The sequence below is a fragment of the Brucella oryzae genome, assembly GCF_041929965.1.
Taxonomy (GTDB): Bacteria; Pseudomonadota; Alphaproteobacteria; order Rhizobiales; family Rhizobiaceae; genus Brucella; species Brucella oryzae.
In genome coordinates this window covers 57,672-105,593 of the sequence record NZ_JBHEEO010000014.1, presented here as the reverse complement: position 1 = coordinate 105,593, position 47,922 = coordinate 57,672, and the positions used below count along the sequence as shown (strand labels likewise).

Genomic DNA, 47,922 nt, shown 5'->3' with positions numbered 1-47,922 from the left:
GCTGTCGCAAAACGCGGCCCCTCCTAAAAAACAAAACCCGCCGAAAAATATCAACGGGTTTGTCAGCAGCCTGAGGCGCTGTAAAACAGCGCCTTATCGTATTTTTCTTATAGATTGGATTACACCGGTTCTCAGAATGGAATTTCGTCATCCAGATCGCGAGAGAATCCGCCGCCGCCGCTGCCACCGCCCTGATTGGATGGACCCGACGAGCCGAAGTCACCGCCGCCGGAATAATCGGACATCTGGTTGCGATTGCCACCACCGCCGAACGAACGGCCTTCGCCGCCGCCTTCACCACGGCTGTCGAGCATCTGCAGTTCACCGCGGAACTTCTGCAGCACAACTTCCGTCGAGTAACGGTCATTGCCGTTCTGATCCTGCCACTTGCGGGTCTGGAGTGCGCCCTCGATATAAACCTTGGCACCCTTCTTCAGATATTGTTCCGCGACCTTGGCAAGGTTCTCATTGAAAATGACGACGCTGTGCCATTCGGTGCGGTCCTTGCGTTCGCCGGTCTGGCGGTCGCGCCAGCTTTCCGACGTTGCAATGCGCAGATTGGCAACCATGTCGCCGGAATTCAGGCGACGAATTTCCGGATCGGCACCAAGATTGCCGACCAGAATGACTTTGTTGACGCTACCAGCCATCGAAAAATTACTCCGGGTCTTGCATGCACACTCTTTCCGTACGACTTCGCACAGACAAGAGGCACTTTCCAAATGAAAGATCAGGCGCAACGATGCGCCATCACCAGAAACTCTATCTTCACCTTACAGGACTGGCTCAACGCATGTTCAATCCGGGCCGGTGAATTCGTCAATGTCCACAGAGTTTATGTTCTTGTTTTGTTCAAAATGCAACCTTCCGACACTAAAAAGCCATGCGTTCGCCACAAATTTCAGAGGTTTTTTGACCGTTTCCTGTGCTGAAAATGCAGTTTGCGTCATTTCGGGGCCTAAAACTGCATCTGCCTTAATTTCAAAACGGCTCCACCCACCACCTCGTGGAAGATATTCACCCGCACTTCGGACGCTGGATCCGCTTCCAAGGAAAAGCCCTGCCGCTCACTGTATCTTTGGCGCGCAGGGCTTGGGGTTCGAGCAATGCTCATGTGTCGACATTAATTCGTCGGCAGGTCTTTTCGGATCACAAAGGCGCACAGCCATTTGCAGTCCGCGCAAATTCAAATTGTCGGCAATCGCACTTTCGATCAACGAGGCATCATTCCTTGCGAAAAGATGCTGCCGCAACCGAAACGGATTGTGCTTTCATCCTTGTGAAAGCTAGGCAACGTAGTCAGGTGGACTCATGCTCCTTTACCTCCCTACTGGGTCTTCCCGCCTCCTGCGGACCTCTTGCCGATGCCGTGTCATCCCACCGCGGCACCTCTCCGCTATCAGCGAGTAAAGGTAGTCTGCTCCTGTCAGGAGTGACAGTCAACGCTCTTGCGTTCACATTTCGTATCGCCTATCAGAAGGCTGGTTGTTCGATATTTGTTCTAATGATAAGAGTGCACCGATGAATGACCGGAGCCCCCTTCTTATTGGAGGGTTTCACCCCATATTAGGTACCGGCGCGACGTGTTTCACCATTCGGCGCCCGTTTATCCATGGCAATATGAGCAGGCAGGACGCGGAATGAGCGATCAGAAATTCATTTCCATACGTGGCGCGCGCGAACACAATCTGAAAAATGTCGATCTCGATCTGCCTCGCGACAAGCTGATCGTGATGACGGGGCTTTCCGGCTCGGGAAAATCCTCGCTTGCCTTCGATACGATCTATGCGGAAGGCCAGCGCCGCTACGTCGAAAGCCTTTCAGCCTATGCGCGCCAGTTCCTCGAAATGATGCAGAAGCCGGATGTCGACCAGATCGACGGCCTGTCCCCCGCCATTTCCATCGAACAGAAGACGACAAGCCGCAATCCGCGTTCGACGGTCGGCACCGTCACCGAAATCTACGACTATATGCGCCTGCTCTTTGCGCGCGTGGGTGTGCCCTATTCGCCGGCGACCGGTCTTCCCATCGAAAGCCAGACAGTCAGCCAGATGGTTGATCGCGTCATGGCGCTGGAAGAAGGCACGCGCCTTTATATCCTCGCGCCCATCGTTCGTGGCCGCAAGGGCGAGTACAAGAAGGAGCTGGCGGAACTTCAGAAGAAGGGCTTTCAGCGCGTCAAGGTGGACGGCACCTTCTATGAAATTGCTGATGTTCCAGCGCTCGACAAGAAATACAAGCACGATATCGATGTGGTGGTGGACCGCGTCGTGGTCCGTGCTGACCTTTCGACCCGCCTTGCCGACAGCCTTGAAACCTGCCTCAAGCTTGCCGAAGGTCTGGCCGTTGCCGAATTTGCCGACAAGCCGCTGCCGCCAGAAGAAACGGCGGAAGGTGGTGCGGCCAACAAGTCGGCCAACGAGACGCATGAGCGGATTCTTTTCTCAGAAAAATTTGCCTGCCCGGTTTCCGGCTTCACCATTCCTGAAATCGAACCGCGCCTGTTCTCGTTCAACAATCCGTTCGGCGCCTGCCCGACCTGTGACGGCCTCGGCACGCAGCAGGCCATCGATCCCAACCTCATCGTTCCCGACGAAACGGCGGCGCTGAAGGACGGCGCGATTGCCCCTTGGGCGCGGTCTTCGTCGCCCTATTACAATCAGACGCTGGAAGCGCTTGGTAAAGCCTATGGCTTCAAGATTGGCGCAAAATGGGCCGATCTTTCGGAGGAAGCCCGACAAGCCATTCTTTATGGCACCAAGGGCAAGGAAATCACCTTCCAGTATGATGACGGCCTGCGCTCCTACCAGACGACGAAGCCTTTTGAAGGCGTGATCCCCAATCTGGAGCGCCGCTGGAAGGAAACCGATTCGGCATGGTCGCGTGAAGATATCGAACGCTTCATGGCCTCAACGCCCTGCCCCGCCTGTAACGGCTATCGTTTGAAGCCGGAAGCGCTGGCGGTCAAGGTCGGCATGAAGCACATCGGCGAGATCACGGAAATGTCGATCCGCAAGGCCGACGCCTGGTTCCGCGACATCGATGGCAGCTTCAACGAAAAGCAGCGCGAGATTGCCGCCCGCATCCTCAAGGAAATCAGGGAGCGCCTGCAGTTCCTCAACGATGTTGGCCTCGACTATCTGACGCTGGCGCGCAATTCCGGCACCCTGTCGGGCGGCGAAAGCCAGCGCATTCGTTTGGCTTCGCAGATCGGCTCCGGCCTGACCGGGGTGCTTTACGTGCTGGATGAGCCGTCCATCGGCCTGCATCAGCGTGATAATGCGCGTCTCCTCGACACGCTGCGCCATCTGCGCGATCTCGGCAATACGGTCATCGTGGTCGAGCACGATGAAGATGCGATCCTGACCGCCGACTATGTGGTCGATATCGGTCCGGCGGCTGGCGTCCATGGCGGCAAGATCATCGCTCAAGGGTCGCCGCAGGACGTAATGTCCAATGCGAACTCGCTGACCGGCAAATATCTGTCGGGTGCGATGGAAGTTGCCGTCCCGGCGGAACGCCGCAAGATTTCCAAGTCCAAGCGCATTCGCGTGGTGGGCGCGCGCGGCAATAACCTGAAAAATGTCTCGGCGGATATTCCGCTTGGAACCTTCACCGCCGTCACTGGCGTTTCAGGCGGCGGCAAATCCACCTTCCTGATCGAAACCCTGTTCAAGGCCGCCTCGCGCCGCATCATGGGTTCGCGTGAGCATCCGGCAGAGCATGACCGCATCGAGGGGCTGGAATTCCTCGACAAGGTGATCGACATCGACCAGTCGCCGATCGGCCGCACCCCGCGCTCCAACCCGGCAACCTATACAGGCGCCTTCACGCCAATCCGCGACTGGTTCGCGGGCCTGCCGGAAGCCAAGGCACGCGGCTATCAGCCGGGCCGCTTCTCGTTCAACGTGAAGGGCGGGCGCTGCGAGGCCTGCCAGGGCGATGGCGTCATCAAGATCGAGATGCACTTCCTGCCGGATGTCTATGTCACTTGCGACGTTTGCCACGGCAAACGCTACAACCGCGAAACGCTGGAAGTCCTGTTCAAGGGCAAGTCCATCGCCGATGTGCTGGATATGACTGTCGAGGAAGGTGCGGAGTTCTTCTCTGCCGTGCCAGCGGTGCGCGACAAGATGGAAACGCTCGTCAAGGTGGGCCTCGGCTATATCAAGGTCGGCCAGCAGGCGACGACGCTTTCCGGCGGTGAAGCGCAGCGCGTGAAACTTGCCAAGGAACTGTCGCGCCGCGCCACGGGCCGCACGCTCTATATTCTGGACGAACCCACTACTGGCCTGCACTTCCATGACGTAGCAAAACTTTTGGAAGTGCTGCACGAACTGGTTGAACAGGGTAACACCGTCGTGGTGATCGAGCATAATCTGGAAGTCATCAAGACTGCCGACTGGGTGATCGATCTTGGACCGGAAGGCGGTGATGGTGGCGGCGAAATTGTCGCCGTGGGCCGTCCGGAAGACATTGTGAAGGAGAAGCGCTCCTACACCGGCCACTTCCTCAAGGAACTGCTCGAACGTCGCCCCAAGCGCAGTTCAGAGGCTGCTGAATAAAGCACCAGCAACGAGAATTATTGGAAGCCGGGCATGCTGCCCGGCTTTCTGTTATCGACAGGTTTTTTTGATGCGCCCATCGCATCTATTTAAAGTATTATATTCTATTGCGTTAAACGAATAAGTAGCATCATGATACACCTTAAACTTGCATTACCAAGGTGATTCAGCATGCCACTAGAGCGCATTCACTTGCATAAAATATTGAAATTATTGTTTTCATCGGCCCCTCAGAGGCGCTCCTTACTCTTGAGGGACCTGCGGCTCGAAAGGGCTAAAGAGGAGGGTCGAGAGGCCAACGGTCCAGACTTCTATACTCCGTTCTGGTCCGATGTGCGGGCACACATATTTGGCGGAAACGATCTCCACGAGAGTACCGAAGGACGTATTATTGCCAATCCAAGAAGCAGAAAAGATTTATATCCCAAATTGAGAGATGGTTTTTTGCGGTGGTGGATAGAAAGGAGACGTTGGACGAATGAGCCATTTCGTCCCGGAAGGCACCTCAAATCCAGCTACACTTTTGCCGAACTGGGAGCGACAGTTAAGGTAGAAGGCGTTCTTTCAGTTCGCGATGCGCGAAGCGCTGAACATTTCATATATCCATATTTTGGTTCAGATCCGGCTCTATCGGACGAGGCTGCGAAACTTGGATTATGGCTCTTAATACAAGCTCTGCCAGAAGTTTTGCCAACAGAAATTCGTATCCTAGACATAATACGCGGACAAACCTTTTCCGTTGATCGACTTCCATTGAGCGGAAACGAAGAGGCTAAATTTCAAGAACAATACAGGAAACTTATCGACGAGAGAAATGCGCTCCTCGCCGGCTAGGCCAAACTTGTCTCCGCGGATCGCACCTCAACATCTCGCGTCCGATATACTAATGTCTCATAAACGAAAAAAGCCCGGACAAGCCGGGCCTTCTCGACAGCCATTCGCGATCATGCCGCGATGGCTGGGAATTTATCGTCACGATCCGTTCGAAGAGCTTTCGCCCTCCAGATCATGATTAGCCGTTTACGGCGTCCTTCAGGCCCTTGCCAGCCGAGAACTTCGGCACGTTGCGAGCCGGAATAGCAACTTCCTTGCCGGTCGAAGGATTACGGCCGGTCGAGGCAGCGCGATGCGAAACGGAGAAAACGCCGAAGCCAGGCAGACGGACTTCTTCACCAGCCTTCAGGGCACCGGTGACAGCAGCGAGTACGGCGTCAACAGCAGTACCGGCATCAGCCTTCGTCAAACCGCCCTTTTCCGCAACTGCGGCAACCAATTCGTTCTTGTTCATTGGCATTTCCTTTCTTTATCTACCGGAACGGATAACGTGACCGGATTGGTCGGAGTTTATTCAAATCGGTTCACAAACCAAGCCTGTCAACGTGAAAAAACCCCGGAAAACCGGGGTTAAACACAGAAATGCCGGGCAATTTGCCCGGCATTTGGATTGTTGGCCCTGATAAACAGCTCTTAATGGGCCATCGAGGCGCCTGTTTCCTCCTCGACCGAAGGTACAGGCGCCGGTGTTTCCGGCTCGGTCCATTCGATCGGTTCGGGTTCGCGAACCAGAGCGTGCTTGAGCACCTCGCCCACGCGGGACACCGGAACGATCTCAAGACTATTCTTCACATTGTCCGGAATATCCGCCAGATCCTTGGCGTTTTCTTCCGGGATCAGAACCTTCTTGATGCCGCCGCGCAGTGCCGCGAGGAGCTTTTCCTTGAGGCCGCCAATGGGCAGGACACGACCGCGCAGGGTGACCTCACCGGTCATTGCGATGTCCTTGCGAACCGGAATGCCGGTCAGCACGGAGACAATCGCCGTGACCATGGCGATGCCTGCGGACGGACCGTCCTTCGGCGTCGCACCTTCCGGCACGTGCACGTGGATGTCGCGCTTGTCGAACAGCGGAGGCTCAATGCCGAAATCGATAGCACGCGAGCGTACATAGGAAGCCGCTGCAGAGATCGATTCCTTCATCACGTCGCGGAGGTTACCCGTGACGGTCATGCGGCCCTTGCCGGGCATCATGACACCTTCGATGGTCAGCAATTCGCCGCCAACCTCCGTCCAGGCAAGGCCTGTCACGACGCCAACCTGATCTTCGCCGTCAATCTGACCGAAGCGGAACCGCTCGACACCCAGATAGTCGGAGAGGTTCTTTTCGGTGACTTTCACCGACTTCTTCTTCGACTTCAGGATTTCAGTCACGGCCTTACGGGCCAGAGTCATCAATTCGCGTTCGAGGCTACGCACACCTGCTTCCCGCGTATAAAGGCGGATAACATTGCGCAGCGCATCGTCCGTGACCGAAAACTCTTTCGGCTGCAGAGCGTGATCCTTGATTGCCTTCGGCAGCAGGTGCCGCTTGGCGATCTCGAGCTTTTCATCCTCGGTGTAGCCGGCAATACGGATGACTTCCATACGATCCAGCAATGGGCCGGGAATGTTCAGCGTATTGGCCGTCGTCACGAACATGACGTTCGACAGATCATATTCGACCTCAAGGTAGTGATCCATGAAGGTCGAGTTCTGTTCGGGGTCCAGCACCTCGAGCATGGCCGATGACGGATCGCCGCGGAAATCCTGGCCCATCTTGTCGATTTCATCGAGCAGGAAGAGCGGGTTGGACTTCTTCGCCTTCTTCATCGACTGGATAACCTTGCCGGGCATCGAACCGATATAAGTGCGGCGGTGACCGCGGATTTCAGCCTCGTCACGCACGCCGCCAAGCGACATACGGACATATTCACGGCCTGTCGCCTTGGCAATCGAACGGGCGAGCGAGGTCTTGCCGACGCCGGGAGGGCCGACGAGGCAGAGGATCGGGCCCTTGATCTTGGTCGAGCGAGCCTGCACCGCGAGATATTCGACAATGCGCTCCTTGACCTTGTCGAGGCCGAAATGCTCGTCATCGAGCACTTCCTCGGCAAAGTTCAGGTCCTGCTTGATCTTCGACTTCCTGCCCCATGGAATGGACAGGAGCCAGTCGAGATAGTTGCGGACGACCGTTGCTTCGGCAGACATCGGGCTCATGCTGCGCAGCTTCTTCAGCTCGCCTTGCGCCTTTTCACGGGCTTCCTTGGAAAGCTTGGTCTTGTTGATGCGTTCTTCCAGTTCAGCCGCTTCGTCGCGACCGTCCTCGCCATCGCCAAGCTCCTTCTGGATCGCCTTCATCTGCTCGTTGAGATAATATTCGCGCTGCGTCTTCTCCATCTGGCGCTTGACGCGACTGCGGATACGCTTCTCAACCTGGAGAACCGAAATTTCGGCTTCCATGAAGGAAAGTGCCTTCTCAAGGCGCTCGCGCACCGAGAGGATCGACAGCATTTCCTGCTTCTCGGGAATCTTGATCGCGAGATGCGAGGCAACCGTGTCGGCAAGCTTGGAATAATCGTCGATCTGGCTGGCGGCGCCAACCACTTCCGGCGAAATCTTCTTGTTCAGCTTGACGTAGTTTTCGAAGTCGGAAACCACCGAGCGGGCAAGCGCCTCGATCTCGACGGCATCTTCTTCAGGCTCCGGCAAAGCCGCAGCATAGGCCTCGTGATAATCTTCGCGGTCGGTAAACTTGGAAACCTTGGCGCGCGCCGTGCCTTCGACCAGCACCTTGACGGTGCCGTCCGGCAGCTTCAAAAGCTGCAATACATTGGCGATCGTGCCGATTTCAAAAATCGCATCCGGTGCCGGATCGTCATCGGCGGCGTTCTTCTGGGTGGCAAGCAGAATCTGCTTGTCCACGCCCATCACTTCCTCCAGCGCGCGAATGGACTTTTCGCGGCCGACAAAAAGCGGAACGATCATATGCGGGAAAACGACGATGTCACGCAACGGCAAAACGGCATAGAGCCCGTCTGCACCGCCCGCTTCAGAACCACCCAATGGGGTCTTCTGTTCAGTACCCGTCATAACTCAAGTCCTTTCTCAGGTCTTTCAACCTGACTGCCACATCCGCGCCCCCTTTCATCACGAGGCAGGTCACGAATGTGCTTCGGTCCATACTTGGAGAGCCGAACCCGGCAATTCAATAGCCTGTAGCGGGATGGCTTTCATAGAATCGTCATCTATCCTGCGCTGTACCGTGATTTAGTACAACATCTAGTTAGGCTGTACCCTGGTTGCTGCGCCTGCAATACTGACAGGAACAGCCCTGCGCAAGTCTGCACATGAAAAAGGCCGCTTGCGCGGCCCTTTTATGGATTGGCTGTTGCCGCTCAAGCAGAAACATTACCCTTTTCGTCCTGCCGCTCGGCATAGATATAGAGCGGACGGGCACTGCCATCCACCACATCGCCGGAGATGACCACTTCCTGCACGCCTTCCAGCGTCGGAAGCTCGAACATCGTGTCGAGCAGGATCTTTTCCATGATCGAACGCAGGCCACGTGCGCCCGTCTTGCGCTCGACCGCCTTGTTGGCAATCGCCCGCAGGGCATCCTCGTGGAAGCTCAGCTCGACGCTTTCCATGTCGAACAGGCGCTGATACTGCTTCACGAGCGCGTTCTTCGGCTCGGTCAGGATCTGCACCAGAGCATCGACATCGAGGTCTTCGAGCGTCGCGATCACCGGCAGACGGCCGACGAATTCCGGAATGAGGCCGAATTTCAGAAGATCTTCCGGCTCCAGTTCCTTGAAGACATCACCGATACGGCGTTCATCGACCGAACGGACTGTAGCGCCGAAGCCGATGGACGTCTTCTCGCCACGTGCGGAGATGATCTTGTCGAGACCGGCAAAAGCGCCGCCGCAGATGAAGAGGATGTTCGTCGTGTCCACCTGCAGGAATTCCTGCTGCGGATGCTTGCGGCCGCCCTGCGGCGGCACGGAAGCGACGGTGCCTTCCATGATCTTCAAAAGCGCCTGCTGGACACCCTCGCCCGACACGTCGCGCGTGATGGACGGGTTATCCGACTTGCGGCTGATCTTGTCGACTTCGTCGATATAGACGATGCCGCGCTGTGCGCGTTCCACGTTGTAATCGGCGGCCTGAAGCAGCTTCAGGATAATGTTCTCGACATCTTCACCGACATAGCCTGCTTCGGTCAGCGTCGTTGCATCGGCCATTGTGAACGGCACATCGATGATGCGTGCGAGCGTCTGGGCAAGATAGGTCTTGCCGCAACCCGTCGGGCCGACGAGAAGAATGTTCGACTTCGCAAGCTCGATATCGCTGCTCTTGGACTGATGGGCGAGACGCTTGTAGTGATTGTGTACCGCAACCGACAGAACGCGCTTGGCATCCTTCTGGCCGATGACGTAATCGTCAAGAACGGCCATGATTTCCTGCGGCGTAGGCACGCCCTCGCGCGACTTCACCATCGAGGATTTGTTTTCCTCGCGGATGATGTCCATGCAGAGTTCGACGCACTCGTCGCAGATGAAAACGGTCGGGCCTGCAATCAGCTTGCGCACTTCATGCTGGCTTTTGCCGCAGAACGAGCAATAAAGCGTATTCTTGGAATCGCCGCCGCTGTTGCTGACTTTGCTCATCGCAGTTTCCTTTCAATTGACCGAAATGAACCTTGGGCGTTCATATCGATCGTTTCTTCCGGTTCGGACCCAGTGCTGGAGGAGAAACGCGCCTCCCGCCGGTCACGACAGCAGCAAATACGCGCTACCTGTCGTCTAGGGCCTGTAGTCTCAGGATTCCTGTCACCGCATGGCTCCCCGACCGAAGGAGCCATTTGGGGACTTTTGCAGAAGCTGCACCGCCGAACAAATGAAAAATAAGTTCCCGGCAAAGATTCGGCATAATCTGACCAAGTTTAGCGCCCCGAACCCAAACAGATGCTTAACGCGGCGCGTTAACCATCACGTAGGAGCAAGAATTAGGCCCCTTTTGTGGCAAAGGGCGCTAAAAACAGGTACGAGCCGGAGATTCCGGGCTCTTACTTCGATTCGTCCGCGCCCACGTCGCGCGATTCAACCACCTTGTCGATAAGGCCGAATTCGAGCGCTTCCTGCGCGGTCATGAAATGGTCGCGGTCAAGCGTGCGTTCGATCGTCTCGTAATCGCGACCCGTGTGCTTGACATATACCTCATTGAGGCGGCGCTTCATCTTGATGATGTCCTGCGCATGACGTTCGATATCCGACGCCTGCCCCTGGAAACCGCCCGATGGCTGGTGAACCATGATACGTGCATTCGGCAGCGCATAACGCTGGCCGGTCGCACCGGCAGTCAGAAGCAGCGAGCCCATCGAAGCAGCCTGCCCCATGCAAAGCGTGGAAACCGGCGGACGGATGAACTGCATCGTGTCGTAGATCGCCATGCCGGAGGTTACGACGCCGCCGGGCGAATTGATGTACATGTTGATCTCTTTCTTCGGGTTTTCTGCCTCGAGAAAGAGAAGCTGCGCGCAAACCAGCATCGACATTCCGTCTTCAACCGGTCCGTTTACGAAGATGATGCGCTCCTTGAGAAGGCGCGAGAAAATATCATAGGCCCGTTCGCCACGGTTGGTCTGCTCAACCACCATCGGGACGAGGTTCATGACGGTTTCGATCGGATCTCTCATTATGGGCCTCTGGATATATTTATGGCGAAGTGAATAGTTCTGAATCGTGAGTGTTCCATACATAGGGCGTTGCGCCCCTGTTCCGCAAGTGGCGCAGCACTCCGCGCTTTACTCCCAGTCCAACTCCGGTTTTTCGGGACGAATGCCGCGCTTCTCGTCCAACGTTTTGCGCGCCACTTCGGTCAGCTGCGCCTTGATGCGGACGGAGCCGTCTTCCAGGTTCTCGCGTTCAACATTGCTGCCGTGCTGATAAATCCAATCGAGAAGATGAAGCTCGAAAGGAGACAGCACGACATCCACCGAACCGAGTGCACCCGCTATCCGCGTTTCGATAAGCGAAAGCAACCTGTCAACGCCCTCACCGGTGATAGCAGAGAGGGGGATCGGACGCCCCTCTTCGCTGCCTGCGGCGGCAAGGCGCATAGCGGCTTCACGCCCGCTTTCGTCGAGATTGTCGATCTTGTTCCAGATTTCGACGACACGCTTGCGGTCCTGCGGCTCGATGCCCAGCCCTGCAAGAATGCTTTCAACGTCTTCCGCCTGCGCGGCATTGTCCGGATCGGAAATGTCGCGGACATGCAGGATCAGGTCAGCCTCGACCACTTCTTCAAGCGTGGCGCGGAAAGCGGCAACGAGATGGTGCGGCAGGTTGGAGATGAAACCAACCGTATCCGACAGGATAACCGTTTCGCCATGCGGAAGGCGAATGCGCCGCAATGTTGGATCGAGCGTGGCGAAGAGCATGTCTTCGGCCAGCACTTCCGCGCCGGTCATACGGTTGAAAAGTGTGGACTTTCCCGCATTGGTATAGCCGACAAGCGCCACAATCGGATGTGGCACCTTGCGCCGCTTCTGGCGATGCAGTGTGCGGGTCCGCACCACCGTTTCAAGCTCGCGCTTAATCTTCAGAATCTTTTCCTGCAACATGCGGCGGTCGGCTTCGATCTGGGTTTCACCCGGACCACCGAGGAAGCCGCCACCGCCGCGCTGACGCTCCAAGTGGGTCCAGCTTCTGACCAGACGGCCCTTCTGATAATTCAGATGCGCCAGCTCGACCTGCAAGGCGCCTTCCTTGGTGCGCGCGCGCTCGCCGAAAATTTCGAGAATGAGACCCGTGCGGTCGATGACCTTGACGTTCCATTCCTTTTCCAGATTGCGCTGCTGCACCGGTGTCAGCGCGTGATCGACGATGACCAGCCCGATGGCCTTTTCTTCGACGGTTTCGGCAATGGACTCCACCTTTCCCGCACCCAGCAAGGTCGCAGGCCGCGGATTGGCGATAATCGCAATTTCGGCATGTTCGATGTCGAGATTGATTGCCCGGGCAAGCCCGACGGCTTCCTCTAGGCGCGCCTCATTCGAGCGCTGAAATTCGGGGCGAGCCCCATCTTCCGTCGACGTACCCGTATTATACCGCTCCGGCAGAACGGGAACGATAACGGCTGCCCTTGTGGGCTCAGGTTCTGAAATCTCGAAATCCTTGTCTGCATCGGCAGACATAGGCTTTTTATCCTTGAATTTGGACAAATATTTTCACTCCGGGACGCGGAAACTCTCGTGGATGCATCTTGGCTGAAAAGATCAGGTCAATGCACTATCTGACATTGCAGATAAGTCGCCGCTACAGCTGTTTCAAATGAAAGACGCCCCGGATTGTTTAAACATGAGGAACCGGACAGGCAGAGCGTGTCCGGTTATCATCAGCAGAAACAAAACTGGAGCGAAACAACCCAATGATCACGCTCCAGTGGAATTCGGAAAGCGTCAGGCTTCTTCGCCTTCGAACATCTGCACAGGCTGGCTTGGCATGATCGTCGAAATCGCATGCTTGTAGACAAGCTGCGAATGACCGTCACGACGCAGAAGCACGCAGAAATTATCAAACGACGTTACAATGCCGGTCAGTTTCACGCCATTGATAAGAAAAATCGTCAGGGAAATTTTCTGCTTACGTACAGAATTCAGAAAAAGGTCTTGTAGATTTTGCGATCGTTCAGCCATTGTTTTTATTCCTTTAATCGATCAGCAGCCAGCTCGCGATGCGTTAAACGAACACGCGCATGCACATAAATCAAGCACCGGAGCGTGCAAAACCGGTACTCGACTGCAATTGCTGTGGAAAGACAACTGCTTCGCTATTTAGCTTCGGTTAACAGGATGGGAATCTTTGCGCAACCGTCAATTTCATTTGCCGCGCGGCAAATTGCGGAAAGCGAGACAGCTTCATCATCTTACTCTGCCACGACAAGCTCTTCTATTTGTTGGGATTCCTCCGATGCCTGCTCCCGATCCATTGCCCGCATGTAAAAACTTACGGGCTGAAGCGAAACGAATGTTCCAGCTTGGGCAACGACATGAGGCCCCGTTGGTTCAGAAAAACTCCAGACTGACGCGGAACATCTGTTCCACATGCTTTACGGCATCAGATGTTGCGAAAATGACAACGCGATCCTTGGGCTTGATCCGCACGTCGCCATTTGGACGGATCACCTGCCCGTCACGATAGATCGCACCGATTCGCAAACCTTCCGGCAGATCGAGATCACGCAGCGGCGCGCCAACCAGAGAGGATGTCTCCAGAGCCTCGGCCTCGATCAGTTCAGCCATATCGCGATAAACGCTATAGACTGCGCGGATGCGGCCGCGCCGCACATGCTGCAGGATTTTGGAGATCGTGACAGCCTTCGGATTGATATAGGCATCGATCCCCACCATGTGGGTGAAATCCTGATAGGCGACCGTGTTAAGCAGCGCCATGTTGGATTTGCACCCCAGACGCTTGGCCATGATGCTCGAAAGAATATTGACCTGATCCTGATTGGTCAGCGCGACCATCAGGTCGGCATCCTGAATATCGGCTTCCTGCAGCAGGTTCTGATCGAGCGCGCTGCCGTGCAGAACCATGGTGCGCTTCAGCTGGTCGGCAATCGCGAATGCACGGTCATGCTCGCTTTCGATCATCTTGACGCGCGTATTCCACTTGCGGTCCTCGATAGCCTTGGCCACATAGAGACCGATATTGCCGCCGCCTGCGATAACGATGCGGCTGGCTTCCGGCTTCTCATGCCCGAACAAAGAGAGCGTGCGGCGGACCTGCTCGCGCGTCGTCACGACATAGGCCAGATCCCCTGCATTCAGCTCGTCGGAGGAGCGCGGAATGAACAGGCTGTCATTGCGCACCACGCCAACGACGGTTGCCGCAAGGTCGGGAAAAAGATCGGTCAGCTGCTTCAGCGGCGTATTGATGACCGGACATTCCTCCAGGCATTCGATGGCAAGGCCGATGATCTTGTCATCGGCAAAGCGCAGCACGTCCGTCGCGCCCTGCAACGCGATGCGCCGCAGAACCACCTCACCCACTTCCAGCTCCGGCGAGATGATCACGTCAATCGGCAGGTTTTCGCGCAGAAACAGGTCCTGATACTCAGCCTTGAGATAGGATTGGGCACGGATGCGGGCGATCTTGGTCGGTACGTTGAAGACCGAATGCGCCACCTGACAGGCCACCATATTGACCTCGTCGGACAAGGTGACGGCGATGATCATATCCGCTTCATCGGCGCCAGCAGCCGCAAGCACGTCGGGCTGCGAACCGTGTCCGACAAACCCACGCACGTCGAGCGTGTCGCGCACGATCTCGACATGGCGTGCAGATGTGTCGATGACAGAGACGTCGTTTTCTTCCGCCGCAAGCCGCTCGGCGATGCCGTATCCGACCTGCCCTGCTCCGCAAACGATTACCCGCATGACTGCTCCGTCCGAGACACTTGACTGTTTATACGCCGAGAGATTTCAGTTTGCGATGCAGCGCCGAACGCTCCATGCCAACGAACTCCGCCGTGCGTGAAATATTGCCGCCGAACCGGTTGATCTGGGCGATCAGATATTCCTTCTCGAAACGCTCGCGCGCCTCGCGCAACGGGAGCGCCATGATGTGCTGGTCGGATTCTGTCGGCGCGCGCGGCAGCGTATCGCCAATTTCAGCCGGCAAAAGATCGGCCGTCACCGGCGCTTCGGGATCATCGCCGCGCGCCAGAATCATCAGGCGTTCGACATTGTTGCGAAGCTGGCGAAGGTTGCCCGGCCAGCTATGCGCCTGCAAAACCGCCATGGCATCGGGGCCGATCTTGCGCGGCTTGATGCCTGCCTGTTCGGCAATCTGCTTCATGAAATAATCGACCAGAGACGGAATATCCTCGCGCCGGGCGGCAAGCGGCGGCACCTGCACCGGCACCACCGACAGACGGTGAAACAAATCCTCGCGGAACGTGCCTTCCGCAATCATGCCTTCAAGGTTCTGTGCGGTCGAGGAAATGATGCGCACATCCACCTTCACGCGCTTGGTGCCGCCGACGCGCTCGAACTGCTGGTCGACGAGCACACGCAGAATCTTGTTCTGCGTCTCGCGCGGCATATCTGCGACTTCATCGAGGTAGAGAATACCGCCATGGGCTTCTTCCAGAGCGCCCACCTTGCGCTCGCCGCCGTCCATTTCTGTGCCGAAGAGTTCGATTTCCATGCGCTCCGGCGTGATGGTCGCTGCATTGACCGTCACAAAGGGTCCGCTGGCACGGCCCGACTGCGCATGTATGGCACGGGCGGCCAACTCCTTGCCCGCGCCCGACGGACCTGTAATCATGATGCGGCTGTTGGTCGGCGCCACACGTTCGATGGTCTGGCGCAACTGGTTCATCGCCAGAGACGCACCGATCAACTCCAGATGATCGCCGCTGCGCTTGCGAAGATTGGAAACTTCGCGCTTCAGCTTCGAGGTTTCGAGCGCCCGTTCCGCGACGAGGATCAGGCGGTCAGCCTTGAAAGGCTTTTCGATGAAATCATAGGCGCCGCGCCGGATCGCCGACACCGCCGTTTCAATATTGCCGTGACCGGAAATCATCACGACCGGCAGTTCAGGGTGCTGCTTCTTGATTTCATCAAGCAGTGCCAGACCGTCCAGACGACTGCCCTGCAGCCAGATGTCCAGAAAAACCAGTCGGGGAACGCGATCATTGATCGCCGCGAGCGCGCTGTCTGCGTCGAAAGCCGTGCGGGTTTCATGGCCTTCATCGCTCAGAATGCCTGCAACAAGTTCCCGGATATCCGCTTCGTCATCAACCACAAGAATATCGGCAGCCATATCAAATCACCTGTCCAGCTATGTTTTTGTCGTCATTTCCCGCGCTTGCGCCAGCCTCGCTGGCAGGTGCCTGCGGAAAGACCATACGTATCATCGCGCCCCGCCCTCCGTGGAAATCCGGTGGCGCGTCATGCAATTCCAGATGCCCGCCATGATCCTCGACGATCTTGCGGACAATCGCGAGACCAAGGCCGGTGCCCTTCTCACGCGTCGTCATATAGGGTTCGAGCAGCTTCTGGCGGTCGTCGCCCGGCAGGCCCTTGCCATTGTCGATGACATCGACAACCAGTTGCCCATCCGCCTGATAGGAACGGATAAGGATATGCCCTCCCTCGCCTTCCCTGGCGCGATCTTCCTTTGGAAGTCCGTCGATGGCTTCGCTGGCATTCTTGATGACATTGCCGAATGCCTGCCCGATCAGGCGGCTATCGAAGGAGCCGACCAGCTTTTCCGGGCCGAAATCGTTCTGGAAGCGAATATCGCTGCGGCTGACTTCCACCAGGAAGGAGGCTTCACGCAATGCTTCGCGCATGTCCATAAGCCGCATTTCGGGTTTCGGCATGCGGGCAAAGGCGGAGAATTCATCGACCATGCGCCCGATATCGCCCACCTGACGAATGATCGTATCCGTGCACTGGTCGAAAACCTCGCGATCCTCGGTAATCACCTTGCCGTAACGGCGGCGAATGCGTTCGGCGGAAAGCTGGATCGGCGTGAGCGGGTTCTTGATCTCATGCGCAATGCGGCGGGCGACATCCGCCCAGGCCGACGAGCGCTGCGCCTGCACCAGATCTGTGATGTCATCCACGGTCACCACATAGGAGTGGTCTTCGGATTCCGTATCTTCAACCGTCACCTGCACGTTGAAGGTGCGTGCCACGCCGCCTCGGGTCATGCTGACCTGCTCGCGGTGCACCGCGCGCCCCGTTGAACGGGTGACCTCGAAAGCCTGCCCGATCTCCGGCGCAATGCTGCTAAGGTTCTTGCCGACGGCATCTTCCGACGTGACGCCAAACATATGCTCTGCGGAACGGTTCAGAATGGAAATACAGCCATCCGTCTCGATGCCGATGACGCCCGCCGTCACACCGGAAAGCACAGCCTCGGAGAAGCGGCGGCGTTCGTCGATCTGGTCCTTGGCAGAAATCAGCTCATTACGCTGGCTCTTAAGTTCGGCGACCATGTTGTTGAAAGTGCCGGACAATGCGCCAACATCGCCATCTGAAGTCCGCACCGGCACCGAGACGTCGAGATTGCCCGCCGCCACGTCATCCGACGCCCCGATCAATAGCCGGATCGGGCGCACCAGCCGGTCTGCAACAGCAATGCCGGTCCAGATAGCCGAAAGCAGCACGATCAGCGTCAGGCCGAAATAGAGCAAGGCGAACGCGATCTGCGTCGGAATCCGGTTTGCATCCATCTCCTGATAGCGCTGGGTATTGGCTTCCATCAGACGCATGGCGTCGAGAATCTGCGAATCCACTGCGCGTACCGTATAAAGATAGACGTCCGGTATCTCGCGCATCTTGATGATGGCACCGACGAAATTACTGTTCCCCGGAGGGATGATAACCGGCTTTCCGTCGGGAGCCGTCTTCAAAGCATCTTCGGTCGGCGGCGGCAGACGATCCTCGACACCGGTATCGCTTTTGACGACAATATCTCCGTTTTCACGCACCAGAAACGCACCGAGCAAACCACGACCGCGCGTTTGCAGCGTCATCAGCTGGATGAACCCACCACGGTCGAGACTGTAAATGGTGCGCTGCGCATCCAGATCCTGCAGCATCGAATAGGACGTGCTTTGCAGGTTGAGCGCCGTTTCACGGATATAGGCGGTGGTCAGGCTCTGCGATGAACTGACAATGTCGCGCGTATTGGTATCGAACCAGCGGTCCAGACCGAGATTAAGCGTTACAGATGCTACGATGGCAACCACAATCGCCGGCACGGCTGCAATCAGCGAAAACAGCGCGACAATACGAACATGCAGGCGCGAAGCGGCCTTTCCAAGTCGCCGGGCCATGACGATACGGTAAACTTCGCGGCAGATCAGCAGAATGAGGAACAGAATCAGCGCGACATTGATGATGACCAATGCCAGCGTGACAGTCCGGTCAGGCGTGATCGGGGTAATGCCAATCAGAATCGCAAAGGATATCGACGCAGTAATCAGCGCTGAAACAACGGTGATAATGCCCGGCATGGCCAGAAGCCTACGCCCCTCGCCGCCTTGCGATGATTGTTTCTCGCCGTTCATGTCCGCCGTCAGATTCGCCGTGTTCATGTTAACCATGTTACCCAATAGCGTTGCATCTATGCAACGCATTGTGGCGAAAATGCAACGTTAATCTGCACGCCATTGTTGATGAGACACCCAGAAGAGCTGAGAGAACCGGGAATGCCGGTTCATAAAGCCTTTAGGGCTTTCAATACAAAGCAAATTCACCGCATAAGAGTCCGCTGAGTTCGGGAGTTTTTGAATCTCTCATATATTGGTACGGAGGGCCCTCGGGCATATGCGGGACAATACGCTGGGATTCTACAATTCAAATGCCATCGACTATGCAGCCGACGGCGACACGCCCAATCCGAAGCTGTTCGATTTCCTGAAGCGCTGCAAGCCAGGCGGCCGCATTCTCGAATTGGGGAGTGGCTCGGGGACCGATGCACACGCTATTTTAAACGCGGGGTTTCAGCTCGATGCAACAGATGGTTCCGCCGAACTGGCGGCAATCACTTCGAGGCGGCTGGGCCAGCCTGTCAGGACGATGATGTTCGACGAACTTTCCGCGGTCGAGGAATATGACGGTATTTATGCTTGCGCATCCCTGACCCATGTGCCCCGAGGCGAGCTCGCCCCCATCATTGGGAAAACCCACACCGCTTTGGTGAAAGGCGGCGTTGTTTGGGCAAGCTTCAAGACCGGTACGGCTGAAGGCCATGACGCACTTGGCCGCTATTACAACTATCTATCACCTGGAGAGCTTCGGACATGGTGGTGCGAGAATGCCCACTGGTCTGATATCGAGATAGAATGCTGGACCGGTGGTGCTTACGATAAACGTCCCACCGACTGGGCAGCTGTCGTGGCGGTACGATAATTCCAAGCGAAGCATGTCAGAAATTGAGTCTGGCCATTGCGAGTGAGTCGACGAATTCTCCGGCTCTGAAGGCATCTTTCTTGCGAACACCTTCCGAAACGAAACCGAACTTCTCGTAGAGGCGGATTGCGGCGGCATTATCGACATAAACGGTCAGTTCAAGCCGCTTTAGATCGAGCCAGTTGTCGGCGATATCGATCAGCTCGCTCATAAGTGCGGTGCCGATCCCTTTGCCGATATGTTCGTCATCTATACCCATCATGATATCTGCGGCATGGTTCCGTCGTCCTCTGTATCGCAGTAAACCAGCGTTTCCAACGATCTTATCATTGATTATCGCAACGATTACCGTCGATTCCGGGCCAAGCGACTCCAGCCATTTCCTTGTCGTATCGAGGCGCTGGAACGGAGTGCGCAATGTACCGAGCCGAAATCCCGGCATATTCTGCAGACGAGTGAGGCCTTCGGCATCTGTGGTTTCCACTGCGCGAATGACGAGATTTTCGGGTCGCATTTGAACTCCACTTTTAGTGTTCAAGCAATATTCAGTTTGCAGGCTCACAAACATCCAGACAAGCCGATACCGGCTGGCGATTTTTATCGCAGATACAACCGTTTGACGCAGAGGATAGTGCGGGCATTTCCCGGCTGAAAAATGAATAAACTGCAGCAAGCACGAAGAGCGGAACCGCCAGACACAGTATTCGATGCATTTTGAACTCCCTTGAACCGGAAGATCAAACATTGTCCTTGCTGGCAGAGAAATTCTCAATGCCAACAATTGCCTCCTAATTATATGATTGCGCCTTCCGTGAAGATCTTACGTTTTCTGTCCTACCATTCGTTCTTTTGCCCCTGTATGAGCGGTTTCCTCTGACAACAACGCCGCCCCGGAGGGCGGCGATGCAAACTTCATTATACCAACCGGTCTTTCTTTTTTTGTCCGGTTAGTTTTCGGCGCCGTAAGCGTCGAAATCGAAGTACTTGTCGTTGACTTCCTTGTACTTGCCGTTCGCGCGGATCGCCTTGATGGCATTGTTGAACTTTTCAACCAGTTCAGGACGGCCTTTCTTCAGGGCGACACCGATGCCGACGCCGTGGATATTATCGTCCGACGGGTAGGTGCCGACCATCTTGCAGCAAGCGCCATCCGGCGTCTTCAGCCACTCGCTCAGCGTGACGCTGTCGTCGTTGACGGCATCAAGGCGGCCATTGGCCATATCGAGCCGATATTCCTCTGCCGTCGGATAGGCTTTGATTGTGCTATCGGTGAAAGCATGTTCGGCATAGTTGGCGTGTGTGGTGGACACCTGAACACCGATCGTCTTGCCAGCCAGATCTTCCTTGGTCACGCCCTTGATGTCGCTATCCTTGGGTACAGCTATTCCGGGAGGCGTATTGTAGTATTTGTTGGTGAAATCAACCTGTTTCTTGCGCTCTTCCGTGATCGACATGGAAGAAACATACGCATCGAATTTGCCGGCCTGAAGCGCCGGAATGGTGCCATCCCACTCCTGCGTTATGAATGTGCACTCGGCCTTCAATTCCTCGCAGAGCGCTTTTGCGATATCGACATCGAAGCCCGACAGGGACCCATCCGGGTTGATGAAATTGAACGGCGGATATGCGCCTTCTGTTCCGATTATCAGTTTCAGCGGTTCTTCCGCATTTGCGGTGCCAATTGCCAAACCACTTGCTGTGGCCACGAGCCCCGCAATCGAAGCTGCCACGGCGATACGCTTTGAAACGCGCATTCCAAGTCCTCCCATTTATCTCGGCGGTTCCAGAATTGATCTTCCGGTTCAGCCCATACAATGGGGAAGTTTTACAACTGTCATTGCGAATTTCCGACTCGCAATGATTTCTCCCCCCCATTGTTATCAATAGATGGTTCGGGGGAGCGTACACAATGTCTTTTTGCTTGAAGAGATCGTTCTCGATTCAGGCTCACAGAATGCAAGCGCTGTCTATCAGCTCCGAAAACCAGAGGCTCCAATACGACAGCACGTTGATAAATTATGAAATGGCGCACCCGACAGGATTCGAACCTGTGACCTCTGCCTTCGGAGGGCAGCACTCTATCCAGCTGAGCTACGGGTGCATTGCCGGAAGGCTCGAAGCCTTATCATGCGCGTTTCTAACCGAACCGCGCATATGCATCAATGGCTTATTTTGAGAAATCAGAGCAAAGTTGCACTGGTTTCTGCGGTTACGAACGCAAACCCGGAGCCTCCTGCCCCGTTCGTTCCACATATTCCGTATAGCCGCCGCCATATTGATGAATACCGTCCGGTGTGAGTTCCAGAACCCGGTTCGACAAGGCGCCGAGAAAATGCCGGTCGTGCGATACGAACAGCATCGTGCCTTCATAGGAAGCCAGCGCTTTGATGAGCATTTCCTTCGTATCGAGATCAAGGTGGTTGGTCGGCTCGTCCAGAATCAGGAAATTCGGCGGATCGAACAGCATCGCCGCCATGACAAGACGTGCCTTTTCGCCGCCCGAAAGCACGCGGCATTTCTTTTCGATATCGTCGCCGGAGAATCCGAAGCAGCCAGCGAGCGCGCGAAGCGGCGCCTGGCCTGCCTTTGGAAAACGCTCCTCCAGCCATTCCAGTATCGTTGCATCGCCATCGAGAACGTCCATCGCGTGCTGCGCAAAATAACCGAGCTTGACGCTTGCACCGATATTGACACTACCCTTATCCGGTTCGGCAGCGCCTGCGACCAGCTTCAGCAGCGTCGATTTTCCCGCACCGTTGACGCCCATGATGCACCAGCGTTCGCGGCGGCGAACCATGAAATCAAAACCGTCATAGATCGTGCGGCTTCCATAGGTCTTATGCACGCCCTTGAGGCTCACGACATCCTCACCCGAACGCGGCGCAGGCGCAAAGTCGAAGGCGACCGTCTGGCGACGGCGTGGCGGCTCCACGCGGTCGATCTTCTCCAGTTTCTTCACGCGGCTCTGGACCTGCGATGCATGGGAAGCACGCGCCTTGAAACGCTCGATGAACTTGATTTCCTTGGCAAGCATCGCCTGCTGACGTTCGAACTGGGCTTGCTGCTGCTTTTCATTCAGCGCCCGCTGGCCCTCATAGAAGGCATAATCGCCGGAATAGGTGGTCAGCGAGCCAGCGTCGATTTCGATAATCTTGGTCACGATGCGGTTCATGAATTCGCGGTCGTGCGAGGTCATCAGCAGTGCGCCGTCGTAGTTTTTGAGAAACGCTTCCAGCCAGATCAGGCTTTCGAGATCGAGATGGTTGCTCGGTTCGTCAAGCAGCATCACGTCCGGGCGCATCAGCAGAATGCGCGCCAGCGCAACACGCATTTTCCAGCCGCCGGAGAGCTTGCCGACATCGCCATCCATCATTTCCTGCGTGAAGCTAAGGCCCGCCAGAACTTCACGTGCACGGCCATCCAGACCGTAGCCATCCAGCTCCTCATAGCGCGCCTGCACTTCGCCATAACGTTCAATGATCGCGTCCATTTCGTCCATACGGTCCGGATCGACCATCGCGGCCTCCAGTTCTCGCAATTCTGCTGCAACCGCACTGACCGGACCTGCACCATCCATCACTTCCGCAACGGCAGAACGACCGCCCATCTCGCCGACATTCTGGTCGAAGTAACCGACCGTCACACCTTTTTCGACGGAAACCTGCCCCTCGTCCGGCTGTTCATCGCCGGTAATCATGCGAAACAGGGTTGTTTTTCCTGCACCGTTGGGACCGACAAGGCCGATCTTTTCGCCGCGATTCAAGGCGGCGGAAGCTTCGATAAACAGAATGCGATGGCTGTTGGACTTGCTGATATTGTCGATGCGGATCATGGAACGGGAGGACTTTTTTGGATGAAGTGGAATGGAACGTAAGGTGGTCGCGTTGCGGCCTCCCTATGCCATGACGACACGAGCAAGTCACCCCACCTCGCGATTGAAGAGCTGGCGAGTGGCTTAGGGAATGTTGTGCAACCATTGCTCAGTCGAGAATTTCTCGACCACAAGCTTTTCAGCCGCCGCATATTCCTCAGGCGTGATCTTGCTGCTTACACCGCCATTCAGCGACACGAACATGTCCTTCATGCGCTTGATGACTTCTTCGCGCGGCAGCCCCGTCTGGCTACGAACCGGATCGACGCGCTTGACGGCACTTGCCGTGCCCTTGTCGCTCAGCTTCTCGCGCCCGATGCGTAAAACCTTCACCATTTTTTCCGCATCCATGTCATAAGCCATGGTGACGTGGTGAAGGACGGTCCCCTTGGAAAAGCGTTTCTGCGCCGCGCCGCCGATCTTGCCTTTGGAACTCGAAATATCGTTGAGCGGCTTGTAGAAGGCGTCAATGCCGATCGAATTGAGAGCTTTCAGCACCCAATCATCCAGAAATGCATAGGAATCGGCAAAACTCATATCCCGTACGAGTTCGCCCGGTGCATAAAGCGAATAGGTTATAGTGCTGCCGGGTTCCACAAACATCGCTCCGCCGCCGGTAACGCGACGGACAGTCTCGACACCAAATTCCCGTGTCGCTTCCATATCGACTTCATTGCGCAACGACTGGAACGCGCCGATGATGATGGCCGGGCGTTCCCATTCCCAGAAGCGCAGTGTCGGCGCGCGGCGTCCTGCGGCAACTTCTTGCGCCAGAACCTCGTCCAGCGCGAGATGCATGGCAGGCGAAACTGCAGGCATTTCAATAACCTGCCATTCGAAATCCCGCCATGTACGCGCAACGCCCAAAGCGCGCCGGACGGCAATCGCCACCGCTTCCGGGCTGAAGCCGAGCATCATGGCATCGGGCCGCAAACCTGCCCTCACCGCATCGGCAATCTGCTCCGACGAGGCGTCGGCTGAAAGACCTTCAATAGAGTTGCGGATATCCTCCAGAGCCTCGTCCGGCTCAAGGAAAAAATCGCCCGCCACCTGCACGTCACTCAGGCGCCCGTCACGAACATCCAGATCGACAACGACAAGTTTTCCCCCGTGGACTTTGTATTCGCCGTGCATGTGTGCAGCCTTCCGAAGAGTGAACGTGAGTGTTTCACTCTCATTTCATGAAAGCGGCGGGAAAGAAAGCGGTTCTAGCGTGAAAAGCTGGACTATATTCCAGCTTCAGAGGGTGCGACGCGCTGAATAAGCAAGGTCTGGCGCACTTCCTTGGTCTTGTGACCGACATATAATCCGGCGGCAATCATGGCCGCCAGAACAACGATAATCGATTTGAAACTGAAAGGCAGATTGTGCATTTCGGATCCTCATTCCTGCCTTAGCAAACCAGAGCAGGAAATGATTGTCGACCCCCATCTCCATGGATTTTTAACAAATCGGCAGCGTTTCAGTAAAAAACGAAACGCCACATCGACTCGTCGCACCGCTTTCATCCAGTCGCTTATGATAGCCAGTTGCTTGTAAGCATAAGCCGCCTTTTAAAGCCCCGTCATGCTCTTACCCGCTCATTTGCGGAGAATGCCAAGTCTGTAGCCAGCCAACACGAAGAATCTTCGATAACGTCCTGCTCGTTCGTACTTCAGCCGCTCACGAATGTAGCGTAACTCCCTGCGCAAGAGCCGCCCTTTCGCCGTCCAAACCGGACTTTCCTCCTTAAAGGTCCAGTCAAGCCAACCTGTTTTCGCGAGATCGAAGAACCGTTCACCCGGCTCTTGCAGATAGGTTTCATAGAGAGCACGCTGATCGATGAAATAGCGACGTTCATTCCGGTCAAGATAGGCCGCAACCTTATCAAAATAATCTGCGGCGCATGGCGTGGCATAAATCAAAGCAGCAAGGACTTTTGTACCGAGATGTGCCTCCTCAGACCAATTATTGGTGTTATCCAAGCGAAAATAGAGCCCGACATCCGCTTCACCATTATATGGAATAGGCTTTCGTACAAGACTGTCGATGTCGAGTACCGCGATAGCGCTGCCTTTAGATCGCAGCAGCCGCGGAAGATGGTAGAAGCGGAGCGACTGATAAAATACTTTCCGCTCCAACGGAGACATCGCCGCTTTCGCACGGCCATCGGCTACGACTTCAAGTGTCAGATGTTTCTGTTGCGACAGCGACAGCGCCTTAACGAAATTCTGATCCACCCGCGATTGAAGTTCCGCAGCGCGGCGTTCAAGCGCCGGTCCCGGCTCCGGTGATATAATCACATGCACACGATGCCCGGCAGAAATTGCGGAATAGATAAATCCCCTGCCATGGGTATCAAAATATTTCTCGTCACATGCCGCAAACAGCACAGGAGAAGCGTTGACAAACTGCGAACCGTCCATGGATTGCCCCAAACCAATTGGGGCTAATTATCCTTGACCGGTTCGCTTTACAATGACCTGAAAGTGGTACTTAACCAATAAATATCATTGGAAGTGTTCGAGGAGACAGCCGCATATCCGCCGGGTTAACCACCTCGCAAAATTCCCATTGGGTATGGCACATTCATCCTCTGTTCAAGTTATCGGAACTAAAGCATATTTCATCGATATCAGAGGGACTTCACCATGACACCTGCACTCAAGACAACTGTTGCTTCACTATGCCTTGGCGGCCTGGTGGCCGTCCTTTCGCCACTCGTCACGCAGGCCTCTGCGGCCCGGCTGCAGCGCTGCGCAAGCGAGAACGGAATCTGCCAGCTCCCCTATCCGGCTGAAGTGGTCTATGGCACCGGCGGACAGAATACGTCGCGCTTCATCGACCGGCCACAGGTCACCTGCTCGAACCGTGTCTTCGGGGACCCGGCACCGGGTAAAAAGAAAAGCTGCTCTTTCGTGGTTCAGGATCGCTGGGACAGACCGGATCGTCCAGATCGCCGCGGTCGCCCGGACCGGTATGATCGCTATGACGACCGTGACCGCGATTGGAGCCGTTGCGCCAAGGAAGGCGGGTTCTGCGACTTCTACGGTCGCAAGCGCGTCCGTTACGGCGCAAATGGCCGGTTTACGGAAGGCGTATTCCGTAACGGCGTCCGGTGTGACAACCGCACCTTCGGCGATCCAGCACGTGGCAAGGCCAAGACCTGCTATGTCCTCGAATAATAGCCGACCTAAAAACACAAAAGGCGGCGACCGGATGAGTCGCCGCCTTTGTCGCTAGAAACATGGACTGGAGGTCATCATAGTTCTACGACAATGCGTGTGCCGAAGCTGGCACTATTAGCCAGAATATTAGAACGAGCGCTGGAAGCGGATCTTGCCCTGCCAAGCGTCTTTATCGTCCATGCTCGTGTTTTTGTCCTGCCACTTGGTGTAGGAAACTTCCGGCGTGATGGTGAAGCCAGGAACGAGCTGATAGGCAACATTAGCCGTTGCAGCGAAGGTTTCGCTGTCGTCATAAGCAGCCTGTACGTTGAAAGTCGCTTTGCTGGTTGCCTTGAACGCTGCACCGCCCCAGACGGCCCAGTCACCACCCCAGGTACCGTAGAACGAGTCGACGATGCGAACGCGATAACCGCCTGACGTGCCGTAATGGTCGTCATTGGACTTGTAAGCGCCCTGCAGCCAGACCGAGAACTGATCGGTGATGTTGACATCGCCGCGGACCTTTCCAGCCCATTCCTCGTTGCGGGCATCATAGGCGACGACGCCGGCGATCTTGCCCCAGCTCTGCTCGTATTTCAGACCACCGACCACATGGGGCATGTAGTCCTTGATGGTGACGTCGACGTTCGAGTCAGAGTTACCACCCTCTTCAAAAGAGAGAATAGCCGAAAAGCCGTTTCCGCCCTTGAAGGTATAGCTAATGAGATTGGTACGGTAACCGCCAGCGAGGATCACATCATCGCTGATGACGTTGCCGAGATAGCCGGTAAAGGTGACGAAGGCCGATTCATCGAGACCAACACGCAGGCCGCCAAGCTGGATATAAGCATAACGCAGCGAGGTGCTGGTGGAGCCGCCATTGTAATTGTTGGCCTTGCCATTGCCGTCGCCGGTCCAGTCGTAACGCAGTTCGCTATAGGTCTTGAGCGTGCCGAGATCCGTTTCGGAAGCGGTCGAGAAACGCAGGCTGACGCGAGCCAGCTTATTCCAGGTGTCGCGCTCCAGCTGTGCCGGAGTGCGAGCATAGTTGTTGTCGCCGCCGCTTGCATCATAGCGAACATAGCCATGAATGCGCAGGCAGGTTTCTGTTCCCGGAATGTAGAAATAACCAGCACCGTATGCATCGCATACGCGGACATATTCGACGGCTTCCGGCTCGGGCGCCACGATTGCATCGGCCGCTTGTGCGCCAGAAATCGCTACGAGCGATGCCGCCGTACCGAGTAGTATTTTTCTGATATTCATAAATGCGTCTCCAGTAGATAAATTAGACGCCACCGCTATATTTACTCACGGTAATTTGATCAATATTTATTCAATGTAAGTTTTGTGAATTATTTATATTATATGTAGAAGACACTAAATATATTAAAAACTACAGAATAGGCAAAGTAATTCCCTTCATCGCCGCACCGCGCAACGAATCCATCGTATCGATACTTTCCTTATTCTACCCCTTATGCCCGTCCAGTCCGCGCGAAAAGCGGACGCCCTCGCCTATCCGGCAACGGTGAAAGTTTTATAACGGCAACACGAAATATATGTCGTAAGACCTGTGATTGTCTGTTTTTTCCAGTCGAGTCTCGGAAACAAAATCCATGAATCGTCAATTCAAATGCATGGAGTGTTGATTCGTCATTGTGGACCTGACGAAGTGGTTTCCCTCGGTCATTCTTCCGCTCAATAAAGAAAACGAAGGCAGCAGGGGTAATACAATGGTCCTTTTCTCTATTGTCATAGGCGTGCTGACGTCTGCTGTCGTGATTGCCGCATGCATCATGCTTTGGAGATATGAGCGTCCCTGAAATTTACTACCGCGAGTGGGTGAAACGACCGGTCAACGGTCAAAACTAATAGCGGCCCGGCTTGCTTCGATTAACTGCCCGGCATTCGTTCGCTTCCACAATTGCACATGCGGCGACAAGCAGGGCTTCCATCTTTGCCTCTTCAGCAAAATCAGCGCCCATACGAAGCCTCAATCCGGCCTTTCCAATCGGCCTGCTTCGCCACTCTGAAGCATATTTCATCAATTCGCTTCAAAATGTTTTCATTTGCCTTCAGGCGTATTGCATTGCCACGATTAGGCTCCAATCCGGCTCGCTGATATGCTTCGTCTGCTGTCAGACCTTCAGCCACTCCTTTTGCGAACAATTTCCTGCTTTGCATTTTTCAATACTGGCTTATGCCCATCACGATAAGGATACTCTATGATGAGATCAGAAGACGCTTTGTTACTGAATGCTATTAGCGCCCAAGCCGACCGGGCCGAATTGATTATGCCCAAGACCCTCTCGCTGAATCCGATTGCCGAACGTCTACACGACGAATTCCCGCATCGATCCACTGCCGAAATAGAAACTCAGTGCCGAGTTGTCTGGCAGGACCGTTACCTGTTCTGGAATTGATATTCGCCTTCACAACTGGTTTTGACATAGACGTATCGCCATTGGCGCGGAAGAAACCGATCCAGCTCCGCTGCCGCAGAATCAGCAGTCATTACCCCGCTTCGGCGGGGTTTTTGTTCAGGAAGGCAATGGTTGTGCGCGATAAGGCGGACGCCTACGACCCGCTTATTTCGCTATTCTTCTTCTTTTTATCTTCATCGTAATGCCACTTGATGGCGAAGAACATGGCCGCGCCTAACACGACAACCTTGAACGCTACGAAGAATACAGGAATCCATTCCATTTTCTGAATATTTCCATATCGCTATCGATCGTGAGGAGCATTACCCCATAACTGCTGATTCAGCGACTTCTTTTTTGCTCCAACGGTACTTTGGAAATCAAGCCGCTTAGATCTGCCATTGGACTGATATGGCATCTGTGGCCCGTTATGCGCACGTGACGGAAACTGACAAAGCAAAACGCTTCAATCATTGCCGGGTTCAGTGATTAGAGAAATACAGAATATCGTTGAATGGTGGGCGTGACAGGGATTGAACCTGTGACCCCTCCCGTGTGAAGGGAGTGCTCTCCCGCTGAGCTACACGCCCGATGAGCCAAGCTCAATCAAGGTGGTGCGGATATACTGGCCAGCGGCTGCATAAGTCAAGCGCCTCGCCCACATGCTCCCACAGAGATTTTCATCGCATCTCCTGCCGCGCAGGATCACAACAAAAAACGGCAATCATCGAATGATAATTGCCGTTCTGTTTGCTTACAGCAAAATGTCAGAGCGCTGCGAGACGCGAATCCGCCGTCTTGTCGAATGCTTTCTGCAAACCGGCATCGCGGTTATAAACATCACCGTAATAATGGATTTTCCCATCCGCTTCCGGCCATGCGGTGAAATAGGAAATGAAGACAGGCACGGGTTCCTTGACCTTGATTCCACGCTCATTCTTGCCAAAATATTTTTGCAAATCCGTCACTGATGTTCCAAGAACCGCAGCCGCCATATCGCGTGGTCGTTCCAGACGAATGCAGCCGTGGCTCAGGGCTCGCATGTCGCGGCTGAAATAGGATTTGGCCGGCGTATCGTGCATGTAGATGTCATGCGCGTTCGGGAATAGTATCTTGAGTTCGCCGAGTGCATTGTCGAGGCTCGGTTTTTGACGAATGCCGACATGAGCCTTGCCAGCAGCAACTGCGCTCCAGTTAACGGCACTGGCCGAAACTTTCTTGCCGCCGACATAGACTTCGTAGCCGTTGCGGTCGAGATAGCTCGTATCTCGCATGACCTTTGGCAGCATCTCGTTCAGGATGATCGAACGCGGCACGCCCCATGACGGGTTAAAGACCACCGTCTGGACCTTGTTGTAGAAGAAGTAGGTCTGGTGGGTCGGCGAGCCGATAACCACATTCATCGCCAGTTTTTCTTTTCCATCCTCGAAATATTCGGCGCGATAAGCTGGCTGATTGACCATCACGTAACGCGTGCCGAAATCATGCGGGAGCCAGCGCAGGCGTTCCATCGAATAAAGAATGCGGTCGCGTTTGACGGAAGATTGCTCGCCCTGCAGGGCGGACACCGTATTGCGACCGATGATACCATCGGGCGTGCCGCCGGAAAGCTTCTGGTAATCCTTGATGGCGGCGACGAGTTCAGGATCGTAGACATCGCCGCTTGCATGGGTATCCAGCGCTTGCTTGTGCTCTGCCAGATAATCGGCGGGAGCGTGTCTCGAAATCAGCGCAACGACCTTGCTGAGCTGGTCATTGGTATCACCCGGTTTGATGATGCCGTTTAGAGACAAGCGGATCGGTTCGGCAGATGGCGGCTCGGTATTCGCCAGTTCGCGCTTCAATGCTGCATATTGCTCATTGCTCGGCTGGAAACCATGCAGATAGGCGGATGGATCACTCTCCGTGGCCAGCCTTTCCAGAACGGCCTTCGGATCGACGCGATTGCGCGGCAGATCGTGGAAGCCGCTGAGGCGGTCTGCAACGACACGCCCCTCGCCTGCGTCGATGGCATAGCGCAGCGCACGCGCTGACATGCGAATTTCAAATTCTGCGAGCTTTTGCTGGCGTTCGGTTTCGACGGTAGCGTCGAAACTGTCAGCCGGAATCGTGACCGCATATTCATCGGGATTGAGGCCGTCTTCGTCCGCGCGCGCAAAGAAGGCTGCAACGTTCTTGGCACGGTCCAGTACCTTGTGGTCGGCCGACCACATGAAGGAACGCTCATTTGAATAATAGTCGACGATTGCCTGAGCGATCTCCTTCTCAGCTTTGACATTCACGGATTTCAGATAATCCACCGCTGCATCGAAAGCGCGCTGGCCCGGTGTTTCTTCGCGAATCTGCGGACGAATAGGCGACATGCCCGATGTCAGCGGATCGACGACGGCCGGTTCGGTTGCTGCAGTTACCTGCATGTCGAGCGCGCTGAAATCGATATTGACCAGAGCATCCGGTTTGTAGTCGTAAATCTGCGGTCCTTTGACAGTCACACGCTGGGCTGGCGGAAGGCTGCGCACGGCAGCACGCGGGGCAGAGACAGCATTTGGCGCTACAGGAGCGCGGGGGGCGGCTTGCGGCTGGACAGGCTGGGCTGGCTGTACCTGCTGCTGGCGACGCTGCTGGAAAAGTTCCAGCAGGGAATTTGCGGCCTCAGCCTGCGCTGTGGGGAGAAACACCGAAGCTGCCAGAGCTATCGCGGCTGCGTGGCGGATATTTATCCCGCGTCCAGCGCTGCTCTTCTGATCCATCTGCGAGTGTCTGGAAAACTGCATTTCAAACCGCCAAAGTTTATGCATTCGCTGAAAAGCGAATCCGTCCGAATCTCGCGCATAGAATTTATGAATCTCGTATAGAAACTTTTAACGCTAATGTTTCCTGAAGCAATTTTCCGATTTGCGATTATCACAATTGTTTGAAGCTTCTTCTTGGGAGACATGCCAGGATCACCTGATTGAACAAAGTGACGCAGTGGCATCCATCCCGCATCGCGCTAAAAGCCCGACAGACTACGGTTCCGAAGCCCTCCTTCGGAGCTTCGATCAACATTTAGCGCGAGCCGGATAAGATTAGGTTTCCGACACGTGCAGCTGGCAAGCAAGCGAGGTACCACGATGGCAGAAGCAAGCGCCGCCGATCTTTTTCCTCTTGGTGAAGACGACACCCCTTACCGCAAGCTGACTTCCGATCATGTCTCTATCGATACGTTCAAGGGGCAGGAAATTCTGACTGTCGATCCGGAAGGACTTCGCCTGCTTTCGGAATCAGCTTTTGCCGATATCAATCATTTGCTGCGTCCTGGCCACCTGCAACAGCTTGCCCATATTCTCGAAGATCCGGAAGCAACGGACAACGACCGTTTCGTTGCCTATGATCTTCTGAAGAACGCCAATATCGCCGCAGGCGGCGTGCTTCCCATGTGTCAGGATACCGGCACGGCCATCATCATGGGCAAGAAGGGCCGTCGCGTCTGGACCGAAGGCGGTGATGCCGATGCTCTGGGTGCTGGCGTGCTTGATGCCTATAACAAGAAAAACCTGCGTTATTCGCAGCTGGCGCCGCTTTCTATGTTCGAGGAAAAGAATACCAAGAACAATCTGCCTGCGCAGATCGACATCTATGAAGAAGGCGAAGACGCCTACAAATTCCTTTTCGTTGCCAAGGGCGGCGGCTCGGCGAACAAGACATTCCTCTATCAGGGAACACCATCGCTCCTGACGCACGACCGCATGATCGACTTCCTCAAGGACAAGATACTGAGCCTCGGAACAGCCGCCTGCCCGCCTTACCATCTGGCAATCGTCATCGGCGGCACCTCGGCTGAAATGAACCTGAAGACGGTCAAGCTCGCCTCGACGCGTTATCTGGACAGCTTGCCGACCGAGGGTTCCGAAACCGGCCACGCCTTCCGCGATCTCGAAATGGAAGCTGAAATCCATAGACTGACGCAGTCTCTCGGCGTCGGCGCTCAGTTCGGCGGCAAATATTTCTGCCATGACGTCCGCGTCATTCGCCTGCCGCGCCACGGCGCTTCGCTGCCAATCGGCATCGGCGTTTCCTGCTCGGCCGACCGTCAGGCCAAGGGAAAGATCACCAGGGACGGCATTTTTCTGGAAAAGCTGGAAACCAATCCGGCCAAGTACATGCCGGATATCGACGAGGAAAAACTGTCGTCGCATGTGGTCAAGATCGACCTCAACCAGCCGATGCAGGACATTCTCAAGGAATTGTCGAAACATCCGGTCAAGACGCGCCTATCGCTTTCCGGCCCAATCATTGTGGCGCGCGATCTGGCCCATGCCAAAATTCGTGAGAGGCTTGAAAACGGCGAAGCCATGCCGGATTATTTCAAGAACCACCCGATCTATTATGCTGGCCCTGCCAAGACACCTGCCGGTTATGCCTCCGGTTCGTTCGGACCGACCACGGCAGGCCGTATGGATTCCTATGTGGATCAGTTTCAGTCCTTCGGCGGCTCCATGGTGATGCTCGCCAAGGGTAACCGTTCGCGTCAGGTGCGCGAAGCCTGCGGACAGCACGGCGGTTTTTATCTGGGGTCCATCGGTGGTCCGGCTGCCCGTCTGGCACAGGATTGCATCAAGAAAGTCGAAGTCGTGGAATACCCGGAACTCGGCATGGAAGCCATCTGGCGTATCGAAGTGGAAGATTTCCCGGCCTTCATCGTCATCGATGACAAGGGCAATGATTTCTTCAAGGAACTCAATCTGGGTTAAAGCATTTCCAGCAAAAGTGCGAAGCGGTTTTGCGTAGGATAATGCGACGAAACAAACGCTTAGAGCACAGATTTGATTGAATCAGATCTGTGCTCTAAGCAAATGAAAGGGCGACGCAAGCCGCCCTCAGGCTGCTGACAAACCTCCGGCAGGGTCAAAATGACCTCAGATTCACGGAACGTCCCAGATTCAGAACGTGAACAAATCGGAATCAAAACCCCTCGTTTTTGACTGCTTCCAAAAATCGAGGGGTTTGTAATCAATCTGAGGGCGACGCAAGCCGCCCTTTTAGTTTCAGGCATTTGTGCCGCCATCGATGGTGAGGGTAGCTCCGGATACGAAACGCCCTTCGGGGCTGGCAAGCCAGGCCACCAGACTTGCAATATCGTCAGGCGAACCGAAACTGCCGGTTGCGATAAGCGCGCGTTGCTGTTCGGCATGCTCGCCAGCTGCAGGGTTCATGTCGGTATCGGTGGAGCCGGGTTGAACGACGTTGACCGTAACGCCCTTCGGGCCGAGATCGCGCGCCAGACCTTTTGTCAAACCGATCAGCGCAGCCTTGCTTGCCGCATAAAGGCTGATGCCCGGCCACGGCACGCTTTCAGCGAGGTTGGAGCCGATGGTGATGACGCGCCCGCCAGCGCCAAGATGTGGTGTGGCCGCTGAAACGGCAGCAAAGACAGCCCGGAAGTTCACAGCCATCACTTCATCGAAGTCGGCAAGCGTGATCTCCTCAAGCGGAGCCGCATGCCAGATGCCAGCGCTGTTGACCAATATGTCCAGACGGCCAAAATTCTTGACCGTTTTCTCGATTGCCGCGGCAATCTGGCTCGCATCGCGATTGTCGGCCTTCAACGCCAGAGCCTTGCCGCCATTGGCTACGATTTCGGAAACCACCGCTTCAGCTTTTTCCTTGCCGTTCACATAAGTGACGACAACTGCCGCACCATCTTTCGCGAGCCGGTGTGCAATCGCTGCACCGATGCCGCGACTTCCGCCGGTGACGAAGGCAACCTTTCCGTTCAAAGCTTCCGCAGACATGCCATTTCCTTTCTGTATCGATTGATACATAATTGCTGACAGGCTTGCGCAGAACCGTCAAGGCATTTATTTAATGATCGATACAGAAAGGTTCAGACGTGGCAGAAAAAGGACGCCCCCGCAGCTTCGACCGCGAAACAGCGCTTCATGCTGCGATGCTTATATTCTGGGAAAAAGGCTTCGACGGATCGTCGCTGGCCGATCTGACGATGGCTATGGGTATCAATGCGCCAAGCCTCTATGCGGCATTCGGAAGCAAGGAAGAGCTCTATCTTCAAGCCCTCACCCTTTATGCCGGTGAAATCGGCGTTGAAATCTGGTCGGCACTGGATGAAACGCCGGATGTTCGCGCAGCTTTCGAGCGCTTTCTGCTTGCCACGATAAATGCCTATTGCCAGGAATCTGTGCCGCGGGGCTGCATGATTGCGCTGGATGCGCTGCATCGCACGCAGTCAAGCGACAAGGTTTGCAACGTGCTGCGCAATCGCCGCCAGACCAATATAGAAATACTGAAGAAGCGGCTTGAGCGCGGCATTCGTGATGGAGATATTCCGGCATCCGTCAATTGCGAAGCGGTCGCAACCTTTTACGCAACAGTCCAGAACGGCATGTCCATTCTCGCGCGCGATGGCGGAACGCGCGAAGACCTCACCGCAACGGCATTGGGCGCCATGGCCGGTTGGGAGAAACTGGTTTTTCCCAACGTATAATCAGGCCACCAGCCTTAACCTCGGAGCATCATCAAGATAATCCGCCACCAGCGATGCTACTTCGGCGCTCGCGATAATGCGGCGATGCCCAAGACCATCCGCCCAGTGCACCTTGACATGAGAGCCTGCCTTACCGGCCATTTCAGCACAGATGGCGGGCACTTCCTTGTCGTCATGCGCATGGATGACGAGCGTCGGGATCGTCATACGACGCAAATGAACATCGGTGTCGAAATCCGTGATCGGGCGCGCCGCGATATAACGGACTTGTTCCTTCATTGCGCTGCGCACCTCACGACCGAGCCCAAGCACTTTGCCAAAACCGTCAAAGACACCTGCCATGGAGTGCGGGGAAGCAATCGTTACCAGCTTTGCCGGACGGTGTGACTGGTAGCATCCGAGAGAGCCTGCTGCGGCATTGACGATGACCGCACCGCCGAATGAATGACCGATCATTGCATCGAACGGACCATACTGGCGCCACGCAACATCAACGGCGGCGATTGCCTGTATCATGTTGAGGGTGCGGCCTGCCGATGCGCCATGCCCCGGCAGGTCGATGGAAACAACCCGCTCACCCCGCGCCACAAGTTCGCGAATGATCGTCATCATATCTGCTGTGCGCGACCCCCATCCATGGACGACGAGCGACGTTCTTCCCACATAGCTGTCCGGTTCGAACAGATAGGTTGCGATAAGCCCGCGATCGATAATCAGATCGAGCCGCTTTGCCTGGCTGAGTTCATTGCTCGCCCGCTCAAGTCGTGCGGCATAAGCCTTGGTCTTCGGCTTTCGGCTTGGCGTTCGACAGAAAATCCTGAATGCGGCGCGACCTGCCTTGTCGGCATCAATGCGGCCAAGCACACCCAGGCCGAATCGCGTAACCTGTAAAGAAAACGACGTCATGACAGGGCCTCAATTATGTTCAATCATGAACAAATAATTGTACAAGAATGAACAAAATGCAAGACAAGACTCAAAAACTGCCGTGGGACAATCCACGCTTCAAGAACTGGATTGCCGTTGCGCGTGCCGGCAAGGCGGTGGAACGCGCCCTCGCCCAGGGATTATCGGCTTTCGATCTCAAGATCGCCGATCTCGATGTGCTGATGAATATCTATCGCCATCCCGGTGAATCCCAGCACGATCTGGCGCGTCGCATTCTTGTCGGGCGTTCGAATATCACCATGTTGCTGCCAAAGCTCGAAAAGCGCGGCTTGCTGGTGCGCGAGGGCGACCCGACGGACAAGCGCGTGATGCGTCTGACGCTCACTGCCAAGGGTGAAAAGCTATTAGGACATGCGCTGACGATTTATACCGACCTGATCGACCGTGTCATGGCGCAATCGACAACCGCGCAATGCAACGCGATGGGCGATGTGATGCGCCGCATATCGGAAATGCTGGAAAAGGACTGATAGATAGGCGGGATCAGCGGTCCCGCTTCAGGCCTTTTTCGGCGAGCTCATCGAGATAGGTTTGCCATAAGGTGTCCTTCTCCGTGCCGAGCTTGTGGAGATAGGTCCACGAAAACAGGCCGGTATCGTGCATATCGTCGAACGTTATGCGGACGGCGTAATTGCCGACCGGCTCCATCTTCATGATTTCGACATTGCGTTTGCCGCCAACCGTTATCCGCTGTTCCGGCGAATGGCCCTGCACTTCTGCCGAAGGCGACAGAACGCGCAGCAATTCGGCGGTCAGCTCGAATTTCTGGCCATCGTCGAACGCTACAGTCAGCAGTTTGCGGTCGTGCGAAACGCGCAATTCAGTCGGCCAGACCTCACTCATCACCGTTCTCCAGCTTGGTTCTTCGCCAGCTTTTGATAGGCCCCGCGTTAAAATATCGCAATAGTCACGGTCATTATTGAAAGAGCTTCGCATGCGTGAAACTGGACATTGAGGCTCGCAGATCCTATTTCTAGTTAGACGGCGAGCACATTCCTCTGCATCTTGTGGAAACAACGGCTTAATGATGTACACAAACCAAGCGCAGCCACTTGTTTCCCCGACTGGACCCATGATTGATCCTTTCGGGCGCGCCATCACCTATCTTCGCGTTTCAGTGACGGATCGCTGCGATTTCCGTTGCACCTATTGCATGGCGGAACACATGACGTTTCTGCCCAAGAAGGATTTGCTGACACTTGAGGAACTGGACCGGCTTTGCACCGCCTTTATCGAAAAGGGTGTGAGGAAGCTGCGCCTCACCGGCGGCGAACCCTTGGTGCGCAAGAATATCATGCACCTGATCCAGCAGCTTTCGCGCCATCTGAAATTAGGTGCGCTTGATGAATTGACTCTGACCACGAACGGATCGCAGCTTTCGCGCTTTGCCGAAGAGCTGGCGGAATGCGGCATACGCCGTATCAACGTCTCGCTGGATACGCTCGATCCTGAAAAATTCCACCAGATTACCCGTTGGGGCGACCTTTCACGCGTTCTTGAGGGGATAGAAGCTGCACAGCGCGCCGGTATTCGCGTCAAGATCAATGCGGTCGCGTTGAAGGATTTCAACGATCACGAAATTCCCGAACTGATCCGCTGGGCGCATGGTCGCGGCATGGATATGACGCTCATCGAAACAATGCCGATGGGCGAGATCGAATTCGACCGCACGGACCAGTATCTGCCGCTCTCGCAGGTGCGCGAGGATCTTTCCCAGCAATTCACGCTTTCCGATATTCCTTACCGCACAGGCGGCCCTGCCCGCTATGTGACGATTGCCGACACGGGCGGTCGGCTCGGCTTCATCACGCCGATGACACATAATTTCTGCGAAAGCTGCAACCGCGTCCGGCTCACCTGCACCGGCATGCTTTATATGTGCCTTGGCCAGAACGACGACGCCGATCTGCGCAAGGCCTTGCGGGAAAGCGAAAGCGACCTGCTGCTCAATCAGGCGATTGATGAAGCTATTTCACGCAAGCCGAAGGGGCATGATTTCATCATCGACCGCGATCACAATCGCCCGGCGGTCGCTCGCCACATGAGTCTTACCGGCGGCTGAACGGTTTATACTTAAAAAAGCTAACGGCCCGAAATAATTGTCGCGAGATCGACTTTAAAACGGTATGCAGTTGCAAGGCTTAGTGCCTAAACTGGATTCTGTATCGTGCCGCAGTCAGCAAATTTTCGTGCAAGTATTTTCATGCTTCTCGCCATGGGTACCTTCACCATCGGCGATACGATCACAAAATACCTCCTGACCGAGATGAACAGCGGACAGTACATGCTGATCCGGGGTATATTCGCAACGGTTCTGATTGGTTTTCTGGCCTGGCGCCACGGCGCACTGCGCGGTCTTTCGCTTGAAAAGATGACCGTCCTGCGCGTTGCGGGGGAAGTCGTCGCCACTGTCACCTATATTTATTCCCTTGGCCACCTCTCGCAGGCATTCTGCTCGGCTGTCTTTCAGGCTACACCCCTCGTCGTGACGCTGGGAGCAGCACTCTTCCTGAAGGAAAAAGTGGGCTGGCGTCGCTGGTCCTGTATTCTCATCGGTCTCGTCGGGGTTCTCATTATAATCCGGCCGGGAACGGATGGCGCCGCAAGCCTTGTCGCCGTTGTCGTTCTTCTTGCCAGCGTAGGCTTTGCGGCCACGCGAGATATCGCTACGCGTCGCGTGCCTGCGCATGTCCCCACCCTTTATCTTTCAACGCTGACGTCTATAGCCATCACACTGACCGGCGGTGCGCTGACCGTTCCAATGGGTGGATGGCAGCCCGTTGGAATTACAGCAGTCGGCGCCATGGCCATCGCTGCCGTTCTTCTGCTCGTCGGATATCACTTCATCATTCTGGCCATGCGCGAGGGTGAGGTGTCGTTTGTTTCGCCGTTCCGCTATTCAAGCCTGCTCTGGGCAATCGGCCTCAGCACGCTGGTTTTTGGCGAAGCGCCTGACATATATACGATAGCGGGATCGATTCTGGTGGTCGGGAGCGGCGTTTACATGGTCTATCGCGAGAACGTGCTGAAGAAGCGCGAGCGAAGCAAGAGCACGCTTGCGACGATCCCGACCGGCGTGGAACCGTCATGATTGCAGGCGCCATCATCGCTGGCGGTCTTTCCAGCCGTATGCAGGAAGGCGGTGTTTCGGGGGACAAATTTCTCCAGCCGCTCGGCAGCACCGGCACCATCATTTCCCATGTCGTCAGAAGGATCAAACCGCAGGTCGACACTTTGATCATCAATGCGAATAGCGACGATTCCCGCCTGAACGATCTCGGCGTACCGGTGATCAAGGACTTGCCTGCAAAACATGGCGGCCCTCTGGTCGGTATTCTGACCGCACTGACGCAGGCACGAGGGGCCTCGCTGTTGCTGACGACAGCCGCAGATACGCCATTCCTTCCCCATGACCTCGCCGACCACCTTCTTTCGCGTCGGAATGAAACCGGAGCGCGCGTTGTTCTCGCCTGTTCCCTTAGCCGGATCCATCCGATTTTCGGCCTGTGGGAAACCGGGTTGGCAGACGAACTCGCAGCCTGGCTTGCCAATACCAGCAGAGCCAGCGTCTTCGCTTTCGGCGGGCATATCGGATTTGAGACGGTCGATTTTCCGCTTGCCTTCATTGGCAATAGCCCGGAAACATATGATCCGTTCTTCAACATCAACCGGCCCGACGATCTTGTGGCGGCGCAGAAACTGGCTGAGGTAATGGAATGAACCAGAAGCTGTTCGGCATCACCGGCTGGAAAAATTCCGGCAAGACGACGATGACCGAACGTCTGGTCGCATGCCTTACCGCACGTGGATATCGTATCGCCACCATCAAGCACGCTCATCATAATTTCGATATCGACCATGAAGGCACCGATTCCTGGCGTCATCGAAAGGCCGGAGCAGCGGAAGTGGCTATCGTCTCGTCGCAGCGTTACGCAATCATGCATGAAGGTCTGGGCGAAGAAGAACCGTCTCTATGGGAGATTGCGGCCAAGCTGACGCCTTGCGATCTGATTCTGGTCGAAGGCTACAAACGCGAGACACACAAGAAAATCGAACTGCGTCGCGAAGGTGGTCATGCCGGGCCACCTCTCTCGACCGACGATCCTGCTATTGTCGCCATTGCCAGCGATCATCCCCAACCAGGTGAAACAGTGCCGGTGTTCGGCATCGACGATACCGAGCAAATAGCCGATTTCATCAAAGGCGAGATGGGTCTTTGAGAGACTCTCTATAATTCCCCTCTTTTACGACACAATTCCCCGTACTCTGGCAAAGCTCTGCCGAAAACGCCGAGAAATCCCCCTTTGGGACACACAATTTAATTACGCAGACCATCTTGCCAATCGTCTCAAAATGGTGGGAATATCGTTGTCAGATTTGATGGTGGGGATGGAGGCGCGAAAAAATATTGCGCATGATCGGCTCAACCATCTATTGGTAGTGACCGGGGGAAATCACTACCAAACGTGCAGTTTAAAGTTTCACGGTCGTGACTACCCCTTAAGCGGCTGAGCCAGAAGAAATAATCAGGGAACCAGCCAGAACAAAACGAGAGGACTAAAAATGCGCGTATTGAAGCGTATCGCCGCCGCGGCATCTGTTGCTGCGCTGGCAATCACAATCGGCAGCATGTCTACCGGTGTTGCAAATGCAGAAGAGCCGCTCAAGCTCAAGATCGGCACCGAAGGCGCCTATCCTCCCTTCAACTTCATCAAGCCGGACGGCACCCTCTCGGGCTTCGACGTCGATATCGCCAAGGCGCTTTGTGATGAAATGAAGGCGCAGTGCGAATTCGTCACCCAGGAATGGGACGGCGCTATTCCCGCCCTTCAGGCAGGCAAGTTCGATGCCTTCATCGCCTCCATGTCCATCACGGACGAGCGCAAGAAGCAGGTCGACTTCTCCAACAAGTATTACAACACGCCTCCGGGCATAGCCGCTCCAAAGGACACCGACATCAAGGGAGTGACCAAGGAAGACCTCGCCGGCAAGACCATCGGCGTTCAAGTTTCCACCACACACGCCAACTACTCGGAAAAGACCTACACCGACAGCACGATCAAGGCCTATCCGACGGCGGAAGAATACCGTCTTGATCTCGCTAACGGTCGTCTCGACGCAGTCAACGACGACAGTGTGACGCTGGCCGAATGGCTGAAGTCTCCAGACGGCGCGTGCTGCAAGATGGTTGGCACTTTCCCGCCGGTTATCGAGATTCATGGTCCGGGCGCAGGCGTTGCATTCAAGAAGGGCCGTCCGGAGCTGGTTGAAAAATTCAACGCAGCCATCAAGGCGATCCGCGCGAATGGCAAGTACAAGGAAGTCAATGACAAGTACTTTGACTTCGATGCCTATGGGGCCGAAAACTAATCAAAAACTGACACCTATGCGCCGGTTTGCTTTCCTGCAAATCGGCGCAAAACATTTGTACGGGCATGCCGCACAAGCCTCGCCGGGCTGGTCCTCGCAGGCGTTGAAAACATAGGCAAATGCCTTTAGGAAAAAGAATAGGCGCATGGAACATTACGCCACTTTGTTGAGTTTCGGTCCCGACGGTTGGGGCGCAAGTATTGCCTGGGGCCTTCTGGTTACCGTCTCACTGGCTCTCGCAACACTTCCCGTTGGTCTTGCGTTGGGATTTCTGGTTGCCATCGGCAAACAATCCAGCGAGCCGTCGATAAGGCTGGCCGCGAACATCTACACCACGATCTTCCGTGGCTTGCCGGAACTTCTTACGCTCTTCCTTGTTTATTTTGGCGCTTCTCTTGGGCTGCAGCGGCTTTTGAGCCTCCTCGGCATCGAGGCCAATGTCGAAATCAATGCGTTCGGCGCGGGTATGGTCGCGCTGGGATTCGTCTTCTCGTCCTATTCGAGCGAAGTCTTCCTTTCTGCCTTCCGCGCAATCCCGCGCGGGCAATATGAAGGCGGCTATGCAGTTGGCCTGTCGCACTGGCAGACCATGCGCAAGATCATCCTGCCACAGCTGATCCGCATCGCCCTGCCCGGCCTTGCCAATCTTTGGCTGGTGCTGCTCAAGGATACGTCGCTGGTTTCGGTCATCACATTGTCCGATATTCTGCGACAGACCTCCATTGCCGCACGTGTGACCAAGGAACCGTTCCTGTTCTTCGGTATTGCCTGCCTGCTCTATCTGGTTCTCGCAATCATCTCCTCCTACTTCATCGATCGCATTGCCCGCTGGGCCGATGCGGGCGCCAACCGTTCGCGAGGTGCATGATATGACCCAGACAGTTTCCCATACGGCGATTCCTGCCATGGCTCCGCCACCGGTCGTCAAGCAATGGACGCGGATGCGCATTGCGGGCCATATTATCGTCGCTCTCTGGTTCCTTCTTTTCGTGGGCCTTGCCATCTATCTCTACAATGCATGGCGTATAGATCTGTTTGAAACCTACGGGCCACGCTACTGGTCAGGGCTTCTGATAACGTTGAAACTGGTTGCCGTATCGATTGTCATAGGCGCCCTCCTCTCGTTGCCGATTACGGCTGCGCGCATGTCCAACAATCGGTGGCTGCGCGGAATTGCCTTCGGCTATGTCTATTTCTTCCGCGGCACGCCGCTGCTGGCGCAGACATTCCTTATCTATTACGGCTTCGGCACTTTCCGCCCGGCTCTGGAAAGCATTGGGCTCTGGGTCTTTTTCCGCGATGCGTGGAACTGCGCCATTCTGGCGTTTTCGCTCAATACCGCAGCTTATCAGGCCGAAATTCTGCGCGGCGCTATCCAGAGCGTGGCGTTGGGCCAATGGGAAGGTGCTGCAGCGCTTGGCATTTCCAAGCGTGTGACGTTCTGGAAAGTTATTCTTCCGCAGGCGCTTATCGTGGCCTTGCGTCCTTACGGCAATGAAATCATCCTGATGATCAAGGGATCGGCCATTGTGGCTATCATCACAGTGCTTGATCTGATGGGTGAAACGCGCCGTGCCTATTCGCGGACGTTCGATTTCCAGACTTATCTCTGGGCTGCGGTCATTTATCTGCTGATCGTCGAATGCTTGCGGCACGTTTGGGACTTTCTCGAAAGAAGGCTGACACGCCATCTCGTTCGTTAAAGAACGCCAAGTCGGCATAAAGCCCAAATACCGCCCTCGGAGCCTTGCGGTTTCCGGGGGCGATCTGTTTAGAATGCAGCTTCCAACAGTAAGGTAACAGGTTGAGTCATGCTGAAAATCTGGGGTCGTATCAATTCCACCAATGTGAAGAAGGCGCTCTGGACAGCGCGTGAACTTAATCTCGACTATGAACAGATCGATGTCGGCGGCCAGTTCGGTGGATTGAAAGACCCGGCCTATCTCGCCCGCAATCCGAACGGGCTGATCCCCTTGCTGGAAGACGGCGACACGGTGCTATGGGAATCCAATACCATCACGCGTTATCTTGCAGCAGCTTACGGTAGGGACATGCTGTGGATCGAAGATCCGGCCAAGCGTGCGCAGGCCGAAAAGTGGATGGATTGGGCTTCCTCATCCTTCTACACCAATTTCAGCAATGTCATGAAACACCTGATCCGCTTGCCTGAAGCCGAACGCGATCCAGTCATTCTGGAACACAGTCTTCAGGGCCTTGCGCATTCGATGCAGATTGCCAATGAGGGCTTGAAGGAAGCGTCCTGGTTCTCGGGCGAGAATTTCGGTATCGGCGATATTCCCATCGGCTGCTATGCCTATGCCTGGTTTGAGTTTCCGATTGAACGCCCTTCTCTTCCACGTCTTGAAGACTGGTATGACCGTCTCAAGCAACGACTGGCCTATCAGGCGGCCGTTATGACACCCCTCACCTGATTTCTAGAATTTTTCAGAGGAATGAACGAATGACGACACCCGCTAAAGTCGCCTTTCTGGGCTTAGGCGTCATGGGCTATCCCATGGCAGGTCACCTCAAGAACAAGGGCGGTCACGACGTCACGGTTTATAACCGCACAACGGCAAAGGCCGAAAAATGGACCAAGGAATTCGGTGGCAGCTTTGCCGTGACACCTTCCGAAACCGTGCGTGATGCAGACTTTGTTTTCGCCTGCGTTGGCAATGATGATGATCTCCGTTCTGTGACCATCGGTCCGGATGGTGCCTTCTCCACCATGAAGAAGGACGCGATTTTCATCGACAACACGACTGCATCTGCGGAGGTCGCTCGCGAACTGGATGTCGAAGCACAGAAGCGCGGTTTCCATTTCATCGACGCCCCCGTTTCCGGTGGGCAGGCTGGCGCTGAAAACGGTGTTCTGACTGTCATGGTCGGGGCACCGGAAGCCGTATTCGAGCGTGCCAAGCCGGTTATCGACGCTTATGCGCGCATGGTTGGCCTCATGGGGCCGGTCGGCTCAGGCCAGCTTGCAAAGATGGTCAACCAGATCTGCATTGCCGGTCTCGTTCAGGGGCTGGCCGAAGGCATCCATTTCGGCAAGAAAGCAGGGCTCGATATCGAAAAGCTGATTTCGGTCATCTCAAAGGGCGCGGCAGGTTCCTGGCAGATGGAAAACCGGTCGGGCACGATGAATGCGGGAAAATATGATTTCGGCTTTGCCGTCGACTGGATGCGCAAGGACCTTGGCATCTGCCTTGAGGAAGCCGACCGCAATGGCGCGCTTCTGCCCGTCACAGCGCTGGTGGACCAGTTCTACAAGGAAGTGCAGAAAATCGGCGGTAACCGTTGGGATACGTCTTCATTGCTTGCGCGGCTTGAACAGTAATCAAGACCACGCCAAACGAAAAAGCCCGGCAACGCCGGGCTTTTTCATGCGCATCAAGAACTTAGAACTTGACCTTGGCAGTGAGCGAAAGAGCGCTGACCAGATCGTTACCAAAATCGCCGGTGCTGATCGAATCCCTCAACTCACCCGAACCGAGCCAGCCGATAGCGCCAGCCAAGCGCACGTCAACGACATCATTCGGCTTGTAGTTAGCGCCCAAACCAAACAGCCAGACGTCGGTCTGAGAGGTCCAGCCCGTACTGGTGCCGCGATCCCAGGTTACAGTTGCCGCACCCGACCATTGTTCATTGAACTTATGACCGACACCACCGGAAACGGTCCAACCATCCTGGTAGTACAGATCAAGTGAAGTGATCTTGGCTCCATCCGGCAGACCGCGATTGCCGTTAGACACGAAAGTCGCCTGCTGAATGCTCTTCCAGTCCGTCCATTTAACAGAACCGAAAGCAAGCCAATCAGGTGCAATACCCGTCTGGAACTTGAATTCGACTGACTGTGGAGCAGCGATATCGCTGGTCACATTCAAGGGGATGCCCTGTCCTGTGAGCGGGTTCAGCATGAGATTGTCAATCGTACCGTCGAGGTTGTACTTGACCTCAGACTGATAGACGAGAGATGCCCGCATGGCATATTCAGGGATCTCGTAGGCCGCGCCCAGACGCCAGCCAACCGAACCGTCTTCTACATCGAGCGTCGCGACGCGGAAATTACCTCTGAATTGGGTCGTTGGCGGGATCAGACGGGTCTGATAGCCCTTCAGTTCCTGATAGCTGACGCCACCCAGAATTCTGAAATAGGATTTTTCGCTGACGGCAAACCGATACGAACAGTTCAGGCCAAAGTCGCGTGACGAAATTTTCTGCTCGACTGCAGTGAACGCGCGAAGCGTGTTGAGACCCACATCGGTCTCGATACCCCAAGGTTCGCGATACTGGGCCGCACAGGCCAGATCATCGGTCAAATCGAACTTGGCAGATACCTTGGGGACCCAGTAAGTCTTTGCTTCGTCGACAGATGTCGACCATGGCTGGCCCTTATCCGATCCGTAAGGCACGACCGGTAGCGTCGGGACACCTGGGTTCGCGCGAATATTTTTCAATTTACGCTGTGGCATCACGACCGTCGCACCAGCTTCGACAGCATTCCCTTTTTCGAAGAGAATATCAAAATCCTGCGAACTGCGCTCGAAGCCACCTGCATTGGCAGCAACCGCGCTGCCGAGGAGAGCCGCGACCATTCCTGCCATTTTCACGCGCTGTACACTCATAAATGTCCTCCCACACAGCAACGATATTAACGTTGACGGAAACGTAAATCAGGAACGATTCATCCCGCAAGAAGCATTAATTGGGATGGGGTGGGCTCAACTTTGGGATAATTGGTCGAAAATGCCTGAAACATCCGCATTCAGGGCGCTTCATTAGGAAAACTCGATGCCACTGACATAAAACCGTGCCTAAATTGGCCCATTTTCGGCCCATTTTTGGCCTTGTTGCTAAAGAGCAACAACATCGAAAAACAATCGAAACGGCGGTTCGATGAACCGTTTCGACAATGAAATCACGTCTCATACCTGCCGCTGCAAATAAAATGCCCGGCAGACATCGCATTGCCGGGCACGTGATTCGCGGTCGAATCTCGCTTTCCTACGTCAGGTCAATTCAGCTTGCATCACGGATGCGTGACTCGGCAGTCGCAACACGTTGCGCCGCTTCCTGCAGCTCGATCAGACGTTCGCGTTCCGCTGTAACGACTTCTTCGCGCGCATTTGCCACGAATTTTTCATTGGAGAGCTTCTTCTCTATACGATCCATTTCGGCGGCAATCTTGCCAGCTTCCTTGGCGAGGCGTGCAGATTCAGCCTTAAGATCAATCAGGTTGCCGAGCGGTATGCAGATAGTTGCCTCACCCAGCAGCATCTGTGCCGAACCCTTGGGAGCCTGTGCTTCGAACGAAACACTTTCAACGCGCGCGAGACGCTTGATCGCCGCGTCGTGACGGGCAAAACGATCAATGCTTGCCGCATTGGCATCCAACACCACAACCGGAGCAATTGCACCGGCAGGTACGTTCATTTCGGCGCGAACAGAACGAATTCCGGTGACGAGATCAACCAACCAGTTGATGTCGTCAGCAGCTTCCTCGTCCTCAAACGACAGTTCCGGCCAGGCTGCAAGCGCCAGCACCGTATCGCGCTTCTGCCCCTCGCCTGCAGTCAAGGTCCAGAGTTCTTCCGTCATGAAAGGCATGAACGGGTGCAGAAGCTTATAGATATGGTCAAGACAGTAGGCAGCTGTCGCCTGAGATTCGGCCTTCGCAGCTTCATCGTCACCCATGAAGATCGGCTTCAGCAATTCCAGATACCAGTCGCAGAACTGGTTCCACACGAAGCGATAGGCAGCACCTGCGGCTTCATTGAAGCGGTAAGTGTCAATACCTTCCGTCACAGCACGGGTTGCCTTGGTCAACTCTGTAAGAATCCAGCGATTCACGGCAAGCTTGGCGTTTTCCGGCTTGAAACCGGCGTCGAGCTTCACGCCGTTCATCTGGGCAAAGCGCGTCGCGTTCCAGAGCTTGGTGCCAAAATTGCGATAGCCTGCAATACGCGCCGGATCGAGCTTAACGTCACGGCCCTGAGCAGCCATGATCGCAAGGGTGAACCGCAGCGCGTCGGCACCATATTCATCCATCAGCTCCAGCGGATCAATGACATTGCCTTTCGACTTCGACATTTTCGCGCCGTGCTTGTCGCGAACCAGAGCATGCAAATAGACGGTATGGAACGGGATTTCCTCCATGAAATGGAGACCCATCATCATCATGCGGGCGACCCAGAAGAACAGGATATCGAATCCCGTAACCAGAACGCTGGTTGGGTAATAGGTTGCGAGTTCCGGCGTCTTGTCCGGCCAGCCGAGCGTCGAGAACGGCCACAGCGCCGACGAGAACCATGTATCGAGAACGTCCGTATCGCGCTCTAGCGTGACGTCTTCACC

General features: G+C 55.3%; 42 protein-coding genes, 2 tRNA genes and 1 pseudogene (1 of these 45 cut by a window edge). 17 read left to right on the top strand and 28 right to left on the bottom strand.

Annotation, left to right across the window (positions count from 1 at the left end; translation table 11 throughout):
- Positions 1 to 131: 131 nt before the first annotated feature.
- Positions 132 to 650, bottom strand: coding sequence for a single-stranded DNA-binding protein (gene ssb / locus JNC70_RS15365; RefSeq protein WP_104757391.1), 519 nt, complete (start codon positions 648 to 650; stop codon positions 132 to 134).
- Positions 651 to 1,640: 990 nt separating this feature from the next.
- Here ssb and uvrA point away from each other — a divergent pair.
- The gene (gene uvrA, locus JNC70_RS15360; RefSeq protein WP_104757389.1) at positions 1,641 to 4,565 is read left to right on the top strand and encodes an excinuclease ABC subunit UvrA; all 2,925 of its coding nucleotides are present in this window, start codon (positions 1,641 to 1,643) and stop codon (positions 4,563 to 4,565) included.
- 171 nt (positions 4,566 to 4,736) lie between these two features.
- Positions 4,737 to 5,399, top strand: a complete 663-nt coding sequence (locus JNC70_RS15355) for a hypothetical protein (protein ID WP_104757388.1) — start codon at positions 4,737 to 4,739, stop codon at positions 5,397 to 5,399.
- Between the two features lie 178 nt (positions 5,400 to 5,577).
- Here the strand turns inward: JNC70_RS15355 and JNC70_RS15350 are convergent, their stop codons facing one another.
- The 10 genes and pseudogenes from JNC70_RS15350 to JNC70_RS15305 form a co-directional block, all read right to left on the bottom strand.
- Positions 5,578 to 5,853 carry an HU family DNA-binding protein gene (locus JNC70_RS15350; protein WP_006470422.1) on the bottom strand — a complete coding sequence of 92 codons (276 nt, stop codon included), beginning with the start codon at positions 5,851 to 5,853 and terminating at the stop codon, positions 5,578 to 5,580.
- Between the two features lie 179 nt (positions 5,854 to 6,032).
- Positions 6,033 to 8,471 (bottom strand): endopeptidase La, encoded by a 2,439-nt coding sequence (lon, locus tag JNC70_RS15345; protein ID WP_104757387.1) that lies wholly within the window; start codon positions 8,469 to 8,471, stop codon positions 6,033 to 6,035.
- 305 nt (positions 8,472 to 8,776) lie between these two features.
- Complete coding sequence (clpX, locus tag JNC70_RS15340; protein ID WP_104757386.1) at positions 8,777 to 10,051, bottom strand: ATP-dependent Clp protease ATP-binding subunit ClpX; 1,275 nt, start codon at positions 10,049 to 10,051, stop codon at positions 8,777 to 8,779.
- A gap of 398 nt (positions 10,052 to 10,449) precedes the next feature.
- The gene (gene clpP / locus JNC70_RS15335) at positions 10,450 to 11,079 is read right to left on the bottom strand and encodes an ATP-dependent Clp endopeptidase proteolytic subunit ClpP (protein ID WP_104757392.1); all 630 of its coding nucleotides are present in this window, start codon (positions 11,077 to 11,079) and stop codon (positions 10,450 to 10,452) included.
- Positions 11,080 to 11,187: 108 nt separating this feature from the next.
- Positions 11,188 to 12,606 carry a GTPase HflX gene (hflX, locus tag JNC70_RS15330; protein ID WP_104757385.1) on the bottom strand — a complete coding sequence of 473 codons (1,419 nt, stop codon included), beginning with the start codon at positions 12,604 to 12,606 and terminating at the stop codon, positions 11,188 to 11,190.
- Positions 12,607 to 12,843: 237 nt separating this feature from the next.
- On the bottom strand, positions 12,844 to 13,080 hold the full coding sequence (gene hfq / locus JNC70_RS15325; protein ID WP_002964239.1) for an RNA chaperone Hfq: 237 nt from the start codon (positions 13,078 to 13,080) through the stop codon (positions 12,844 to 12,846).
- A 5-nt stretch (positions 13,081 to 13,085) separates the two neighbouring features.
- A pseudogene (locus JNC70_RS15320) lies at positions 13,086 to 13,283 on the bottom strand (hypothetical protein).
- Between the two features lie 166 nt (positions 13,284 to 13,449).
- Positions 13,450 to 14,826, bottom strand: a complete 1,377-nt coding sequence (gene trkA / locus JNC70_RS15315; RefSeq protein WP_104757384.1) for a Trk system potassium transporter TrkA — start codon at positions 14,824 to 14,826, stop codon at positions 13,450 to 13,452.
- A gap of 28 nt (positions 14,827 to 14,854) precedes the next feature.
- The gene (ntrX, locus tag JNC70_RS15310; protein WP_061346346.1) at positions 14,855 to 16,216 is read right to left on the bottom strand and encodes a nitrogen assimilation response regulator NtrX; all 1,362 of its coding nucleotides are present in this window, start codon (positions 16,214 to 16,216) and stop codon (positions 14,855 to 14,857) included.
- Between the two features lies 1 nt (position 16,217).
- Positions 16,218 to 18,545, bottom strand: a complete 2,328-nt coding sequence (locus tag JNC70_RS15305) for a sensor histidine kinase NtrY-like (protein WP_104757383.1) — start codon at positions 18,543 to 18,545, stop codon at positions 16,218 to 16,220.
- A 190-nt stretch (positions 18,546 to 18,735) separates the two neighbouring features.
- Between JNC70_RS15305 and JNC70_RS15300 the strand changes: the two genes are divergently transcribed.
- Positions 18,736 to 19,320: a methyltransferase gene (locus JNC70_RS15300; RefSeq protein ID WP_104757382.1), complete on the top strand. Its 585-nt coding sequence runs from the start codon at positions 18,736 to 18,738 to the stop codon at positions 19,318 to 19,320.
- Between the two features lie 16 nt (positions 19,321 to 19,336).
- Here JNC70_RS15300 and JNC70_RS15295 read toward each other — a convergent pair whose 3' ends face one another.
- From JNC70_RS15295 to JNC70_RS15265, 7 genes are all read right to left on the bottom strand, one after another.
- On the bottom strand, positions 19,337 to 19,834 hold the full coding sequence (locus tag JNC70_RS15295) for a GNAT family N-acetyltransferase (protein ID WP_104757381.1): 498 nt from the start codon (positions 19,832 to 19,834) through the stop codon (positions 19,337 to 19,339).
- A gap of 433 nt (positions 19,835 to 20,267) precedes the next feature.
- Positions 20,268 to 21,074, bottom strand: coding sequence for an ABC transporter substrate-binding protein (locus tag JNC70_RS15290; RefSeq protein WP_104757380.1), 807 nt, complete (start codon positions 21,072 to 21,074; stop codon positions 20,268 to 20,270).
- 270 nt (positions 21,075 to 21,344) lie between these two features.
- Positions 21,345 to 21,421, bottom strand: a tRNA-Arg gene (locus tag JNC70_RS15285).
- A 108-nt stretch (positions 21,422 to 21,529) separates the two neighbouring features.
- Positions 21,530 to 23,152: an ABC-F family ATP-binding cassette domain-containing protein gene (locus tag JNC70_RS15280; protein ID WP_104757368.1), complete on the bottom strand. Its 1,623-nt coding sequence runs from the start codon at positions 23,150 to 23,152 to the stop codon at positions 21,530 to 21,532.
- A gap of 123 nt (positions 23,153 to 23,275) precedes the next feature.
- Positions 23,276 to 24,325, bottom strand: coding sequence for a lipoate-protein ligase LplAB (gene lplAB / locus JNC70_RS15275; protein WP_104757367.1), 1,050 nt, complete (start codon positions 24,323 to 24,325; stop codon positions 23,276 to 23,278).
- Between the two features lie 92 nt (positions 24,326 to 24,417).
- Positions 24,418 to 24,564, bottom strand: a complete 147-nt coding sequence (locus JNC70_RS15270; RefSeq protein ID WP_167394102.1) for a hypothetical protein — start codon at positions 24,562 to 24,564, stop codon at positions 24,418 to 24,420.
- A 207-nt stretch (positions 24,565 to 24,771) separates the two neighbouring features.
- Complete coding sequence (locus tag JNC70_RS15265; protein WP_245414820.1) at positions 24,772 to 25,596, bottom strand: hypothetical protein; 825 nt, start codon at positions 25,594 to 25,596, stop codon at positions 24,772 to 24,774.
- A 225-nt stretch (positions 25,597 to 25,821) separates the two neighbouring features.
- Between JNC70_RS15265 and JNC70_RS15260 the strand changes: the two genes are divergently transcribed.
- Positions 25,822 to 26,355 (top strand): hypothetical protein, encoded by a 534-nt coding sequence (locus JNC70_RS15260; RefSeq protein WP_104757366.1) that lies wholly within the window; start codon positions 25,822 to 25,824, stop codon positions 26,353 to 26,355.
- A gap of 129 nt (positions 26,356 to 26,484) precedes the next feature.
- On the opposite strand, the gene JNC70_RS15255 is transcribed toward JNC70_RS15260, so the two are convergent.
- A complete protein-coding gene (locus JNC70_RS15255) occupies positions 26,485 to 27,603 on the bottom strand; it encodes a porin (RefSeq protein WP_104757365.1) in 1,119 nt (372 codons plus the stop codon).
- A gap of 962 nt (positions 27,604 to 28,565) precedes the next feature.
- Between JNC70_RS15255 and JNC70_RS15250 the strand changes: the two genes are divergently transcribed.
- On the top strand, positions 28,566 to 28,763 hold the full coding sequence (locus JNC70_RS15250) for a hypothetical protein (protein ID WP_061346357.1): 198 nt from the start codon (positions 28,566 to 28,568) through the stop codon (positions 28,761 to 28,763).
- 154 nt (positions 28,764 to 28,917) lie between these two features.
- On the opposite strand, the gene JNC70_RS15245 is transcribed toward JNC70_RS15250, so the two are convergent.
- The 3 genes from JNC70_RS15245 to JNC70_RS15235 all read right to left on the bottom strand — a co-directional run bounded on the left by JNC70_RS15245 (position 28,918) and on the right by JNC70_RS15235 (position 31,513).
- Positions 28,918 to 29,046 carry a hypothetical protein gene (locus JNC70_RS15245; RefSeq protein ID WP_280952379.1) on the bottom strand — a complete coding sequence of 43 codons (129 nt, stop codon included), beginning with the start codon at positions 29,044 to 29,046 and terminating at the stop codon, positions 28,918 to 28,920.
- 232 nt (positions 29,047 to 29,278) lie between these two features.
- Positions 29,279 to 29,353 (bottom strand) — tRNA-Val (locus tag JNC70_RS15240).
- Positions 29,354 to 29,530: 177 nt separating this feature from the next.
- The gene (locus JNC70_RS15235; protein ID WP_374788654.1) at positions 29,531 to 31,513 is read right to left on the bottom strand and encodes a L,D-transpeptidase family protein; all 1,983 of its coding nucleotides are present in this window, start codon (positions 31,511 to 31,513) and stop codon (positions 29,531 to 29,533) included.
- A 363-nt stretch (positions 31,514 to 31,876) separates the two neighbouring features.
- Here JNC70_RS15235 and JNC70_RS15230 point away from each other — a divergent pair, with 363 nt between their 5' ends.
- Positions 31,877 to 33,496, top strand: a complete 1,620-nt coding sequence (locus JNC70_RS15230) for a fumarate hydratase (RefSeq protein WP_104757362.1) — start codon at positions 31,877 to 31,879, stop codon at positions 33,494 to 33,496.
- 59 nt (positions 33,497 to 33,555) lie between these two features.
- Here the strand turns inward: JNC70_RS15230 and JNC70_RS15225 are convergent, their stop codons facing one another.
- Entirely contained in the window at positions 33,556 to 33,756 is a 201-nt protein-coding gene (locus JNC70_RS15225; RefSeq protein ID WP_374788653.1) for a hypothetical protein, read from the bottom strand.
- Positions 33,757 to 33,790: 34 nt separating this feature from the next.
- Positions 33,791 to 34,537, bottom strand: coding sequence for a 3-oxoacyl-ACP reductase family protein (locus JNC70_RS15220; RefSeq protein ID WP_104757222.1), 747 nt, complete (start codon positions 34,535 to 34,537; stop codon positions 33,791 to 33,793).
- 98 nt (positions 34,538 to 34,635) lie between these two features.
- On the opposite strand from JNC70_RS15220, the gene JNC70_RS15215 reads away from it, so the two are divergent.
- Positions 34,636 to 35,247, top strand: a complete 612-nt coding sequence (locus tag JNC70_RS15215; RefSeq protein ID WP_104757223.1) for a TetR/AcrR family transcriptional regulator — start codon at positions 34,636 to 34,638, stop codon at positions 35,245 to 35,247.
- Here the strand turns inward: JNC70_RS15215 and JNC70_RS15210 are convergent, their stop codons facing one another.
- Entirely contained in the window at positions 35,248 to 36,153 is a 906-nt protein-coding gene (locus JNC70_RS15210; RefSeq protein WP_104757224.1) for an alpha/beta fold hydrolase, read from the bottom strand. It abuts the gene before it with no gap.
- A gap of 47 nt (positions 36,154 to 36,200) precedes the next feature.
- Between JNC70_RS15210 and JNC70_RS15205 the strand changes: the two genes are divergently transcribed.
- Positions 36,201 to 36,665, top strand: coding sequence for a MarR family winged helix-turn-helix transcriptional regulator (locus tag JNC70_RS15205; RefSeq protein WP_104757225.1), 465 nt, complete (start codon positions 36,201 to 36,203; stop codon positions 36,663 to 36,665).
- Positions 36,666 to 36,678: 13 nt separating this feature from the next.
- Here JNC70_RS15205 and JNC70_RS15200 read toward each other — a convergent pair whose 3' ends face one another.
- Complete coding sequence (locus tag JNC70_RS15200) at positions 36,679 to 37,038, bottom strand: gamma-butyrobetaine hydroxylase family protein (protein WP_104757226.1); 360 nt, start codon at positions 37,036 to 37,038, stop codon at positions 36,679 to 36,681.
- A gap of 229 nt (positions 37,039 to 37,267) precedes the next feature.
- On the opposite strand from JNC70_RS15200, the gene moaA reads away from it, so the two are divergent.
- From moaA to JNC70_RS15155, 9 genes are all read left to right on the top strand, one after another.
- Positions 37,268 to 38,257: a GTP 3',8-cyclase MoaA gene (moaA, locus tag JNC70_RS15195; RefSeq protein WP_245414811.1), complete on the top strand. Its 990-nt coding sequence runs from the start codon at positions 37,268 to 37,270 to the stop codon at positions 38,255 to 38,257.
- A 141-nt stretch (positions 38,258 to 38,398) separates the two neighbouring features.
- A complete protein-coding gene (locus tag JNC70_RS15190) occupies positions 38,399 to 39,286 on the top strand; it encodes a DMT family transporter (RefSeq protein ID WP_104757228.1) in 888 nt (295 codons plus the stop codon).
- The gene (gene mobA / locus JNC70_RS15185; RefSeq protein ID WP_104757229.1) at positions 39,283 to 39,915 is read left to right on the top strand and encodes a molybdenum cofactor guanylyltransferase; all 633 of its coding nucleotides are present in this window, start codon (positions 39,283 to 39,285) and stop codon (positions 39,913 to 39,915) included. The genes JNC70_RS15190 and mobA overlap by 4 nt, the downstream gene beginning before the upstream one ends.
- A complete protein-coding gene (gene mobB / locus JNC70_RS15180; protein WP_104757230.1) occupies positions 39,912 to 40,415 on the top strand; it encodes a molybdopterin-guanine dinucleotide biosynthesis protein B in 504 nt (167 codons plus the stop codon). Before mobA ends, mobB begins: the two co-directional genes overlap by 4 nt.
- Before the next feature lie 343 nt (positions 40,416 to 40,758).
- Positions 40,759 to 41,565: an ABC transporter substrate-binding protein gene (locus JNC70_RS15175; RefSeq protein ID WP_104757231.1), complete on the top strand. Its 807-nt coding sequence runs from the start codon at positions 40,759 to 40,761 to the stop codon at positions 41,563 to 41,565.
- Between the two features lie 145 nt (positions 41,566 to 41,710).
- Positions 41,711 to 42,433: an ABC transporter permease gene (locus JNC70_RS15170; protein ID WP_104757232.1), complete on the top strand. Its 723-nt coding sequence runs from the start codon at positions 41,711 to 41,713 to the stop codon at positions 42,431 to 42,433.
- Position 42,434: 1 nt separating this feature from the next.
- Positions 42,435 to 43,268 carry an ABC transporter permease gene (locus tag JNC70_RS15165; RefSeq protein WP_104757233.1) on the top strand — a complete coding sequence of 278 codons (834 nt, stop codon included), beginning with the start codon at positions 42,435 to 42,437 and terminating at the stop codon, positions 43,266 to 43,268.
- Positions 43,269 to 43,376: 108 nt separating this feature from the next.
- Positions 43,377 to 43,997 carry a glutathione S-transferase family protein gene (locus JNC70_RS15160; protein WP_104757234.1) on the top strand — a complete coding sequence of 207 codons (621 nt, stop codon included), beginning with the start codon at positions 43,377 to 43,379 and terminating at the stop codon, positions 43,995 to 43,997.
- Between the two features lie 29 nt (positions 43,998 to 44,026).
- The gene (locus JNC70_RS15155; protein WP_104757235.1) at positions 44,027 to 44,905 is read left to right on the top strand and encodes an NAD(P)-dependent oxidoreductase; all 879 of its coding nucleotides are present in this window, start codon (positions 44,027 to 44,029) and stop codon (positions 44,903 to 44,905) included.
- Between the two features lie 61 nt (positions 44,906 to 44,966).
- Here JNC70_RS15155 and JNC70_RS15150 read toward each other — a convergent pair whose 3' ends face one another.
- Entirely contained in the window at positions 44,967 to 46,040 is a 1,074-nt protein-coding gene (locus JNC70_RS15150) for an OmpP1/FadL family transporter (RefSeq protein ID WP_280952376.1), read from the bottom strand.
- Between the two features lie 547 nt (positions 46,041 to 46,587).
- Positions 46,588 to 47,922, bottom strand: the end of a protein-coding gene (locus JNC70_RS15145; protein WP_104757236.1) for a valine--tRNA ligase. 1,398 nt of this gene lie beyond the right edge of the window; the window shows 1,335 of its 2,733 coding nt (coding positions 1,399-2,733); its start codon lies off the right edge, out of view; its stop codon occupies positions 46,588 to 46,590.

Coding starts and splice junctions, on each gene's coding strand:
- JNC70_RS15255 (WP_104757365.1), bottom strand. CDS start 27,603: ATGAATATCAGAAAAATACTACTCGGTACGGCGGCATCGCTCGTAGCG.
- JNC70_RS15260 (WP_104757366.1), top strand. CDS start 25,822: ATGACACCTGCACTCAAGACAACTGTTGCTTCACTATGCCTTGGCGGC.
- JNC70_RS15160 (WP_104757234.1), top strand. CDS start 43,377: ATGCTGAAAATCTGGGGTCGTATCAATTCCACCAATGTGAAGAAGGCG.
- JNC70_RS15230 (WP_104757362.1), top strand. CDS start 31,877: ATGGCAGAAGCAAGCGCCGCCGATCTTTTTCCTCTTGGTGAAGACGAC.
- JNC70_RS15355 (WP_104757388.1), top strand. CDS start 4,737: ATGCCACTAGAGCGCATTCACTTGCATAAAATATTGAAATTATTGTTT.
- lon (WP_104757387.1), bottom strand. CDS start 8,471: ATGACGGGTACTGAACAGAAGACCCCATTGGGTGGTTCTGAAGCGGGC.
- lplAB (WP_104757367.1), bottom strand. CDS start 24,325: ATGCACGGCGAATACAAAGTCCACGGGGGAAAACTTGTCGTTGTCGAT.
- JNC70_RS15245 (WP_280952379.1), bottom strand. CDS start 29,046: ATGGAATGGATTCCTGTATTCTTCGTAGCGTTCAAGGTTGTCGTGTTA.
- mobA (WP_104757229.1), top strand. CDS start 39,283: ATGATTGCAGGCGCCATCATCGCTGGCGGTCTTTCCAGCCGTATGCAG.
- JNC70_RS15290 (WP_104757380.1), bottom strand. CDS start 21,074: ATGCGCGTTTCAAAGCGTATCGCCGTGGCAGCTTCGATTGCGGGGCTC.
- mobB (WP_104757230.1), top strand. CDS start 39,912: ATGAACCAGAAGCTGTTCGGCATCACCGGCTGGAAAAATTCCGGCAAG.
- trkA (WP_104757384.1), bottom strand. CDS start 14,826: ATGCGGGTAATCGTTTGCGGAGCAGGGCAGGTCGGATACGGCATCGCC.
- moaA (WP_245414811.1), top strand. CDS start 37,268: ATGATTGATCCTTTCGGGCGCGCCATCACCTATCTTCGCGTTTCAGTG.
- JNC70_RS15200 (WP_104757226.1), bottom strand. CDS start 37,038: ATGAGTGAGGTCTGGCCGACTGAATTGCGCGTTTCGCACGACCGCAAA.
- JNC70_RS15155 (WP_104757235.1), top strand. CDS start 44,027: ATGACGACACCCGCTAAAGTCGCCTTTCTGGGCTTAGGCGTCATGGGC.
- JNC70_RS15235 (WP_374788654.1), bottom strand. CDS start 31,513: ATGGATCAGAAGAGCAGCGCTGGACGCGGGATAAATATCCGCCACGCA.
- JNC70_RS15165 (WP_104757233.1), top strand. CDS start 42,435: ATGACCCAGACAGTTTCCCATACGGCGATTCCTGCCATGGCTCCGCCA.
- JNC70_RS15205 (WP_104757225.1), top strand. CDS start 36,201: ATGAACAAAATGCAAGACAAGACTCAAAAACTGCCGTGGGACAATCCA.
- clpP (WP_104757392.1), bottom strand. CDS start 11,079: ATGAGAGATCCGATCGAAACCGTCATGAACCTCGTCCCGATGGTGGTT.
- ssb (WP_104757391.1), bottom strand. CDS start 650: ATGGCTGGTAGCGTCAACAAAGTCATTCTGGTCGGCAATCTTGGTGCC.
- JNC70_RS15220 (WP_104757222.1), bottom strand. CDS start 34,537: ATGTCTGCGGAAGCTTTGAACGGAAAGGTTGCCTTCGTCACCGGCGGA.
- JNC70_RS15280 (WP_104757368.1), bottom strand. CDS start 23,152: ATGATCCGCATCGACAATATCAGCAAGTCCAACAGCCATCGCATTCTG.
- uvrA (WP_104757389.1), top strand. CDS start 1,641: ATGAGCGATCAGAAATTCATTTCCATACGTGGCGCGCGCGAACACAAT.
- ntrX (WP_061346346.1), bottom strand. CDS start 16,216: ATGGCTGCCGATATTCTTGTGGTTGATGACGAAGCGGATATCCGGGAA.
- JNC70_RS15295 (WP_104757381.1), bottom strand. CDS start 19,834: ATGCGACCCGAAAATCTCGTCATTCGCGCAGTGGAAACCACAGATGCC.
- JNC70_RS15210 (WP_104757224.1), bottom strand. CDS start 36,153: ATGACGTCGTTTTCTTTACAGGTTACGCGATTCGGCCTGGGTGTGCTT.
- JNC70_RS15170 (WP_104757232.1), top strand. CDS start 41,711: ATGGAACATTACGCCACTTTGTTGAGTTTCGGTCCCGACGGTTGGGGC.
- JNC70_RS15350 (WP_006470422.1), bottom strand. CDS start 5,853: ATGAACAAGAACGAATTGGTTGCCGCAGTTGCGGAAAAGGGCGGTTTG.
- JNC70_RS15300 (WP_104757382.1), top strand. CDS start 18,736: ATGCGGGACAATACGCTGGGATTCTACAATTCAAATGCCATCGACTAT.
- clpX (WP_104757386.1), bottom strand. CDS start 10,051: ATGAGCAAAGTCAGCAACAGCGGCGGCGATTCCAAGAATACGCTTTAT.
- JNC70_RS15270 (WP_167394102.1), bottom strand. CDS start 24,564: ATGCACAATCTGCCTTTCAGTTTCAAATCGATTATCGTTGTTCTGGCG.
- hfq (WP_002964239.1), bottom strand. CDS start 13,080: ATGGCTGAACGATCGCAAAATCTACAAGACCTTTTTCTGAATTCTGTA.
- JNC70_RS15250 (WP_061346357.1), top strand. CDS start 28,566: ATGATGAGATCAGAAGACGCTTTGTTACTGAATGCTATTAGCGCCCAA.
- JNC70_RS15175 (WP_104757231.1), top strand. CDS start 40,759: ATGCGCGTATTGAAGCGTATCGCCGCCGCGGCATCTGTTGCTGCGCTG.
- JNC70_RS15150 (WP_280952376.1), bottom strand. CDS start 46,040: ATGCCACAGCGTAAATTGAAAAATATTCGCGCGAACCCAGGTGTCCCG.
- JNC70_RS15305 (WP_104757383.1), bottom strand. CDS start 18,545: ATGCGTTGCATAGATGCAACGCTATTGGGTAACATGGTTAACATGAAC.
- JNC70_RS15190 (WP_104757228.1), top strand. CDS start 38,399: ATGCTTCTCGCCATGGGTACCTTCACCATCGGCGATACGATCACAAAA.
- JNC70_RS15265 (WP_245414820.1), bottom strand. CDS start 25,596: ATGGACGGTTCGCAGTTTGTCAACGCTTCTCCTGTGCTGTTTGCGGCA.